Raw genomic sequence first — 57,339 nt, forward strand, 5'->3', positions numbered from 1 at the left:
CCTGAACGTATTACCTCGCTGGGCGCTATCGAACAGTGGGATGCGCAGCGCTCCATCGGCAACCTGACTGCCAAAAAAATGATGGATCGCGCCATTGAACTGGCATCCGACCACGGAATTGGCCTGGTCGCCGTGCGTAACGCCAACCACTGGATGCGTGGCGGTAGCTACGGCTGGCAGGCGGCGGAAAAAGGCTATATCGGTATCTGCTGGACCAACTCCATTGCCGTGATGCCACCCTGGGGGGCGAAAGAGTGCCGTATCGGGACTAACCCACTTATCGTCGCCATTCCGTCCACGCCCATCACCATGGTGGACATGTCCATGTCGATGTTCTCCTACGGCATGCTGGAAGTGAATCGTCTGGCAGGCCGCCAGTTACCGGTGGACGGTGGCTTTGACGACGAAGGTAATCTCACCAAAGACCCGGCGCCGATTGAGAAAAACCGCCGCATCCTGCCGATGGGCTACTGGAAAGGTTCCGGCCTCTCTATTGTGCTGGATATGATCGCCACGCTGCTTTCTGACGGCTCATCCGTTGCCGCCGTGACCGAGGACAACAGCGACGAGTTTAATATTTCGCAGGTCTTTATTGCCATAGAAGTGGACAAACTGATCGACGGTGCCACACGCGATGCCAAGCTGCAGCGCATCATGGATTACATCACTACTGCTGAACGTGCCGACGAAAACGTACCTGTTCGTCTGCCGGGTCATGAGTTTACCCGCCTGCTGGAAGAGAACCGTCGCAACGGGATCACTGTAGACGACAGCGTCTGGGCAAAAATTAAGGCGCTGTAAGGAGTAGCATCATGATTTATGGTCATATTTCTCAACCCAACGCCTGCCGGTATCCGGCAGCGATTGAAAAAGCGCTGGATTTTCTGCGCACCACAGACTTCAGCAAACTGGAGCCTGGCGTGGTTGAAATCGAAGGTCGCACGATTTACGCGCAGATCCTCGATTTAACTACCCGCCCGCATGATGAACTGCGCCCGGAAGTGCACCGCCGCTATCTGGATATACAGTTTTTATATTCCGGTGAAGAACAGATTGGTGTCGCCATTGATACCGGAAATAATGTGGTGAGCGAAGAATTACTGGATCAGCGGGATATTATTTTCTATCAAGACAGTGAAAATGAATCTTTAATAGAAATGATACCGGGAAGCTACGCCATATTTTTCCCGCAGGATGTGCACCGCCCGGCATGTAATAAAAATCGGCAAACCGCCATCAGAAAAATAGTGGTTAAGGTGGCAGTCTCTGCACTAAATTAATCCGATTGCTGTACCGTTACCGATGGAGTGAATAATGGAAAATAATAACGCCGGTTATATTGTCGGCGCATACCCTTGTGCGCCTTCATTTCACCAAAAGAGCGAAAAAGAAGAGACGGAATTCTGGCGTCTGCTCGCGGACACACCCCATATTCGCGGGCTGGAACAACCGTGCCACGAGCACTTTCACCCCTATGGCGATGAGTGGTTGTTCCAGCACACGCCGCAGGAGTGGGAAGTGGTCGTCACCGCCATCCCGGAGACCATGCGTCGGCGTGGCGGCGGCAATGGCGCGTTCGGTCTGGCCTCCAGTGATGAAGAACAGCGCAGGGCATGCGTCGAATTCCATCGTCATTTACTGAACAAAATCAACGCGGTAAACAGGCGTTTTGCGGGCAAGGTTATCAGCCTTGAACTGCAGGCGGCTCCGCTGGCTGGCAATGCGAACGTGGCGCAGGCGACCGATGCGTTTGCCCGTTCCATCAAAGAGATTGCTGGCTGGGACTGGTCATGCTCACTCGTACTGGAACATTGTGATTCCATGAACCAACCTGCGCCACGCAAGGGTTTTCTGCCACTGGAAAACGTGCTGGAGACGCTCGCGGGTTACAACATTGATATCTGCATCAACTGGGCGCGCTCAGCGATTGAAGGGCGTAACACCACCCTGCCACTGACCCACACTCAGGCAGTGAAAGCCGCAGGAAAACTGGGGGCGCTAATGTTCTCCGGCACCGCTACCGACGGCCCCTACGGCGAATGGACTGACCTGCACACACCATTTGCCCCTTTCTGCCCGGAAAGCCTGCTCACGGTAGAAAGTGCTAAAGAATTATTTAATGTGGCTGACTCAGCAAAACTACAGTTTGCCGGTATTAAGTTGCTGGAAATTGATGCTAATGCTGATGCGAATCATCGCATAGCCATATTACGCGATGGCATTAACGCGTTAAACAAAGCCAGACAATAAATATAAAGCGTCACTTTAATCGCAAGGCCAGTTACTTTTAACGAGAGATTAATATGAACACTTCCTCTTACACTACATCTGCGGATATTCCGCGCCAGCGCTGGTTAAGAATTATTCCTCCTATTCTTATCGCCTGCATTATTTCTTATATGGACCGCGTGAATATCGCCTTTGCCATGCCTGGCGGTATGGATCAGGAGTTAGGTATTACTGCGACCATGGCAGGTCTGGCGGGTGGTATTTTCTTCCTCGGTTACCTTTTCTTGCAGGTGCCGGGCGGCAAAATTGCCGTCCACGGCAGCGGTAAAAAATTCATCGGCTGGTCGCTCGTCGCCTGGGCTGTGATCTCCGTCCTCACCGGGCTTGTCACTAACCACTACCAGCTTCTGGCGCTGCGCTTCCTGCTCGGTGTCGCAGAAGGGGGCATGTTACCCGTGGTGCTCACCATGATCAGTAACTGGTTCCCGGATGCTGAACGTGGCCGTGCGAACGCGATTGTTATCATGTTCGTGCCGATTGCCGGCATCATCACCGCCCCGCTGTCCGGCTGGATCATCACCGCTCTCGACTGGCGCTGGCTGTTCATCATCGAAGGCCTGCTCTCCCTCGTCGTACTGGTGTTGTGGATGCTGACCATCTATGACCGTCCGCAGGAGGCCCGCTGGATTTCTGACGCAGAGAAGAATTACCTCGTAGAAACCCTCGCCGCCGAACAGCGTGCCATCGCGGGTAAAACCGTGGTGAATGCCTCGCTCGGCGCCGTGCTCTCTGACCGCACCATGTGGCAGCTCATCGCCCTGAACTTCTTCTACCAGACCGGAATTTATGGCTACACCCTGTGGCTGCCGACCATCCTGAAAGAACTGACTCACACCAGTATGGGCCAGGTCGGGATGCTCGCTATTCTGCCGTATGTCGGTGCGATTGCCGGGATGTTCCTCTTCTCTTCCCTGTCTGACCGCACAGGAAAACGCAAGCTGTTCGTCTCTCTGCCGCTGATTGGCTTTGCGACCTGCATGTTCCTCTCCGTGGTGCTCAAAGAGAGCGTCTGGCTCTCCTATACCGCACTGGTCGGTTGCGGCTTCTTCCTGCAATCCGCTGCGGGTGTGTTCTGGACCATTCCTGCTCGTCTGTTCAGTGCCGAAATGGCCGGCGGCGCACGCGGGGTGATTAACGCCCTGGGTAACCTTGGCGGCTTTTGCGGTCCTTATGCGGTGGGCGTGCTGATTACCCTCTACAGCAAAGATGCGGGCGTTTACTGCCTGGCGATTTCTCTTGCGATTGCCGCGCTGATGGCGCTGCTGCTGCCGTCCAGGTGTGATGCCGCTGCGTCGTCTGCGGGTGCCGTAAATGTCACCAAACGAGCGGCCTGATGCCCTCACCCCGACCCTCTCCCACCAGGAGAGGGGGCAAACAAGGTGTGGCCTGATGTTCTCACCCCGACCCTCTTCCACCGGGAGAGGGGGGCAAACAAGGTGTGGCCTGATGTCTTCACCCCTGCCCCCTCCTTTATGGGAGAGGGCAACACCAGGAAAAAAAGATGAGTGAAAAAGAGACCTTCTGGCTGGGTATCGATTGTGGCGGTACTTATCTGAAAGCAGGCCTGTACAATAGCCAGGGCAAAGAATTCGCTATTGAACGCCAGCCCGTTCGCACCCTTAGCCCGCAGCCCGGCTGGGCGGAACGTGACATGACGGCACTGTGGCAGCACTGTGCGGCGACCATTGCCCGGCTTCTGCAACGCAGCGGCGTGCGTGGCGAGCAAATTAAAGGCGTGGGTATTTCTGCTCAAGGCAAGGGACTGTTTTTGCTGGACAAAAACGACAAACCCTTGGGTACCGCCATCCTCTCTTCTGACCGCCGGGCGATGGAGATCGTCAAACGCTGGCAGCAGGACGGCATCCCACAAAAACTCTACCCGTTAACGCGTCAGACCTTATGGACCGGGCACCCCGCCTCGCTGCTGCGCTGGGTGAAAGAGAATGAGCCGCAGCGTTACGCACAGATTGGCTGCGTGATGATGGGCCACGACTATCTGCGCTGGTGCCTAACCGGCGTGAAGGGGTGCGAAGAGAGCAACATCTCTGAGTCCAACCTCTACCATATGACCACCGGGCAGTACGATCCCTGCCTGACACAGTGGCTGGGCATCAGCGAAACAGACGCTGCGCTGCCGCCCATTGTGGGTTCATCCCAAATCAGCGGTGAAATCACCTCTCAGGCAGCCGCCATGACCGGTCTTGCGGCGGGAACTCCCGTCGTGGGCGGTCTGTTTGATGTGGTTTCTACCGCGCTCTGCGCCGGACTGGATGACGAGCACACCCTCAACGCCGTCATGGGAACCTGGGCGGTCACCAGCGGCATCGCTGACGGACTGCGTGATAACGAACCTCACCCCTTTGTCTACGGTCGCTACGTCAACGACGGGCAATACATCGTGCACGAGGCCAGCCCCACCTCTTCCGGCAACCTCGAATGGCTGACCGCGCAGTGGGGCGACATCAGCTTTGACGACATCAATCAGCTTGTCGACGACCTGCCGAAAGGCACCAGCGAGGTCTTCTTCCTGCCGTTCCTGTATGGCAGCAACGCCGGGCTGGAGATGACCAGCGGCTTTTATGGCATGCAGGCGCTGCATACCCGCGCACACTTGCTACAGGCGGTCTACGAAGGGGTGGTGTTCAGCCACATGACGCACCTCAGCCGCATGCGTGAGCGATTTACCGATGTGCGTGCCCTGCGCGTCACCGGCGGTCCGGCACATTCGCGCGTCTGGATGCAGATGCTGGCAGACGTTAGCGGTCTGCCTGTTGAACTGCCGCAGGTGGAGGAGACCGGCTGCTTTGGCGCGGCCATTGCCGCTCTCGTCGGCACCGGTGTTTACGCCAGCTTCACCGATGCCCAGCAGACCCTCAATTATGAAATGCACACCCTGACACCGGACATAAATGCCCACGCGGCCTACCAGCGCAAATATCACCGCTACCAGATTTTAATTGAAGCACTTCAGGGCTATCAGGCCCGTATTAAGGAGCACTCTTTATGAGCCGACCATTATTGCAGCTGGCGCTCGATCACACCGACCTTGCCGCTGCACAGCGCGACGTGACCTTGTTACAGGACCATGTAGACATTGTGGAAGCAGGCACCATTCTCTGCCTCAGCGAAGGGCTGAATGCTGTGCGCGCCCTGCGCGCCCAGTGCCCGGAAAAAATCATTGTCGCCGACTGGAAAGTGGCCGACGCGGGTGAAACCCTGGCTCATCAGGCGCTGGGTGCGGGTGCCAACTGGATGACCATTATCTGTGCTGCCCCGCTTGCCACCATTGAAAAAGGCCATGCTGTTGCCGCTGCACGCGGCGGTGAAATTCAGATTGAGCTCTTTGGTAACTGGACCTTTGACGATGCCCGCGCCTGGTACAGCACCGGTGTGCGGCAGGCAATCTATCATCGTGGCCGTGATGCCCAGGCCAGCGGCCAGCAGTGGAGTGACGCGGACCTGACCCGGATGAAAGCACTGTCGGATATCGGCCTTGAGCTGTCCGTCACCGGCGGTATTACCCCCGCCGACCTGCCGCTGTTTAAAGAGATCAACGTGAAAGCTTTTATTGCCGGACGCGCCCTGTCGGGTGCCACGAATCCGCAGCAGGTGGCTGAAGCGTTCCACACGCGCATTCGCGACATCTGGGGAGCCTGATCATGCGTAACCACCCATTAGGTATTTATGAAAAAGCGTTACCGAAAGCGCTCTCCTGGCCGGAACGTCTGGTTCTGGCTAAAAGCTGCGGATTCGACTTCGTGGAAATGTCCGTCGACGAAACCGACGAACGCCTCGCACGACTTGAATGGACCACCGCCCAGCGCGCCTCGTTAGTGGAAGCGATGCTGGAGACCAATGTGTCGATTCCGTCGATGTGCCTTTCCGCACACCGCCGTTTCCCGTTCGGCAGCCGCGATGAAGCCGTGCGCGAACGTGCGCGAGACATCATGACCAAAGCTATCAAGCTGGCGCGGGATTTGGGTATTCGCACCATCCAGCTTGCCGGATATGACGTGTATTACGAAGAGCATGATGCGGGCACCCAGCAGCGCTTTACCGAAGGGCTGGCGTGGGCGGTGGAACAGGCCGCAGGCGCGCAGGTGATGCTGGCGGTGGAGATCATGGACACCGCGTTTATGAACTCCATCACCAAGTGGAAAAAGTGGGACGAGATGCTCGCCTCGCCGTGGTTCACCGTCTATCCGGACGTGGGTAACCTCAGTGCCTGGGGCAACGACGTTCCGGCAGAGCTGGCGCTCGGCATCGACCGTATCGCGGCCATCCATCTGAAAGACACTCAGCCAGTCACCGACACCAGTCCCGGCCAGTTCCGTGATGTGCCGTTCGGCGAAGGGTGCGTGGATTTCGTCAACGTCTTCAGCACGTTACAGGATCTTAATTATCGCGGCGCATTTCTGATTGAAATGTGGACCGAAAAAGCCAAAGAGCCGGTACTGGAGATAATCCAGGCCCGTCGCTGGATTGAAGCCCGTATGCAGGAAGGAGGATTCGCATGTTAGAACAACTGAAAGCCGAGGTACTGGCGGCAAACCTGGCGCTGCCCGCTCACGGTCTGGTCACCTTCACCTGGGGTAACGTTAGTGCGGTCGATGAGACCCGCAAACTGATGGTGATTAAACCGTCAGGCGTGGAGTACAACGTGATGAAAGCCGAGGATATGGTGGTGGTGGATATTGCCAGCGGCAAGGTGGTGGAGGGTAACAAGAAGCCCTCTTCCGATACGCCGACGCACCTGGCGCTCTATCGCCGTTTCCCGGAGATTGGCGGTATTGTCCACACCCACTCTCGTCACGCCACTATCTGGTCGCAGGCGGGTCTGGATTTGCCCGCCTGGGGCACAACGCATGCGGATTACTTCTATGGCACCATCCCGTGCACGCGGTTGATGACCGCTGAGGAGATCAACGGTGAGTATGAGTACGAAACCGGAGAAGTGATCATTAAGACTTTTGAAGCGCGCGACCTGAACCCGATGCAGGTGCCTGCGGTGCTGGTGCACTCCCACGGCCCGTTTGCCTGGGGGAAAGATGCCCATGACGCGGTACACAACGCAGTGGTGCTGGAAGAGTGTGCCTTTATGGGCCTGTTCTCTCGCCAGTTGGTGCCGCAGTTGCCCGCCATGCAGTCAGAGTTACTGGATAAACACTACCTGCGTAAGCACGGGGCGAACGCGTATTACGGGCAGTAGTCCTCTGCGGTCTGATGCCCTCACCCCGCCCTCTCCCACAGGGAGAGGGAGAACACCAGCCCACCCCAGCGAGCTCTCCTCGCCCCTTCGGGGGGCAGGGTGAGGGGGAAAATTCCGCACGGGTGCCAAAGGGGGCTGTTACAGATAGTGGAACAGTCCCATGCAGGCTACGTGGAATGGTTCCGTTCACCGTAAGTTCATTTTTCTCTGAAGCCACCGCACCCGTGAACGTGCAAGGGAGGCTCGCCGCCGCCTCCCTTGCAACCCGGGCTCCCGGCGAGGAAAATCGCCGCAGCGCGGTCCGTTCGTCTTATGCCGCCGTGCTGTCGGGTCGGGGACCAGCCTGCATCCCTGCAGGCTATCCCCTCCGCCCGCGTCCCTGCGGGCGGTCCCGGCCCGTCGTCAACGCCTCACCGATTTTCAGCCGGACCGCAACCCCCTCGCTGTACGCCAGGAGCTACAGATAAAAAGTCTTTGCTGTTAAAAGCCAAAAACCGGGCGGTGGGTCAGGTGTGGCGGGTCCGTCTGAAAAGTACCGACGCGTTTTCGCGGGGCCGCCCCCCCCGCTGCACGCCACTGCGTTTCAACAGACACCGCATCGCTTTAATGACTTACAGACAGTGAAAATGGTCAGGTGTGGGGAGTCCGGCTGGAAACTGCCGACGCGTTTTCGCAGGGCCGGGGCGACGCGCAGGGAGGCGCGGCGAGGGCGCGCGTTGCAGGGACGCTGCATCGCGCCCGGTCCCGGTAAGCCCGGAGAAATAAGCGGAGGGTCACCGCGAAGCGGCAGTTTTCGTGCCGGGAGCCGGGATTGTTAAGGGCGTGGCGGAGAACGCCCTTAACACGTTCACGGGGGAGGGTGCTGCATGGGAGTGCGGCATATGAGGTGAACGGAACGATTCCACCTGAGGTAAGCGGAACCCTTAGGGCCAGTCACCCACAGTCCCCTCACCCCGGCCCTCTCCCCAAAGGGGCGAGGGGGAAAAGCGTGCCCGGTTTTGCACGTAAGGTGAACGGAACCGTTCCACCAGGGGTAAGCGGAACCCTTCGGGCCAGTCACCCACCGCCCCCTCACCCCGACCCTCTCCCCAAAGGGCCGAGGGGGAAAAGCGTGCCCGGTTTTGCACGTGAGGTGAACGGAACCGTTCCACCAGGGGTAAGCGGAACCCTTCGGGCCAGTCACCCACCGCCCCCTCACCCCGACCCTCTCCCCAAAGGGGCGAGGGGGAAAGACGTGCCCGGTTTTGCATGCGAGGTGAACGGAACGATTCCACCGAAGGTAAGCGGAACCCTTAGGGCCAGTCATCCACCGCCCCCTCACCCCGACCCTCTTCCCAAAGGGGCGAGGAGGAAAAGCGTGCCCGGTTTAGCACATGAGGTGAACGGAACCGTTCCACCAGGGGTAAGCGGAACCGCTCTTTTAAAAGCTGAAACCGTTCCCCAGCCCACTCCTCCCCTCACCCGGCCCTCTTCTCAAAGAGGCGAGGGAGAAAAGCGCGCCCGGTTTTACATGTGAGGTAAACGGAACGCTGCGGTCTGGTCTTTCCCCCCTCTCCCTGAGGGAGAGGGTCGGGGTGAGGGTCAGGGAAATTTCTGCTATGCTCCCCCCGCTATTAAGGGGGCTGCATGCTTAACATCGTCTTATTCGAACCAGAAATTCCACCCAATACCGGCAATATCATTCGCTTATGCGCGAATACCGGTTTTCGTTTGCACATTATCGAACCGATGGGTTTTACGTGGGACGATAAGCGCCTGCGTCGTGCCGGCCTCGATTATCATGAATTCACCGCCGTGAAGCGCCATCATGATTACGCGACTTTTGCTGAGTCTGAAAAGCCAGAGCGGCTGTTTGCTCTTACCACCAAAGGCACGCCCGCGCACAGCGCCGTGAGCTATCAGGACGGGGATTTTCTCATGTTTGGCCCGGAAACCCGTGGACTGCCCGCCACTATCCTGGACGCGCTACCGCCGGAGCAGAAGATTCGTATTCCGATGATGCCGGACAGCCGCAGTATGAACCTCTCTAACGCGGTGTCGGTGGTGGTATATGAAGCCTGGCGCCAGTTGGGATACCCTGGCGCGGTACTCAGAAGCTAACCGTTACTATCGGGCCTTATCGGCGCAGCCAGGTTAAACACGGACTGCGCGCAGGCCCGAAACGGCAAGTGCGATAGCCCGAACTCAGATCCCGTCGCCGTATTCGAACCCGTGATTGATGCCATTGAAATGCTGATCCATATCCATCGCGGGTTTGTCTGACTCTGGCTTACCAACGATGCGGGCCGGTACGCCTGCAGCGGTAGTGTGCGGCGGCACGGGTTGCAATACCACGGAGCCTGCGCCAATTTTTGCACCACGCCCGACTTCGATATTGCCGAGGATTTTTGCCCCTGCGCCAATCATTACGCCTTCACGTATTTTCGGGTGACGGTCGCCGCTGGTTTTACCGGTACCGCCGAGCGTGACGGATTGCAGAATCGATACGTCATCTTCAATCACCGCTGTTTCACCCACCACGATACCCGTTGCGTGGTCGAGCATGATGCCGCGGCCAATTTTCGCCGCCGGATGGATATCCACCTGAAAGGTTACCGATACCTGATTTTGCAGGAAAATTGCCAGTGCGCGACGGCCTTCGTTCCATAGCCAGTGGCCGATACGGTAGGACTGAAGCGCATGGAAGCCTTTAAGGTAGAGCAGCGGTGTGGAGTATTTGTCCACTGCCGGGTCACGGGTGCGCACGGCCTGAATATCGCAGGCGGCGGAGGCTATCATCTCCGGGTCTGCCGCATAGGCTTCCTCCACCACTTCACGAATAGCGATGGCAGGCATAATCGGTGACGACAGCTTATTCGCCAGCATATAGCTCAGCGCGCTGCCCAGATTTTCATGCTTGAGTAAGGTTGCGTGGTAAAAACTGGCCAGCATTGGCTCACAGTCCGCCAGCGCCCGGGCTTCGGCTTTAATATTGTTCCAGACCAGATCCAGTTCTTCACACGGCATTGCTTACTCCAGACGTAATAAATTCAGCCAGTTTTACTGACTGCGGACTAAACACAATATCATTCATGCTGCGTCGCGGCGGGTAACCCCAGGCGCTTACATCAGTAAGTGACCGGGGTGACAGCCGAAGCCAATAAAGAGACAGCGTGAAGGATAACGTGGAGGCTAATGACTGCTGCGCTCGTCTTTACGCGCGCGACCTAATAGCGTTAATGCTGCCTCGCGCGCATTTTTTCCGCAATACAATACCTGATAAATTTCCTCAGTTATTGGCATTTCGACGCCAAACCGGTGCGCCAGCGCGCGCACTTCTTTGGTATTGCGGTAGCCTTCAACCACCTGACCAATCTGGTCCTGAGCGGTCTGTACATCGGAGCCCTGGCCCAACGCCATACCGAAACGACGGTTACGCGACTGGTTGTCGGTGCAGGTCAGCACTAAATCGCCCAGCCCCGCCATACCCATAAAGGTGGCAGGATCGGCACCCAGGGCTTCACCGAGGCGAGACATTTCCGTCAGCCCACGGGTGATAAGCGCGGTACGGGCGTTAGCACCAAAGCCGATGCCGTCTGACATTCCCGCACCAATGGCAATCACGTTTTTAACCGCGCCGCCAAGCTGTACGCCGATAAAATCCGGGTTGCTGTACACACGAAAGCTTTTGCCACAATGCAGAAGCTGCTGGAGATCGTCTGCAAAAACCGGGTCAGTAGAGGCAAGGGAAATTGCCGTGGGTAACCCGGCGGCCAGCTCTTTAGCGAAGGTTGGCCCGGAAATCACCGCCAGCGGGATAGCATCACCCAGTACATCGCGCGCGACATCCTGAAGCAGGCGACCCGTTTCCGCTTCCAGTCCTTTCGTGGCCCACACAATACGCGCGTCACTGCGCATCAACGGCTTAATTTGTTGCAGCACGACGCCAAATACATGGCTGGGTACCACTACTAAAATATTGCGGCTGGCGGCGAGAGCGGAAGCGAGATCGCTTTCCAGCGCAAGCGTGTCGGGAAAAGGCACATCAGGCAGGAAGGCGACATTGCAGCGATCGTGCTGCAAAGTCGCGATGTGTTTCGGGTCATGGCCCCACAGAATAACCGGGTGGCCATTTCTTGCCAGGGTAATGGCAAGAGCGGTGCCGTAAGAGCCGGCACCGATAACAGTCATTTCAGCATTGCGTGCGTTCATCAGGCATCCTGATGTTGTTCGGCACCTTCGCCAGCCTGCTGCTGCAGATAGTTCATAAACAGCGCATCAAAGTTGACCGGCGCAAGGTTCAGTTGCGGGAACGTACCGCGAGAGACCAGGCTGGTAATGCACTCGCGCGCGTACGGGAACAGAATGTTCGGGCAGTACGCACCCAGGCAGTGAGCCATCTGATTACCATCGATGCCTTCGATGGAGAAGATGCCGCCCTGCTGAACTTCACACAGGAACGCGTTTTCTTCACCCAGTGCAGCGGTAACGGTCACACGCAGTACCACTTCATAAACGCCTTCAGCCAACTGCGTGGACGCGGTGTCCAGGTCCAGTTTTACTTCCGGCTGCCAGTCTTTCTGAAACACGTGTGGTGCATTCGGTGCTTCGAAAGAGATATCTTTAGTGTAGATGCGTTGAATCTGGAAAGTCATTTCCGTGTTGTTTTGTTCAGACATTCTAAAAACCCTTGAGTGTTGTCCTTAAATACGCTTTTTTCAGGCTGCCACCGATTAACGCCCGGCACAACCTGCCTTTTTGCGTATGCATTAACGCAAGAGGGGATCAAGCCCACCACGCGCGTCCAGCGCATACAAATCATCACAGCCGCCAATGTGCTGCGCATCGATGAAAATCTGGGGTACCGTCGTACGGCCGCTACGTTTAATCATCTCTTCGCGTTTTACCGCGTCACCATCAATCGGCAATTCCTCGAAGGAGACGCCTTTGCTGCCGAGCAGCGCTTTTGCGCGATGGCAGAACGGGCACGTTGCTTTGGTGTAGATCTCAATATTGGCCATGACTGTTCCTCTGAATGTTACTTACCACGCACCAGCGGGAGGTTCTCACCACTCCAGCCAGCCACGCCTTCTTTCAGCACATACACCTGTTCGAAACCCGCTTTGATCAGGGCATTTGCTGGCTCCTGAGCCTGCATACCGGAACCATCGACGACGATAACCGGTTTGCTTTTGTGTTTCTCAAGCTCACCTACATTATTGGCCTTGATATCGTTTGGCAGCAAATTCACTGAACCGGCGATATGTCCTTTGCGGAAATCGTCACGCTGACGCAGGTCCACAATAACGGCATCTTCTTTGTTAATCAGACGGGTGGCTTCACCGCGGGTGATCACTTTCACTTTTGACGCAAAACCCTTGAACGTGGTGAACAGCACGGCCCCGAGTAACGCAATCCAGGCGAGACAAAGAACGGGGTGGCGACTAACAAACTGCATAATTTCTTGCATGGGGGGTAACAGCTCCCGAATCAGTGATTAAAAACCAGGAAAGGAGTATACCTGCGCGGTGTAGCAAATACAGCCAGCGAGCGTGTCGGATTGCATTTTCTGCGGACTGTTATCAAAAAAAATCCCCAGGACGGCTTAATCCTTGCCCTGCGCTGTCGTTTTCTTTGATCTTCTGCGGCTATTTGATCGATTCAGCTGTAGTAAAATTACGCAAATTTTTTTGTCTTTGAGCATGAGGTCCCGCAATGTCGTTTTCTAAAAAACCTATGGTACTGGTGATTCTGGATGGCTATGGCTACCGCGAAGACCAGCAGGATAATGCTATTTTCAGTGCTAAAACCCCGGTCATGGATGCGCTCTGGGCCACTCGCCCGCATACGCTGATTGATGCTTCCGGTCTGGAAGTCGGTCTGCCGGACCGTCAGATGGGTAACTCTGAAGTGGGCCACGTAAACCTGGGTGCAGGCCGCATTGTCTATCAGGATCTGACCCGTTTGGATGTTGAAATTAAAGAACGTACTTTCTTCAGCAATCCGGTACTCAGCGGAGCGGTAGATAAGGCTGTGGCTGCGGGCAAAGCCGTGCACATTATGGGTCTGCTCTCTGCAGGTGGCGTACATAGCCATGAAGACCACATTATGGCGATGGTTGAGCTGGCCGCCGAACGCGGCGCGGAAAATATCTACCTGCATGCCTTCCTCGACGGTCGTGATACCCCGCCTCGTAGCGCTGAATCTTCATTAAAACGCTTTGAAGATAAGTTCGCTGAACTCGGTAAAGGCCGCGTGGCTTCTGTTATTGGCCGTTACTACGCAATGGATCGTGACAACCGTTGGGATCGTGTAGAGCAAGCCTATGATTTGCTGACGCTGGCAAAAGGCGAATTCACTACCGCCACCGCCGTGGAAGGTCTGCAAAACGCCTATGCCCGTGACGAAAACGATGAATTTGTAAAAGCCACCGTGATTCGTGCCGAAGGTCAGGCCGATGCCGCAATGAAAGATGGCGACACTCTGATTTTCATGAACTTCCGTGCTGACCGTGCGCGTGAAATTACCCGTGCGTTTGTCAACGCAGACTTCGACGGCTTTGCCCGTAAAAAAGTGGTTAAACTGGGCGAGTTCGTGATGCTCAGCGAATATGCCGCTGATATTAAAGCCGCCTGCGCTTATCCGCCCTCTTCCCTTGCCAACACGTTCGGCGAATGGATGGCGAAAAATGACAAAACGCAGCTGCGTATTTCCGAAACGGAAAAATATGCGCATGTGACTTTCTTCTTCAACGGCGGTGTGGAAGCCTCTTTCCCTGGTGAAGACCGCATTCTGATCAACTCACCGAAAGTGGCGACCTATGATCTGCAACCGGAAATGAGCTCTGCCGAACTGACTGAGAAACTGGTTGGCGCAATCACCGGTGGTAAATATGACACCATCATCTGTAACTACCCGAACGGCGATATGGTGGGCCATACCGGCGTAATGGATGCGGCAATCAAAGCAGTTGAAGCCCTGGATCACTGCGTTGAGCAGGTGGCGAAAGCCGTTGAATCGGTTGGCGGCCAGCTGCTTATCACCGCTGACCACGGTAACGCCGAGCAGATGCGCGACCCGGCGACGGGTCAGGCGCATACGGCTCATACCAACCTGCCGGTCCCGCTGATTTACGTTGGTGGTCAGTCGGTAAAAGCGATAGAAGGCGGCAAACTGTCCGACATCGCCCCGACCATGCTGACCCTGATGGGCATGGAAATCCCGCAAGAGATGACTGGTAAGCCGCTGTTCATCGTGGAATAATCGCTCCCCATGAGGGGAAAGGCGATTTATTCAATCACATGGGGTGCAGTTCGGCCTCTGATTTACGCCAGCGCATTAAGCGCTGGCGTATTGTTGTGCGCTCTTCCTGCCCACGCGGATGACCGCGATCAGTTAAAATCCATTCAGGCAGATATTGCTGCCAAAGAGCGCGCCGTGCGCCAGCAGCAGCAGCAACGTACGGCGCTGCTCGCGCAGCTCAAACAGCAGGAAGTGGCTATTTCTGCGGCCGCCCGTGAACTACGAGAAACCGAAAACTCCCTCGCTCAGCTTAATAAGCAAATTGATGCCATGAATGCCTCCATCGCGAAGCTGGAGAAGCAGAAAGCCGCGCAGGAGCGTAATCTTGCCGCTCAGCTGGATGCCGCTTTTCGTCAGGGTGAGCATACCGGCATTCAGTTGATTCTGAGCGGGGAAGAGAGCCAGCGCGGGCAGCGTTTACAGGCCTATTTCGGCTATCTGAACCAGTCGCGGCAGGAGACCATCGGGCAACTGAAACAGACCCGCGAAGAGGTCGCCACGCAGAAAGCCGAGCTGGAAGAGAAACAGACGCAACAGCAAACGCTGCTGTATGAGCAGAAAGCCCAACAGGCAAAGCTTGAACAGGCGCGTAACGAACGTAAGAAAACCCTTTCTGGCCTTGAATCCTCTATTCAGGCAGGTCAACAGCAGTTGGGTGAGCTTCGTGCTAACGAATCTCGTCTGCGTGACCGTCTCGCCCGTGCAGAAGCGGCGGCCAAAGCCCGCGCTGACCGGGAAGCCCGTGAAGCGCAGGCCGTGCGCCAAAAACAGCAGGATGCTTCGCGGAAAGGCTCCACCTACAGACCGACAGAAAATGAACGTTCACTGATGTCCCGCACCGGCGGGCTTGGCTCGCCATCCGGCCAGGCCTTCTGGCCAGTGCGTGGTCCACTTCTCCACCGATATGGCGAACAGCTGCAAGGTGAGCTACGTTGGAAGGGGATTGTTATCGGTGCGTCTGAAGGCAGCGAAGTCAAAGCCGTTGCTGATGGACGCGTGATCCTTGCCGACTGGCTACAAGGTTATGGTCTTGTGGTGGTCGTTGAGCACGGGAAAGGGGACATGAGCCTCTACGGTTACAACCAGAGTGCGCTGGTCAGCGTTGGCACTCAGGTTCGTGCCGGTCAACCGATAGCCCTCGTCGGGAGCAGTGGTGGTCAGGGCCGACCTTCACTCTATTTCGAAATTCGCCGCCAGGGTCAGGCGGTCAATCCACAACCGTGGTTGGGAAGATAAGTTTTGCTTCAATTTCGTCGTATTTTTGTTGTTTCTGCCACTCTGCTGGCTTTTTCCGTATCGGCATTTGCCGGAAAACTCGCTATCGTAATCGATGATTTTGGCTACCGTCCGCAGACGGAAAATCAGGTGATTGCGATGCCTGCCGCTCTCTCTGTCGCAGTGTTACCCAATGCGCCTCACGCCCGCGAGATGGCCACTAAAGCGCACAATGCAGGGCATGAAGTACTGATTCATCTGCCTATGGCGCCGCTCAGTAAACAACCCCTGGAAAAAGATACTCTGCGCCCGGAGATGAGCAGCGCGGAAATTGAACGCATTATCAGCGAGGCAGTGAGCAGCGTGCCCTATGCCACTGGCCTGAATAACCACATGGGTAGCGCCATGACCTCCAGCCTGTTTGGCATGCAAAAAGTAATGCAGGCGCTGGAGCGTTACGATCTCTATTTCCTTGACAGCATGACCATTGGTAACAGTCAGGCCATGCGCGCTGCGCGCGGCACCGGCGTCAAAGTCATCAAACGCAGAGTCTTTCTTGACGATACGCAAAACGAAGGGGACATCCGGCGTCAGTTTACCCGCGCCGTGGAGCTGGCACGCCGCAATGGTTCAGCAATTGCGATTGGTCACCCTCACCCCTCGACGGTGCGCGTCCTTTCGCAGATGATCTCTAACCTGCCGGCGGATATCACGCTGGTGCGGGCAGGCAGTCTGCTGAACGAGCCCCAGGTCGACAACTCAACGCCGAATCAGGCGCAACCGCCGCAGCCCTCAGCCCCACGTAACCCGTTCCGGGGGGTGAATGTCTGTCCGACTAAACGCGCCCCGGAGCCGGTCTATGCAGGCCATTTCTTTGCGGTCGTAAAAGAGAGCATCGGTGAAAGTACGCTGATGAAATATTTTACCAATCAGTGGCAGGGATGGGGTCACTCCCGCCGCTAAAGCGCGCGGGAGTTTTTCTCTTCTTTAATCACAACCGTTTTTTCTTCCTGGTGTAAATACCAGGCTTTGAAATACTTCATGAAACTGTAAAAGGTCGCGTATAACCCGGTGACCACGCCCACCTTACCGCTGCGCCATGCGCCGCTAAATAAATACCATTTAAAAAACGCACCAATCGCGCTAATAATTCCACGGCTGATGGACGGTTTAACATTTTGATATTTGACTAACCTGGACGTGTAATTATTCAGCTTACTGAACACTTCGTGCAGGGAATAAAAGGTATCGTGCCTTACGCGGCCTGGTATTTTCGCTGACTGCAAAAAGCCTTCGACTTTGTCATCAACCGGGCGATGATTAAAGTGGGCATGCTGCCGGTTAAATAAACGCACCGGAAAATCCGGTGAAGATACAGGATATATCGTCCGTATTTCTTCACCCAGCACATACCAGTAACGCGGCAGGCGCCAGGCCTGTCCGGGAGAAGGTTCTTCGCCCGCCTTGAGCTGGAGAATGAAATTCAGCGTCTGTTCATCGAGGATTTCGTCACTATCCATGCAGAGTACCCAGTCATGGGCCGCCAGGCTGATAGCGTGATTCATTTGCGCGCCGTGCATGGAATAAGGATGATGGTGCACGGTAAGACCATATTCATGGCAAATATCCAGCGTAGCGTCCGTACTGCCGGAATCGAGCACAACGAAATCATCCGCTATCACTAATAGTGGCGGAAGCACCTCACGTAATAAACGAGCCGAATTGCAGGTAAGCAGGCACACCGAAAGCTTGAACATAATTATCCGTAATTAAAAGTTAAACCAATCGTCAACAGACTCTATGTTTAATCCATTTAAAATGTTACGGAAAATGTGCTTATCCTGCTGCTCAGGATTAAAAATGTGAAGCAGATAGTAAAAAGGCGCCCGCAGGCGCCTTTATTTTTAGTCCCAGCTAAGGATGACCTTCCCGGACTGGCCTGAACGCATGGCGTCGAAACCTTTCTGGAAATCATCAATTCCGAAGCGGTGAGTAATGATGGGTGACAAATCCAGCCCTGACTGAATAAGCGCTGCCATCTTGTACCAGGTTTCAAACATTTCGCGCCCGTAAATGCCTTTAATAAAGAGACCCTTGAAGATGACTTTATTCCAGTCGATGGACATCTCCGACGGCGGGATACCCAGCAGTGCGATGCGGCCGCCGTGATTCATGGTATCCAGCATGCTGCGAAACGCAGGTGGCGCACCTGACATCTCCAGTCCAACATCAAAACCTTCAGTCATGCCAAGCTCTGCCATCACGTCCGTAAGGTTCTCTTCCGCTACGTTTACCGCACGGGTGACGCCCATTTTACGCGCCAGTTCAAGCCGGTATTCATTTACATCAGTAATGACCACATGACGCGCACCGACATGTTTCGCCACTGCCGCAGCCATGATACCAATCGGCCCCGCGCCCGATACCAGCACATCTTCACCCACCAGGTCGAACGAGAGCGCCGTATGCACCGCGTTGCCAAAGGGATCAAAGATAGAGGCTAACTCGTCAGAGATATTGTCAGGGATCTTAAAGGCGTTAAACGCAGGAATAACCAGGTATTCTGCAAAGCAGCCCGGGCGGTTGACGCCAACCCCAACGGTATTACGGCATAAATGGGTACGCCCGGCACGGCAGTTACGGCAGTGCCCGCAGGTGATGTGGCCTTCGCCGGAAACACGGTCTCCGAGCTGGAAACCTTTTACTTCCTGACCAATGCCCACCACTTCGCCAACGTATTCGTGCCCGACCACCATCGGGACCGGAATGGTTTTTTGCGACCATTCATCCCAGTTGTAGATGTGTACATCGGTGCCACAAATAGCCGTTTTACGAATTTTAATCAGCAGGTCGTTGTGCCCGACTTCCGGTGCCGGAACGTCGTTCATCCAGATGCCTTCTTCCGCTTTGAGTTTGGATAGCGCTTTCATCTTACGTCCTCAGGCAATCACGCCCAGTTGTTTACCGATGCGGATAAACGCCGCCACCGCACGTTCAATTTGTTCCGGCGTATGCGCCGCCGACATTTGGGTACGAATACGCGCCTGACCCTTTGGCACGACCGGGAAGAAGAAGCCCGTCACGTAAATGCCCTCTTTTTGCAGCTCGCGGGCAAAGTTCTGCGCGACCACGGCATCGCCCAGCATCACCGGAATGATGGCATGATCGGCACCCGCCAGCGTGAAGCCTGCAGCGCTCATTTTTTCACGGAAAAGTCGCGCGTTGGCCCACAGGCGGTCACGCAATTCAGCCCCGGATTCCACCATTTCCAGCACCCTGATGGAGGCGGCAACAATGGCTGGTGCCAGAGAGTTGGAGAACAGATACGGACGCGAACGCTGACGCAACCACTCCACAACCTCTTTACGGGCCGCAGTGTAACCCCCCGATGCGCCGCCGAGTGCTTTACCCAGCGTACCGGTGATGATGTCTACACGTCCCATGACCTCGCAGTACTCATGAGAACCACGCCCATTTTCACCCACAAAGCCGACCGCGTGAGAATCGTCGACCATCACCAGCGCATCGTACTTGTCCGCGAGATCGCAGACGCCTTTCAGGTTGGCAATCACGCCGTCCATCGAGAAGACGCCATCAGTAGCGATCAGCACATGGCGTGCGCCGACTTCACGGGCTTCTTTCAGGCGAGCTTCCAGCTCCTGCATGTCATTGTTGGCGTAACGGAAGCGCTTTGCTTTACACAGACGCACGCCGTCGATGATCGAAGCATGATTCAGGGCATCGGAGATAATGGCATCTTCTGCCCCCAGCAGGGTTTCAAACAGCCCGCCGTTCGCATCAAAACAGGAGGAGTAGAGGATCGCATCTTCCATGCCGAGGAAATCCGCAAGCTTTTTCTCAAGCTGCTTATGGCTGTCCTGAGTGCCGCAAATAAAGCGCACCGAAGCCATACCAAAGCCGTGGCTGTCCATCCCCGCTTTTGCCGCTGCGATAAGCTCAGGATGATTTGCCAGCCCGAGATAGTTGTTAGCGCAGAAGTTAATGACGTGGCTTCCATTCGCCACGGTTATATCAGCCTGCTGGGCCGAGGTAATAATGCGTTCTTCTTTAAACAACCCTTCCGCACGTGCGGTCTCCAGGTCGCTCGTTAACTGCTTATAAAAATCCCCACGCATCGCAATTCTCCAGACAGCGCAAATTTCGGAACATATTACCCAAAGCTATACGTTGATACGAGATGACGCATCATCTCATGAAGATTTTGCAGCATAAATCACGTGTAACGAGAGGGTCGGGCGGCGAATGGCTGTAGGGTCTGCAATGAAATGGTATGATTAAAGACATTCGTGTCTGAGATAGTCTCAGAGCTCCACAATTCAAAGGTTACAGTTATGATCATCGTTACCGGCGGCGCGGGCTTTATCGGCAGCAACATCGTTAAAGCTCTGAATGACAAAGGCATCACCGACATCCTGGTGGTAGACAACCTGAAAGATGGCACCAAGTTCGTCAATCTGGTGGATCTGAATATCGCTGACTATATGGATAAAGAAGATTTTCTTATCCAGGTGATGGCGGGCGAAGAGTTCGGCGATATCGAGGCAGTTTTCCATGAGGGTGCTTGTTCCTCTACCACCGAGTGGGACGGCAAGTACATGATGGATAACAACTATCAGTACTCTAAAGAAGTGCTTCATTATTGCCTTGAGCGTGAAATTCCGTTCCTCTACGCCTCGTCTGCGGCCACCTACGGTGGCCGCACCAGCGACTTTATTGAATCACGTGAATATGAAAAACCGCTGAACGTCTACGGCTACTCCAAGTTCCTGTTTGATGAATATGTGCGTCAGATCCTGCCGGAGGCAAACTCTCCGGTTGTCGGTTTCCGTTACTTCAACGTCTATGGCCCGCGTGAAGGTCACAAAGGCAGCATGGCGAGCGTGGCTTTCCACCTCAATACCCAGCTCAATAACGACGAGAGTCCGAAACTGTTCGAAGGCAGCGACAACTTCAAGCGTGACTTCGTCTATGTGGGTGACGTTGCAGCCGTAAACCTGTGGTTCTGGGAAAACGGCGTATCCGGTATTTTCAACCTCGGCACCGGCCGTGCGGAATCTTTCCAGGCCGTGGCAGACGCAGCGCTGGCGTTCCACCAGAAAGGCAGCCTCGAATACATCCCGTTCCCGGACAAGCTGAAAGGTCGCTACCAGGCGTTCACCCAGGCGGACCTGACAAACCTGCGTGCAGCAGGCTACGACAAGCCGTTCAAAACCGTTGCCGAAGGCGTGGCCGAGTACATGGCCTGGCTGAACCGCGATAATGGCACCCATTCATAAAATCATTTAAGCGGTATCAAGGCGGCAACAGAGTGAGTCCCCGGGCGCACAGAATATGCGGTGTGACTGGGGTGAACAAAGGCCGCCAACGCAGAGACAGCTTGAAGGATGAAATGAATGAAAATATTGGTGGTTGGCCCGTCATGGGTGGGCGACATGATGATGTCGCAGAGTCTCTATCGCACGCTCAGGGCGCGCTTTCCCCAGGCTTCAATAGACGTGATGGCGCCCGCGTGGTGCCGTCCGCTGTTGTCGCGCATGCCGGAAGTGAATGAAGCTATCCCGATGCCGCTAGGCCACGGGGCGCTGGAAATTGGCGAACGCCGCAAGCTGGGCCACAGCCTGCGCCATAAGGGCTATGACCGTTCTTACGTGCTGCCCAACTCCTTTAAATCAGCCCTGGTGCCCTTTTTTGCAAAGGTTCCGCATCGCACCGGCTGGCGGGGCGAAATGCGCTACGGTTTGCTCAACGATATCCGCGTACTGGACAAGCAGGCCTGGCCGTTAATGGTGGAACGCTATGTGGCCTTAGCGTATGACAAGGGAGTGATGGCCTCAGCCAGCGATTTGCCCCAGCCGCTGCTCTGGCCGCAGTTACAGGTCAATGACGGCGAGAAATTGCAAACCTGCGCTGCGTTTTCGCTCTCATCAGAACGTCAGATTATAGGGTTTTGCCCAGGCGCGGAATTTGGCCCGGCCAAGCGCTGGCCGCACTACCATTACGCGGAACTGGCAAAACAGCTTATTGATGAAGGCTTTCAGGTGGTGCTGTTCGGCTCCGCTAAAGACCACGAGGCGGGTAATCAAATCCTCGCCTCCCTCAGCGTTGAACAGCAGGCGTGGTGCCGCAATCTGGCCGGTGAAACCCAGCTTGAGCAGGCGGTAATTCTTATCGCCTCGTGCAAGGCCGTGGTCAGCAATGACTCAGGGTTAATGCATGTGGCTGCCGCCCTTAATCGCCCGCTGGTCGCCCTCTATGGGCCGAGCAGTCCGGACTTTACCCCCCCGCTCTCCCATAAAGCACGGGTGATTCGTCTGATTACGGGCTACCACAAAGTCCGTAAAGGCGATGCGGCAGAAGGTTATCACCAGAGCCTGATCGACATTACGCCGGAGCGGGTACTGAACGAACTGAACGACCTGCTGTTGAACGAAGAAGGGTAACGCATGCGGGTTCTGATCGTGAAAACCTCCTCAATGGGCGATGTGCTGCATACGCTTCCGGCACTGACAGACGCTGCGCGCGCCATGCCGGGCATTCGTTTTGACTGGGTCGTGGAAGAGGGCTTTGCCCAGATCCCCTCCTGGCATGAAAATGTTGAACGGGTGATCCCGGTGGCTATCCGACGCTGGCGCAAAGCCTGGTTCTCCCCAGCGGTAAAGGCGGAGCGACGGGCGTTTCGTCATGCCGTCCAGGCAGAGCAGTATGACGCCATCATCGACGCCCAGGGACTGGTAAAGAGCGCGGCGCTGGTCACCCGCCTCGCACATGGCATAAAACATGGTATGGACTGGCAGAGCGCACGCGAACCGCTGGCAAGCCTGTTCTACAACCGTCGCCATTCGATTGCCAAGCAACAGCACGCGGTGGAACGCACCCGTGAACTGTTTGCGAAAAGCCTGGGGTATGCGAAGCCGAAGACCGAGGGTGATTACGCTATTGCTCGTCATTTCCCCGGCAGCCGCAGTCATGACACGCCCTACGCCGTGTTTTTACATGCCACCACCCGCGACGACAAACACTGGCCGGAAAACCACTGGCGTGACCTGATTGGCCTGCTGGCAAACAGCGGCCTGCAGATCAAACTGCCGTGGGGCGCACCGCACGAGGAGGCCCGCGCGAAACGGCTGGCCGAAGGCTATGATTTTGTGGAGGTACTGCCGCGCATGAGCCTTGAGCGCGTGGCGCAGGTGCTCGCCGGTGCCCGCTGCGTGGTCTCTGTCGACACCGGACTGAGTCACCTGACCGCCGCCCTGGATCGTCCGAACATTACCCTTTACGGCCCCACGGACCCCGGACTTATCGGCGGCTATGGAAAAAATCAATATATCTGCCGCCCGCAACAGTCATCGCAATTAAGTGACCTTGACGCCACGGCGGTTTTTGCACAATTACAGCCTTTGCTGAAAGCAGAGAGTGACTATGTCTGATTTTTTTACGCCGGAACGCCCACCAAAGCGTGTGCTGATCGTTAAGCTACGCCACCACGGGGATGTCCTGCTCACCTCGCCGGTTTTTACCGTGCTGAAAAAAAACTGGCCGGATGTCGAAGTCGACGCGCTGGTCTATGACGATACTCAGGCGATGCTCACCAGCCATCCGTACATCGATCAGGTGCATACCATCGGCCGTAACTGGCGCAAAAAAGGGTGGTTTGAACAGCTTCGCCTCTATCGTGCGCTGCTGAAAAAACTCAAATCACGCCACTACGACGTGCTGATCAATCTGACCGAGCACTGGCATGGTGCACGCCTTGCCCGACGTCTGAAACCGCGCGTCTCCGTCGGCTTTAAGCCGGATAAACGTGGTGGCCTGGCGCGTCGCCGCTGGGTTAAATCGTTTACGACGCTTTACCCGGCAATTCAGGACAACAGCCGTCATATGGTAGAGGTGAACCTGGATGCACTGCGTCGCATTGGTATTCACCCACAGACGGCGGAAGATAAACACACCCTCTTTGTGCCGGGTGAAGCCGCTGAAGCGGTGATTGCAGAGAAGCTGGCCGGTTTTGGCCTCAGCAGTAAGTCCTACATTCTGGTGCACCCCACCTCCCGCTGGATGTTTAAGGCCTGGCAAATCGATGCCCTCGCCGCGACCATTGATAACCTTGCGGCCCGTGGCCTGCCGATTATCCTTTCCGCCGCGCCATCAAAAGACGAGACGGAATACATGGATGCGCTACGGGCGGCGCTCACGCAGCCGGTATTCGATTTAAGCGGTCAGCTGAATCTGAAAGAGCTGGGTGCGCTGATGAAACATGCCCGGATCTACTTTGGTGTCGACTCGATGCCGATGCACCTCGCCAGCGCCGTGGGTACCCCGACCGTGGCAATCTTTGGTCCGACCGGGGCCATTAAATGGGCACCGTGGGGGGTGAATTATCGGGTGATTACCGCCGGATTTACCTGCCAGCCCTGTGGCAAAGCGGGCTGTGGTGACAGCGGTGTCTCTGACTGTATTACCGCCATCACCCCGCAACAGGTGCTGAGCGCCATCGATACTCTGCTGCTGGAATACCCTGCATGAAGCTGGCGATTGTCCGACAAACCTACAACCCCAATGGCGGCGCGGAACGCTTTGTCTCCCGTGCCCTGAACGTGCTCGCGCGCACGACCTCACTGGACGTCACGCTTATCGCCCGTCAGTGGGAGGATGCCGCAGGCTGGCAAACCTTAACCGTCAACCCCCCGTTTCGTAATCGCCTGAGCCGGGAGGCCGGTTTTGCTGACGCGGCTGCGGCGCAGTTTGCCCGCTTCGACATTGTTCAGAGCCATGAGCGTATTCCGGGTGCCACCCTCTTTCGTGCGGGCGATGGCGTGCATGCCACCTGGCTTGAGCAGTATGGTCGCATCCAGTCACCGCTGGCGCGCTGGGCGCAGTCTTTCAGTAAGTATCACCGTTATATTCTGCAGGCTGAAACGACGATGTTTACGCACCCGGCGCTGCGCAGGGTTATCTGTAATTCAAAAATGGTGCGTGATGACATCGCCCGCCGCTTTGCCCTGCCGGACGATAAGCTCACCGTCATCTATAACGGGGTCGATACGGCCCACTTCCATCCGAGGGTGAAAAGCCGATCACAGCGTGACGCGCTGGGCATCCCGACTGATGCACCGGTCCTGGCGTACGTCGGGTCGGGCTTTAGTCGCAAAGGGGTGGCGACGGCGCTGAAGGCGATAGCTGCGCATAATGATGTCTGGCTGCTGGTGGCCGGGCGCGACAAACATGCGCGCAAGTTTGAAAAGCTGGCCCAGACTCTGGGCGTGGCATCCCGCGTGCGTTTTCTGGGGCCGGTGGCCGATGTGCGTGAAGTCTACGGTTCTGCGGACGCGTTAATTCTGCCCACACTCTACGATCCCTTCCCGAACGTCTGCGTCGAAGCACTGGCCTGTGGACTCCCGCTGTTCACCAGCCACGGCTGCGGTGCCGCAGAGTGGATTGAAGAAGGTGTGAACGGCTGGGTATGCGATGCGCTCGACAGTAAAGGCTATCAGAAGGCGATAGCCGCGTGGCTCGACGGCATGAAAAAAGGGGAGGATTATGCGACAGCCGCCCGTGCGACTGCCGAACCTTATACCCTGGAGAGAATGGCAGAAGAGCTACAGGCGCTTTATCGTGATCTGCTGCGCTGAGCAGCATCGGTAAAGACCTTCTCCATTGCCGTAAGCATACATTCACGCGTGAAGTGGGCGCACAGGTACTCATACCCCTGTTGCGCCAGCTTCTCACGTAAATGAGCGTCGCGGTATAGCGTCATAATGGCATTGTACAGCGCTGTCTCGTCGCGCTGGCCAATCAGCAGCCCGGTCTTACCGTTAATGACCGCGTCCCCTGTTCCCCCTGCGTCCGTCGCGATAGTGGCGATACGTGAAGCCAGCGACTGTAATACGCCCTGCGGCAGGCCTTCCATATCATGCGAGGGACTCAGCGCAATATCGAACGCCGGGAAAAAAGACTCCGGATCGCTACGGTGCCCCGTCATGATGACACGCTCCTGTAACCCCAGTTCGATGACCTGCTGCTCCAGCGTGGCTTTGTACGTCCCTTCACCGACGATAACCAGCTTCACCTCAGGGTGTTCAATCCGGGCTAACGCCCGCAGCAGCACGCTGTGCCCTTTATTGGGCCGTAAATGTGAAACGACGCCGAGCAGAAAATCATGCTGGCTGAGGCCGCAACGGGCTCTGGCCGCCTGCTTGTCGGCAGGATGAAAGCGGCCAGTGTCGACGCCGCTTGGCACCGACGTGCTTTGCGCCATCGGCACACCGATATCCGCCATCTGCTGGCGTAACGCTTCTCCCGTGGTCACGATATGCGCACAGGCTTTGCGAAACAGCCAGCGCGTGGTCCAGTTATTGCGCGGGACACCCGACGCATGGCGCGTCCGCACCAGGGGTACGGGCGTGCCGAGCGTGAGATTGGCCAGGGCCACCAGCCAGGTATCGGCAGAATTGTGACTATTTATGACATCAATCGTCGCCCGATTTTCACTAAGCCAGCGACGAAGCGCCTGTAAGTTTTTGAGGTTTTTACGCTTAAGCGGCATCGTTACCACATTGAGTCCCGCCTCGCGTGCCAGTGCATGGAGCGGCGCACTCTCCGGGCAAAGCAGGGTTACCTGATGGCCGCGCTGAATCAACCCGACGGATTCATTGATAATGCGTAATGGCTGCCCGCCCTTGCCACCATCGGCTTCTGTGTGAACGATATGCATATTTTTCCTGTTGTGAGCTAACGGCCTGATTCGCGTAGTATATACTTTGCCAAGAGGACGTAAGTACCCGTTGGCTAAATCGGTTGCAGATTAATCTTGCTTACAAACATTGGCCTTCTGTCAGTTACGCTTCTATGTTAATTTCCACTGTCTTTTAATTCCCGCTTAAACGTGGAATTTCTGAAAGCTTTGCTAAGCAACTGGTAAAGATGCCCATTTCCTTAACCTGTCAAAAAAATATGATAAGTATTCGTAGTATTCTGACGAGTCTTTTAGTCTTTGGTGTGTTGGCATTATGTTTCGTCTGGCCTATTCCCAATGACCAACTTCCCTTTCATCGTAATGGCTTCATTTACCCCGTAATACTGGTCTCCCTGGGTCTTTTCTTTAGTTCACCGTCAGCTAAAAAAAGTCTCGACTTAAATAAAATCAAGTTCGTCCTTATTACGATCTGGGTATTAACTTTCTTCTTGTTGATTAATGGCTTTTTCGTCGCGCCCGATATCAAAGAGATGGTGTCGACCTGGAACGGTCAATGGGTTCGCCCGGTCTTACTGTTTTGCGCAGGTCTGGTGATCCTTCCTGCTATCCAGACCCGTTTCCCGACCTTCTCGGCGGCGAAATTTTTCACGCTGGTGATTTTGTTCTTTTGGGGCGTGATTTGCGTCCACCTGCTGGACACGCTGTGGCTCTACTGGCGTGATGGGGTGATTCACTGGGGTGAAACCCGTATCGTCTTTAACCGCACCCGCATGAGCTTCCAGATCAATATGATAACCGGATTTATTCTGGCGGAGCTTCTGGCGCGCGGTCTGCTGCATCAACGCTTCTTACGTCTTAATACTCCCGTTCTCTCTTTGATTTTGCTGAGCAATCTGCTCTGTACGGCACTGGTCGATACCCGCTGGGGCACCATCGGGCTGGTGGGTAGCCTGTTCTCAACCTTCATTTTGTTGAGCCTGCACAGTATGCGCCGCAGCCGTGTTTTTGTAACCGGCGGGATTCTGGCAGCGATTGTGATGGCTTCCATGCTGTTGGGTTACGCCTCCTGGAAAACCGATCCACGCTGGCAGGGCCTGGAGAGTGATGCGATCGCGGGCTGGAACGCCCCCTTCACCAGTTTTTGCTACAACAAAACGGATGGCATTGAGCCGATCAATGACATGGGGAACCCCATGAACCATTCCAACGGCTGCAGGGCCAGCTTCTTCCATCAGGGATGGAAGCTGGTAGGTGAGCATCCTGCGGGCATTGGCCCTCGCAAAGAGGCCTTCCAGTATGTGCTGCAGCGCGATACTCAGGATAAGCGAATCAATATTCCGCATAGCCACTACGGTCTGATCGAGTTTGGTATTCAGAACGGTGTTGCGGGTATTGCAGGCTGGCTGATTCTGCTCGTCGGATGCTGGCGCATTGGCTGGCAGGAATTCCGCCGGGGTAATACCATGACAGGCATGTTCTTATTGCTGTTTACCGTTGGCTTTTTCTCCAGAACCATGGTCGATCACAATTTAAAAGACCACTATCTGGAGCAATATATGCTGCTGACGGGACTACTCATCGGAATGTGTTCACTACGCCCCCCGAAGAGTCATAATACCCCTGCCTGATTTCTGATGCGCCAGCGCAACGACGCTGGCGCATTTTATCTTTGAAGAACCCTTTACGCGCTGCGCTGTCGAATAACCACCGCAGGGTAAAGCGAGCGTTGAGCGATCGCTGCATCGCCCCGCCTCAATACGGAGAAAGCATGTCTGGAACGCCGCAATTAAGCCTCGTGATTGCCGTCTATAATGGCGAAAATTTTTTGAGCGCTTTTTTTGACAGTATTAAAAGTCAAAACCTGAACAGCCTGGAACTTATCGTTGTTAATGATGGTTCAACCGATAATTCTGCCCACATCATCTCACGTTATGCCAGCGAGTTTGAAAACGTCCAGGTTATCGATCAGGCCAACGGTGGCGTTTCTGCTGCGCGAAATACCGGTCTGGCGGTCGCCCGGGGAGAGTATGTCGCGTTTCCCGATATTGATGATGTTATCTATCCTGGCATGTATCAGCGCCTGCTGGATATTGCCATCGCCGGGCAACTGGACGTCGCTACCTGTAACGGCAACTATGTCTATGATGATGGTCGCCCGTCGAAGAAAATCTTCCCCTCAGATAAGCTTGCCTCCACCGGCGTGCTGGATGGCCCGACCTGGCTACAGATGGCCCTGACCTCTCGCAAATTCCTGCATGTTACCTGGCTGAACATCTACCGCCATGCGTTTATTAAGGCGCAGGGCTTCACGTTCGAGCAGGGTCTGCGTCATCAGGACATACCCTGGACTACTGAGGTGCTGCTGACCGCAAAGCGCGTCCAGTATGTCGATGAGGTCTTTTATGACTATCTGATCCACTCTGCTTCCGTCTCACATACGCCGGGCACAGATGACACGCGGATGCGCTCCTCGCGACATTACATGAAAATCCTGGAGATGCTGGACGCCATCAACAAACGCTACCCGGAGCAGGTGAAACGCGTGCCCGCCTGCCACTGGCAAATCGCCAAAGAGGGGCTTGGCATCCTGCATAGCATCAATAACATTGAAGATTTGTCCAAAAAGCGCGAAATTACGCGCGAACTTTTTGACCGCGGCATCTGGTCAATGATCTGGAATAATGCGCGCGGTTTACGGCAGCGCTGGCGTCTGGGGCGTCGTTACTTCCGTCTTAAAAAACTTGTGAAATAAAGTGGCTATATGAGCAGGATGAAATTACACGTTGTTTCCCGATCCGATTTTATTGAAGCGCATTTTTCCGACTTTCAAGAATTGATTGATCAGGCTATTAATCCCAATGATATTCCGCATCGTTTTTATTGCGGCGGACGCGGTGTATGGACCTTTCAGACCATGCTCAGCCTGAACTATTACTACAACGGCCAGATTGACTGTTCCTGGGGTACTGAATGCCGCCCTGACGCCATAAATTTGATGCACAACGACCATTACGGGTCACGGGTCAAACCCTGGGTGGGCGTCACTGTCGTTGCGCGTGCAGACCGTCCTCCCGTCATTGGCGCGGATTATGTGGTAGAGCAAAACCCTGAAGTGGCAGCGATTCCAGGGCGCATTTTCATTCCAAACTGGCCGCAGCCGGGGGTAAAACCGCGTGAACGTACCGACGAAACGATCAAAACCGTCGCGTTCTTTGGCCGCGTGGACAGCTTCCCGGAGCAGTTTAGTAGTGAAGCCTTCAGGCAACGTCTTGCGGAACAGGGGATCACGCTGCGTATCTCTTTTGATAACTGGACCAACTACCAGGACGTGGATATCTGCATCAGTTTCCGCAAATCACACGACCACAAACTGGCACGTAAACCGGCGAGTAAGTTAATTAATAACTGGCTGGGTAAAACGGTGATGATTTGCGACGACGAACCGTCCTATCGCGCCATTCGTGAAAGCGAGCTGGACTACCTGATTGCTAAGACGCCTGATGAAGCGTTCGAGGCCATCATGAAGCTGAAAAATAACCCGGAGCTGTATCGCCAGATGCGCGCACAGGGTGAAAAACGGCTGCAGGTTTACTCCCGTGAAGCAGTGGCTGCCCGCTGGTATCGCCTTTTTTCCGATATCCAGGAGAAAGGGTTACATAACCGCTCAACGTTTGCCCGCGCCCTGCGCTTTGGCTTCGGTAAAGCTATCCGTCCGCTGACTAAAAAATTCTAAGGCATATCGAGTACCCTAATGTCCACAATATCTATACAGTCAACCCGCTCGTCAGGGAGTAAGCTGGCGCGCACCGTCGTCTTGACGCTTGTTTTTATCGTGCTTTTTTCGTTCTCTGAAATTCTGATTTTACTCAAAGACCACGTTTATCAACCCAAAGCGGACGATATCGCGCTCTATGTGTTGATTTCCCTGCTGGCAGCGGTCAGCGCACGCCACTTCCTGACGCGCCTGCTACTGGCTGTGACCTTCTTTACGCAGATTTCCGAAGCGATTTACTATCAGTTCTATGGTCAGTTTTATGGACCAAGTGAAGTGTGGCTTGCCTTTGTCGAGACCAAAGACATTGCCAGTGGTATCACCGACAGTCTCGGCTCACTGGGCATTTACATTGCAATCATGGTGGTGGCGATGGTGTTTGCCCTCGTCTTCTCCCGTCGCATGGCTCCCGCCTGGGGAAAGTGGCAAACCATGCCGTGCCTGCTGATTATCCTCATCATGTTCGGCGGCCAGTTCTATAAAGCCATTGACGGGCAGATGTACAAATTCAACCCCGATCTGCGCCATTCGCTTTTACGCAATGGTCTGGCCGCCATGAGTTTCAGTAGTGTGCGCCTTATCCCGGAAGCTATTTCAGGTGAAAACCAGACCCTGGCGCACTATGACCCCTATCAGGTTTCGCCCGCCGCGGGTGTGGTATCAGGCAAGTACTCTATTATCCTGGCTATCGGTGAAAGCGTGAACCCGCACCACGTCAGCGCGCTGGGTTATTCGCGTGATACCACGCCGGAGTTAAAAGCGCTGCTGGAGCAATATCACGGCACCGGCCGACTGATTGTTTCCAATGCTGTCTCCACGCGCGTCGCCATTCCGATGCTGGTGAACAACTTACGCGAGCCGGATAACTACGCTGCCTACAAATCAAAGGCGACCAATATCTTTGCCAATGCGAAGAAACAGGGCTACCAGACCGCCTTTATCTCGGCGCAGGGACTGGAAGGGCTGAGCAACTGGATCGGTATTCATGATATTGATTTGTGGGAAGATACCCAGATCCGACCCGCACCGGAAACGGGCGCTGATGTTGTCCTGACGCCCTCCGTTGAGCATGCGAATCTGGACTGGAATAAGCCGTTCCTGATGGTGCTCAACAGCCGTGCTCCCCATATTCCTTATGACCGCAATATTCCGGAAGGCTTCGCAAAATTCTCCACGCCGGCGCTGAGCGATGATGTGGCGCAGAAGAAAAATGAGTATGACGATGCGATTCGCCTTTACGACAAAGAGCTGGCCTCCGCTATCCGTACGGCTATGGCAAAATCCAAACTGCCGGTGCTGGTGTTCATCACCTCAGACCACGGTGAGCGAGTGGGTGACGGTGGGTTATTCGGCCATTCCGTGGTTGAAATGCCCATTGCGCAGGTCCCCTTCCTCTACTTCAGTAACGATCCGGCGTATGCGATGGGGAAAATCAGTGCCCAGCTTCCGCTGAACCATTTCCAGCTGGCAACGCTTATCAACAAGATGCTCGGCTATGATGTCAAAAATCCCAATCTGAAAGATGACAGCTATTTCATTACCGGCGGCGATATTCGCGGCCTTTCTGAACGTATTACCTATCATCTGAACGCCTTACCGGCAGCAGAGCGCTAATTTCTACCGTGAAACGGGCAAACCCTTGCCCGTTTTTTCTGAAACGAACAGATCCTGACTAAACGCATCCGCTAATAGCGCCAAACATATAGCTTTAAGCGGCCTAAATGCTTAGAATTTGCCCGCCGAAACTAAAAAGACGGATTATCGCTTGGAATTGTTGTATACCCTCCTGCTTTACTTCATTCAGCCTCTGGTGTGGTTGCGCCTTTTGCTGCGTAGCCGGAAAGCCCCTGCCTATCGTAAACGCTGGGCTGAACGCTATGGTTTTTGTCGTAACAAAGTGAACCCGGACGGTATCTTGCTGCACTCGGTCTCCGTGGGTGAAACCCTGGCGGCGGTGCCGTTGGTTCGCGCATTGCGCCACCGTTACCCCACCCTGCCGATTACGGTCACGACCATGACGCCGACGGGCTCAGAGCGCGCGCTGTCCGCCTTTGGTAAAGATGTGCATCATGTCTATTTGCCCTATGACCTGCCCTGCGCCATGCGCCGCTTTCTCGATACCGTGCGCCCGAAGCTGGTTATCGTCATGGAAACCGAACTGTGGCCCAATATGATTTCGGCCCTGCACGCCCGCAAAATCCCTCTGGTGATTGCCAACGCCCGGCTTTCTGACCGCTCTGCGAAAGGCTACGGCAAGCTCGGTAAGTTTATGCGCCGCCTGCTCAGTAAAATCACCCTGATGGCGGCCCAGACCCAGGAAGATGGTGATCGCTTCCTGCAGCTTGGCCTGAAGCGTAATCAGCTGGCGGTAACAGGTAGCCTCAAATTTGATATTTCCGTGACGCCAGAACTTGCAGCCCGTGCGATCACGCTTCGCCGCCAGTGGGCACCCCGTCGCAAGGTATGGATTGCAACCAGTACCCACGACGGCGAAGAAACCATTATCCTGCAGGCCCACCGCGCGCTGCTGGAAACTTTCCCCGACTTACTGCTGATTCTGGTGCCGCGTCATCCGGAGCGCTTCCCGGATGCCTGTGACATGGCCCGTAAGGGCGGCTTTAGCTTTATTACCCGCAGCTCAGGTGAAATTCCATCTGGTAGTACTCAGGTGGTGATTGGTGACACCATGGGCGAACTGATGATGCTGTACGGGATTGCTGATATCGCGTTCGTGGGCGGCAGTCTGGTCGAGCGAGGCGGTCACAACCCGCTCGAAGCGGCAGCACACGCACTGCCCGTGCTGATGGGTCCACATACTTTTAATTTCAAAGACATCTGCGCACGCCTGCAGGCTGCTGATGGCCTGATAACCGTCACGGATGCGGCATCGCTCACCAAAGAAATCTCCACGCTGTTAACCGATGAAGACTATCGTTTATGGTGCGGGCGCCATGCCGTTGAAGTGCTGCACCAGAACCAGGGTGCGTTGACGCGTCTGCTCCAGCTTCTGCAACCGTATTTACCGCAACGGAGCCATTAATGTCCCCACGTTTGTCGGTGGTCATGATCGCCAAAAATGCGGCTGACCTGCTGCCGGATTGCCTCGCTTCGGTGGCGTGGGCAGACGAAATCGTGCTGCTCGACTCCGGAAGCGAAGACAATACCGTTGAACTGGCGCGCGCTGCCGGGGCGAAGGTCTTTATTGAGGCTGACTGGCAGGGTTATGGCGTGCAGCGGCAGCGTGCACAACGCTATGCCACTGGCGACTATGTACTGATGATTGATACCGATGAGCGCGTGACGCCGGAACTGGCCAATGCGCTCCGTGCCGCCCTGGCCTCCCCTCACCCTGACGCTGTCTACAGTATCGCCCGCCGTAACTATTTTCTTGGACGCTTTATGCGCCACAGCGGCTGGTACCCCGACCGGGTTATGCGTCTGTATCCGCGTGAACGTTTTCAGTACAACGACAATCGGGTGCATGAATCGCTGGAAACGCAGGGCGCAAAAGTCATTGAGCTTGGCGGCGATCTGTTACATCTGACCTGCCGCGACTTTGCCAGCTTCCAGCGCAAGCAGTTCAATTACGCCACGGCCTGGGCACAGGAACGTCACCATAAGGGTAAGAAAACTTCACTGACCGCTATCTTCGCCCATACGCTGGGGGCGTTTTTCAAAACCCTGGTGCTGCGCGGCGGCATACTGGATGGCAAACAGGGCTGGCTGCTGGCCGTGGTAAATGCGCAGTATACTTTCAACAAATACACCGAGCTGTGGGCGTTAAACCACGGCTACGCTGAGAAGGGTAACGGATGAGCACAAAAGCGATTTATCCCGGTACGTTCGACCCGATCACCAACGGACATATTGATATTGTCGCCCGTGCCGCCACCATGTTTAACGAGGTGGTGCTGGCAATTGCCGCCAGCCCGAGCAAAAAGCCAATGTTTTCGCTTGATGAACGCGTGGCCCTGGCACGAGAGGCAACCCAGCACATTCCCAACGTGACGGTAACCGGATTTGGCGATCTGATGGCCAATTTTGCCCGAGCCCAGCAGGCGAATATTTTAATCCGTGGCCTGCGAGCCGTCGCCGATTTCGAGTATGAGATGCAGCTTGCGCATATGAATCGTCATTTAATGCCGGAGCTGGAGAGTGTGTTTTTAATGCCATCGAAGGAGTGGTCGTTTATCTCCTCCACCCTGGTCAAAGAGGTGGCCCGCCACGCTGGTGATGTCACCCACTTTCTGCCCGAAAATGTGCACCAGGCGCTGATGGAGAAGCTGAAGTAGCGCTTAGCGCCGGGTAGTGGCACAACCTTTACCCGGCCCGTACCTGGCTACTTCTGACACTGCCGGCAATAGAACGTCGCGCGTTGCGCATGTTTTGCTGCCACAACAGGCGTACCGCATACCCGGCAGGGCTCCCCTTTACGACCGTACACCTGCAACTCCTGCGCAAAGTAGCCCGGTTTACCGTCACTTTGCAAAAAGTCCTTCAGCGTCGTTCCGCCCTGCTCTATTGAGCGCAGTAATACTGCTTTAATCACTCGCACCAGCAACTCGTACTCCTCGCGGGAAAGCGAGGAGGCCAGTCGGTCAGGGTGAATACCTGCGGCAAAGAGCGATTCACTGGCGTAGATGTTGCCCACCCCCACCACCAGCCTGTTATCCATCAGCCAGGGTTTAATGGCCGTTTTTTTTCTTCGCGCATTTTTGTTGCAGGTAGTCTGCGTTAAACGCATCGCTGAGCGGCTCAGGGCCGAGGTGGGCCAGAACGTTATGGCCTTCCAGCGCTTTGGTCCACAGCCAGGCACCAAAGCGGCGAGGGTCGGTATAGCGCAAAACCTTGCCGTTACTCATCACCAGGTCGACATGGTCATGCTTTTCGGCAGGCAGCTCTTCCGGGAGAATACGCAGACTACCGGACATCCCGAGGTGAATAATTATCCAGCCATCAGGCAGCTCAAGCAGCAGGTACTTCGCACGGCGCTGCACGCTGAGCACGGGCTTGTCGCTCAGGCTATGAATCTCACTGGAAACCGGCCAGCGCAGGCGACCGTTGCGAACAATAGCATGAAGGATGTTGGCACCCACCAGATGCGGCTCAATGCCACGGCGGCTGGTTTCTACCTCTGGTAACTCTGGCATGTTGCATTCTCCGGGTCTGAAAACGCAAAAACCCCGCCGAAGCGAGGTTTTCGTACAAGAAAGCCAAAATTATTTAATTTTTGCTTCTTTGTAAAGAACGTGCTGACGGACAACTGGATCGAACTTTTTCAGTTCCAGTTTTTCCGGCTTAGTACGTTTGTTCTTCGTGGTGGTATAGAAGTGACCAGTACCAGCAGAAGAAACCAGCTTGATTTTCTCACGAATACCTTTAGCCATGATTTATTTCCTCTAAGTACTTAGTACTTTTCGCCACGGGCACGCAGTTCGGTAAGAACTGTATCGATGCCTTTCTTATCAATTACACGCATACCTTTAGCAGATACACGCAGGGTGACAAAACGCTTTTCGCTCTCAACCCAGAAACGGTGAGAGTGCAGGTTAGGCAGGAAACGGCGTTTAGTCGCGTTCAGTGCGTGGGAACGGTTGTTACCGGTCACCGGACGCTTGCCAGTAACTTGGCAGACTCGGGACATGTCTATTCTCCAAAAATCAAATTAGCTCGAGCTTCGTATGGGGTATTGGCGCCTCGTCAGGCTTTCACAGCCTGGTCTGACGGTTCTAAGCGAACTCGTGTAGCCAGGCCCAATTGCCAAACCCGAGATTCTCAAAGGTGGCGTAGTATACGCTGACTCGGCGATGTGCTCAAGTCCCGAACAGACAAAGATCCCGATGGATCGCGCAAAGAGGTTTAAATCCACCCACGTTCCGCGAACGAAACGTACTCTCCACGACCTATCACCAGGTGATCGAGCACACGGATTTCCATGAGCTGACAGCACTTCACCACCTTTTCGGTGACGATTCTATCCGCTTTACTGGGTTCAGCGCTACCCGAAGGATGATTATGTGCAAGGATCACGGCGGCAGCGTTCAATTTCATCGCTTCACGCACTATTTCTCGCGGGTGTACTTCCACCTGGTCTATGGTGCCAGTAAAAAGGCGGCTGTATTTAAGCACCCGGTTACGATTATCCAGAAAGATCGCCATAAAGATCTCGCGCGTTTCCCCCGCCAGCTGACTTTGCAAAAATTCCAGCGTCATTTCCGGGCTGAGCAGCGCCGTCTCTTCCAGCATTTTCACGCTATGAAAACGCCGTGCCAGTTCAGCGATACCTTTTAACTGAGCATATTTCGCCACCCCAATGCCATTCACCTGCCTGAAAGCCTGATAATCGGCGGTCAGCAGCGTATAAAGAGAGCCAAAATGCGTAAGCAGCTCCGTCGCCAGCGCCATCACGGGAATGCCAGGTACGCCGGTGCGTAAAAACAGGGCCAGCAGCTCCACATCCGTTAGCGACTCAACGCCCGAATTCATCATTTTCTCTCGGGGCAGCTTGGGTAAATACACCGATTCCATGTCGACTCCTCCCTTATTGAGCCATGCTGCCACAGGCGCCGTACCGACTCGACAGGGAGAAGAGATCCTTGCGTAGCGCCTCGCAAACCGCAGAACGGGCAAAAACACGACAACGCCAGGATTGTGATAAAATGCCCGCCTTCTGGTGAACTCCAACAGGAAAGAATCATGGTGAGTCTGGCGGGTAAAAAAATCGTTCTCGGTATTAGCGGTGGCATTGCGGCCTATAAAGCACCGGAGCTTGTACGTCGCCTGCGCGATCGCGGTGCCGATGTGCGCGTAGCAATGACTGAAGCGGCGAAAGCGTTTATTACCCCGCTAAGCCTGCAAGCCGTCTCTGGCTACCCCGTGTCTGACAGTCTGCTCGACCCTGCAGCGGAAGCTGCAATGGGCCATATTGAGCTGGGAAAATGGGCAGATCTGGTTATCCTGGCGCCTGCCACCGCCGATCTGATTGCCCGTGTTGCAGCCGGAATGGCCAACGACCTGGTCTCAACAATTTGCCTGGCGACGCCCTCGCCCGTTGCCGTTGTACCTGCGATGAACCAGCAAATGTATCGCGCCACGGCGACTCAACACAATTTAGCGGTCCTCGCGTCGCGTGGCCTTTTAGTCTGGGGTCCGGACAGCGGCAGCCAGGCTTGCGGAGACGTTGGGCCAGGCAGAATGCTGGACCCGTTAACCATCGTCGACATGGCCGCTGCCCACTTCGCGCCCGTCAACGATCTGCAACATCTCAACATCATGATTACCGCAGGCCCAACGCGTGAGCCGCTGGATCCAGTGCGCTATATCACGAATCATAGTTCAGGAAAAATGGGCTTTGCGATTGCCGCCGCCGCTGCCCGTCGTGGTGCCAGAGTGACGCTGATATCCGGGCCGGTCTCCCTGCCCACACCCGCTTTCGTGCAGCGTATTGACGTCACCACTGCGCTGGAAATGGAAGCCGCTGTACAGGCTCTCGTGCAGCAGCAGCAGATTTTTATCGGCTGTGCTGCCGTTGCGGATTACCGTGCTGCGACAGTCGCCGGGGAAAAAATTAAGAAGCAAGGCGATGAATTAACAATAAAAATGGTTAAAAACCCGGACATCGTTGCCGGGGTTGCTGCACTGACCACACACCGCCCCTTTGTCGTTGGGTTTGCCGCCGAAACAAATAATGTGGAAGAATATGCCCGGCAAAAACGTACCCGCAAAAACCTTGATTTAATCTGTGCCAATGATGTTTCTAAGGCTAATCAAGGCTTTAATAGCGATAGTAACGCTTTGCATCTTTTCTGGCAGGATGGCGATAAACCTTTACCGCTAAAGAGCAAGGAACAGTTAGGCCACTTATTACTGGACGAGATCGTTACCCGTTATGATGAAAAAAATCGACGTTAAGATTCTGGACCCGCGTGTTGGTAAGCAATTTCCGCTGCCAACCTATGCCACCGCTGGCTCTGCCGGCCTTGACCTGCGAGCCTGCCTCGATGACGCCGTAGCGTTGGCACCAGGTGAAACTACGCTGCTGCCTACCGGCCTTGCGATTCATATCGCTGACGCTTCGCTTGCGGCCGTTATTCTGCCGCGTTCTGGCCTTGGTCATAAACATGGCATTGTGCTCGGCAATCTGGTCGGCCTGATTGATTCTGACTACCAGGGCCAGTTAATGGTCTCCGTCTGGAACCGTGGTCAGGATAGTTTCACCATTGAACCGGGTGAACGCATCGCGCAAATGGTGTTTGTACCGGTTGTGCAGGCAGAATTTAATCTGGTTGAAGAGTTTGATGCCACGGACCGTGGCGAAGGTGGCTTTGGCCACTCCGGGCGTAAATAAGCAGCCCATTTAACGCATCCCGCGACGCAATAATGTCATAACACTTTCCGCACTCTGGGGTGCGGCCGTCGCGTGGATGTTCGCCTGATAAGCGCGTATTTCAGGGGTATTTTGTAACATGGCAGAAAAACAAACCGCGAAAAGGAATCGTCGCGAAGAAATACTTCAGTCTCTGGCTCTGATGCTTGAATCCAGCGATGGCAGTCAACGCATTACCACGGCAAAACTGGCGGCGTCAGTCGGCGTCTCCGAAGCCGCGTTATACCGACATTTTCCCAGCAAAACTCGTATGTTCGACAGCCTGATCGAGTTTATCGAAGACAGCCTGATGACCCGCATTAACCTGATCATGAAAGATGAAAAGGACACTACCGTACGCCTGCGTCTGATAGTGCAGTTGATTCTGGGGTTCGGAGAGCGAAATCCAGGCCTGACCCGCATTCTGACGGGCCATGCGCTGATGTTTGAACAGGATCGCCTGCAGGGGCGCATCAATCAACTTTTCGAACGCATTGAGTCGCAAATTCGTCAGGTGCTTCGTGAGAAAAAGATGCGTGAAGGCGAAGGTTACACCACTGACGAGAATCTGTTAGCCAGCCAGCTGCTGTCATTTTGTGAAGGCATGCTCTCCCGCTTTGTCCGCAGCGAATTCAAATATCGTCCCACCGATGATTTTGAAGCCCGCTGGCCACTTCTTGCCGCGCAACTGCAATAATTTTCCCCTTCTCATGCAGCCGTCAAAAGCTGCATGACTTCACACGACTATGTGTAAAAGCCCAACCTGATTCGTTATGTTGCCAGATGTTCTGCCAATGAACATCTTTTACCCTTTCTGTGGACTTAGCTTTCTGCCTCATACAAATAAACAGAAAAATCCCCTACGGACATGGAGACGTTTTTATGGCAACTTCGAGACGTGACCTATTAAAGCTGAGCGGCATCGCTACCGCCTCATTATTGCTGAGCCAAAAAAGCATTGCCGCCTGGGCACCCTCAGGTCGCTATCCGGATCCACGGATAATCGCCATCGATGACAGCTTTAAAGCCTGTATGCTCTCCAGCGCAAAGGTCGAACAGATCGCGACGGGTTACCGCTGGGCAGAAGGCCCGGTCTGGTTTGGCGATACGCGCATGCTGATGTGGAGTGATATCCCGAACGACACTATTATGCGTTGGGATGAAGTCACCGGTCAGGCCAGCGTCTTTCGCCATCCGGCAAATTACACCAACGGCCATGCGCGGGACAGGCAGGGGCGTTTAATCAGTTGCGAGCATGACACTCGCCGTATCACCCGTACCGAATACGACGGATCCATCACCGTTCTCGCCGACAGTTATGACGGCAAACCGCTCAACTCACCTAATGATATCGTCGTGAAGTCCGACGGTACTATCTGGTTTACCGATCCGCCGTTTGGTATTTCAGGTTTCTATGAAGGGCATAAGGCGACGCCTGAATTACCGCAAAACGTCTACCGACTGGACCCGGAAACCCGCGAACTCACGGTGGTGTTGGGTGAGGTAAAAGGGCCAAACGGCCTCTGCTTCTCACCGGATGAAAAAATACTCTATGTCGTGGAAAGTCGGGCGACGCCAAACCGTCTGATCCTCGCGTGGGACGTTGTCGATAACACCCTGAAAAATAAACGGGTGCATATCGACTGTGGCAACGGAACGGCAGACGGTATTGCCTGTGATATGGACGGAAATCTCTGGTGCGGCTGGGGAACGGGAACGGAAGAGCTGGATGGCGTGCGCGTTTTTAACACTCAGGGTAAACACATCGGCACGATTCAGTTGCCAGAGCGCTGCGCCAATCTTTGCTTTGGCGGCGAAAAAGGGAACCGGCTTTTTATGGCTTCCAGTACCTCCATCTATTCGCTGTATGTGAATACGCTGGGGGCGAAGCTGGTTTAACAGACCATCGTTTATAAATACTCTAAATAATTCGCGCTGCAGGAAGACGGTAAGCGCGTGACAAATTCGTCAGGAACGAATTTGAACAGCCAGAGGCGGCCTGTGGTGAGGGACATGGATGTTGCTCATTCATCCCCAGAAACTTACTGAAGTAAGTGACTGGGGTGAACACACGTCATCAACGCACCTGCAGCTTGAAGTATGAGGGGTATTGTTACACGCCGTACTCTTCGCGATAGGCCTGAACCGACGCCAGGTGGTTAGCCATTTCCGGCTGTTCTTCCAGATACGCAATTAAATCTTTCAATGTAATGATAGCAATAACGTTACAGCCGTAATCACGCTCCACTTCCTGAATGGCAGAGATATCCGCACGACCGCGTTCCTGACGATCCAGGGATATCAGCACACCCGCAAGCGTGGCGTGGTTCGCCTGAATAATCTCCATGGATTCACGAATCGCTGTCCCGGCAGTGATGACGTCATCCACCAGCATTACGCGGCCTTCCAGCGCACTGCCGACCAGGTTGCCACCCTCGCCATGCGTTTTGGCTTCTTTACGATTAAAGCAGTACGGCACATCGCGTTCGTGATGCTCCGCCAGGGCTACCGCCGTGGTGGTCGCAATTGGAATGCCTTTGTAGGCCGGGCCGAACAGCAGGTCGAAATCAATCCCGGAATCCACCAGCGCTTCGGCGTAAAAGCGCCCTAACAGTGCCAGATCGCGCCCGGTATTAAACAGCCCGGCGTTGAAGAAATAGGGGCTTTTACGCCCGGATTTCAGCGTGAACTCGCCAAACTTAAGTACCTGCTTGTTAAGCGCAAACTCAATAAACTGGCGCTGATATGGTTTCATGGATTCGCTCCTCTTTCCGCTTTTCTTCAGACAAAAAAAAGGCGACTTCTCAGTCGCCTTAAAAACTAGTTTTCCAACGCCGCCTTCTGCGTTGAAATAATGGATTCGATTCCCCCTCGGGCCAGCGCCAGCAAGGTGAGAAGTTCTTCATGGGTAAAAGGCTCGCCCTCAGCGGTGCCCTGTACTTCGATGATGCGCCCGTCTTCGGTCATGACTACGTTCATGTCAGTTTCTGCGGCGGAATCTTCAACATACTCAAGGTCACACAGTGCCTCGCCGTTAACGATACCCACGGAAACCGCCGCCACCATACCTTTCATCGGGTTGGCTTTCAGTTTACCCGCGCTAACCAGCGCATTCAGCGCATCCGCCAGCGCCACACAGGCCCCGGTGATGGAGGCGGTACGGGTGCCACCGTCTGCCTGAATCACGTCGCAGTCCAGCGTGATGGTGTACTCACCGAGCGCGTTCAAATCAACAGCGGCACGCAGTGCACGCGCGATGAGACGCTGGATTTCCATGGTACGACCGCCCTGCTTACCTTTGGCGGCTTCACGAGCATTACGGGTATGGGTAGAGCGCGGCAGCATACCGTATTCGGCGGTGATCCAGCCTTTACCCTGGCCTTTCAGAAAACGCGGAACACCCTCTTCCAGCGTGGCGGTGCACAGAACTTTGGTGTCACCAAATTCAACCAGCACGGAGCCTTCAGCGTGTTTTGTATAGTGACGGGTCAGGGTGACGGGACGCACCTCAGTGGTGCTACGACCTGATGGACGCATGATGATTTCTCCGGCTGTTACCAATGTGGCTGCGCATTATACTGGCTTACCCAGGTTATTCCTATCCTGACAAGCCCATGAAAGCTATAATCCTCGCATCTCTCCTTAAAAAACGGGAACGTCTATGATCCGCAGTATGACCGCCTACGCCCGGCGTGAAATCAAAGGTAGCTGGGGCTCCGCCTCCTGGGAACTGCGCTCGGTTAACCAGCGTTATCTGGAAACCTACTTTCGTATGCCGGAGCAGTTTCGTAGCCTTGAGCCGGTAGTTCGTGAGCGCATTCGTGCACGTTTGACCCGTGGCAAAATTGAGTGCAACCTGCGTTTTGAACCCGATGCCAGCGCCCAGGGTGAGCTGATTCTTAACGAGAAACTGGCCAAACAGCTGGTCTCGGCCGCGAACTGGGTCAAAATGCAAAGCGATGAGGGCGAAATCAACCCGGTGGATATTCTCCGCTGGCCGGGGGTGATGGCCGCTCAGGAGCAGGATCTTGATGCCATTTCTGCTGAAATCCTTGCCGCGCTCGACGGTGCACTGGATGACTTCATCATTGCCCGTGAAACCGAAGGCCAGGCACTGAAAGCGCTGATTGAGCAGCGTCTTGAAGGCGTCAGCACTGAAGTGAAAAAAGTCCGTGCCCAGATGCCTGAAATCCTGCAATGGCAGCGTGACCGTCTGGTTGCCAAGCTGGAAGATGCGCAGGTACAGCTTGAAAACAACCGCCTTGAGCAGGAGCTGGTGTTGATGGCGCAACGCATTGACGTTGCCGAAGAGTTGGATCGTCTGGACGCGCACGTCAAAGAGACCTGGAACATCCTCAAGAAAAAGGAAGCTGTCGGTCGTCGCCTCGATTTTATGATGCAGGAGTTCAATCGCGAGTCGAACACCCTGGCGTCGAAATCCATTAATGCTGATATCACTAATTCGGCCATTGAACTGAAAGTCCTGATCGAACAGATGCGCGAACAGATTCAGAACATTGAGTAAATTCTTTCAAAGCCCAATATAATACATAAGCCCATGTTAAATGGGCTTTTTTATGCAATTAACTTTCAGTAATGAATATATAGCTCCGCCACTCTCGACAATTTTGTGGAGGGTGGATTGGTGAGTAGTTTCCGTTTACTAGTTAAAATGCATGAGCTATAAGTAACTACTCCCCACAACCACTGGTAACTCTTTACACACAAAGGGTTATCTTGATTCAAAGGATTCATTTATGGGTTCTCTAACCGTAAAAACTGTTCAGGCTCTTGTTAAGACAAGACAGCCCGGTAGATACAGTGACGGCGAAGGTTTGTATTTGAGAATTCCATCACAACCAAAAATCAAAAACGGAAATTGCTCAAATCCTTTTCGATGAGTTTCTTCGATCTTCATTGTCTACATATTACTTAGGACAACATAATTTATTTAATAATCTTGTAAAGCATTTTTATCATGGCAATGGAAAAAGCTACTCCAGCCTTTTTCTTGATAGTGCATATAAAAGTTTAATATTAAAGGAACAATCCTCTCCGTCATTTTCACGGAAAATAATCTAGTCTATACTCGGTAAGGTTGCCATTGATGTAAAAAATGGCTTATCTGATGCCGACAAGATTCAATAAGAAAAGTAACAGGAAATTCAATACATCCTAAATTTAACAGATGGGCAGATAGTTTCAATGAGTTAGGAATGTCGATACACGACATATATGCCACAAAGATACAACTCACTAAGCTTGATACTACTGAAAATGGTTATGTAGCGAAAATAATTTTTACAGGACAACATCATTTTGGTCTCGACAAAAGTGACATAATGAATATGAAGTTTCACTATATTAAGGCATTCCGCATCTGGTTTGTGCTTCAGCGATGGGAAAATTTTGCATTTGAGCATTTTTTAACAAATATGAAAGCCGGGTTTGAAAATAGTTGTCGGAGGAATGGATGAAAGCCAGAAAAATTATAACATTTATATTTTCAGCTATTATTTTTGCATTTTTTTATTTGAATTTTTTTAATTCTACTAAGGTCCTTGCCGTTCACGGCACTGGCTCTAATAAAGAATTTTTAGTTAAAAACATGCCTTTCAGTGATAGTAGTAAAATTGAGTGGTGGGATAATAATGGAGCTAAAACCCTCTCATCTGCTGAAACTTACTTTGTTTCAGTCTGGAAGTTTGACGGAAAATATCAAAAGCTTGCTCCTAAAAATTCAGGTATTTTTCCAGATCATGATACTGATTATTTACTATGCTTCGGTGATATGAATACAGAAGAAAATTGTATTAATAAGTCTAACTGGATCATGGACATAACCAGGACAAAGGATGGATATACCTATTACCGAACAGGAACAGAATCTTACTCTCGGAAACCTTCTGGTGAGCTCATGCTAGGTGGAAGATCAAAGACAACCATTCAATGACAGATGTAATCGTAACCTGGCAAGCTGAACAGCTTGCCACTGTTATAAATGGGGAGTTGATTGGGGAGTAAAATGGTAAATCCGTCACCGGTTTACCTATTAGATGATGATAAATAGTATTTATTTTATTGTAATCAACATTCATATTCAGAATGTTGAGTAAATTTAAACTAAGTATTCATTAAATGGATGGCTTCTAAATAAGAAGCCATTTTTAATGCACATCGCTACCAAAATATAAATATATCGCAACACCCCCCTATTTACACGTTAGGATTTCATCACAATATTTGATATACTCCCCGCACTTTCTTCGCCCCCAAAAGTTATCCCAGGACAGGTATGGCTAACATCAACTTATCTGTAGAGGCAACGCAAACCGTCATGGTTGACCGTGACTTCAGACAGGATATAAACCTGCTTCGCGGTATTGCTATTCTTTCCGTTGTGCTTTATCACTTTGCAGGGCAACTGCTACCGGGCGGCTTCGCAGGGGTTGATGTTTTTTTCGTTATTTCCGGTTATCTAATGACCAAAATTATAGCTACCGGACTGGAGCGACGCTCTTTTAATCTGATTCAGTTTTATGCTGCACGGTGTAAACGGATTATTCCCGCCTTATTGATTTTCTGCACCATTCTGTTATTGGCGACATATCTGTGGATGCCAAACAATGAGTACCGCAAGTTAGGGAATTATGTCGGATATGTTGCTTTATTTATTTCCAATATAAAACTGAATAAGGAAGCAGGCGATTATTTCGCAACCAGTGCCCATGAAAACTGGTTTTTGCATACCTGGTCACTGTCTGTCGAATGGCAATTTTATCTGATACTGCCGATTATATTAATGGCAGTATACCCATTCAGAAAAAGAATCAGTTCAGGAAGCTGCCTCCTTATTCTCACGCTTTGCTCTTTTCTGGCCTGCATAACACTGACCTCTTCCAGCGCATCCACCCGATTTTATCTGATGCCGTACCGGGCATGGGAAATGCTGTGTGGCGGCCTTGTCTGGTATGCCACAACACGTTTTACCCTAACCGCCAATCTGCGTCCGATGACTGCAATCTCAGGTTATCTCCTCATCGTTCTGTCACTGGTTTTTCTTACCACCGACGATGCGTGGCCGGGAGGGTTAACTCTCCTGCCCGTAACAGGCACAATGCTGGTGATTTACAGCAACTGCCAGTCCATCACGGCAGTGTTTGACAGAAACCTACGCTGGATAGGATTAAGCTCTTATTCGGTTTATCTCTGGCACTGGCCTGTTGCCGTTTATCTGGTTTATGCCGGACAACATACCAAAGGCCCCTGGGTACTTGGCGCTATTGCACTTTCCTTTATTGCAGGCTGGCTTTCTTGGTTACTCATTGAGCTACCAGCCAAAAACTATCTTTCCGGGCAATCAGCCATAAAGTTCTGGTCAATTATTCTCAGTGTCGTCGGAGCTGCCTGGCTTTTTAGCTATCTGGTGAAAAACGATTTTATTGTTAGCCAGCCAAACCCCCTGGTAAACAAAATTGCGCTGGAAGCCAATAACAAAAATTTTGCGGCGAATCCTAAAACACACCTGAGCTATTACGGACAGGGAAAACCGGTGGCCATCATTGTGGGCGATAGTCATGCAGAAGCGACGGCAACCGCACTAGCAGAGGCCGCGGAGGGGACCGGGGCGGTCATCGGCCTGACGGCTTCCGGATGCCCGACCCTTGCTGACGGCGAACTTAAAGAGGGTAAAGCGTGCGGGCAGTTCAACCGCGGACTCAGCGACCGGCTAAAGAGCTGGCCCTCAGAGGTTCCGGTGATCATCGTTAACCGATTGACTCACTACGCGGAGCAGCGTCTGGTGATTTTCGACAATCAGTCTGAAAATGATGCGACGTACCTGCGCAAATATGCAGAGGCCATGATCAGGATGGCCTGTACCCTTAATCGTGAACATCCCGTCTACCTTGTAAGCCCGATGCCTGAAATGCCCGTCAACGTTCCCCGGACCTTATCCCATAGCCTGATGACCGGCAGAGCCGTTCAGGATATTTCGGTTTCGCTCAGCCAGTGGCAGCAACACAACACTGTCGTTCTGCAGGCACAGTATCAGGCAGCTCAACAATGCGGCGTACAGGTGCTCGATCCTACCCCGTATCTCTGTCATGACGGCCGCTGCATGGGCAGCCAGAATTTACAGCCCTGGTACTTTGATGACAACCATCTTAGCGAAACCGGTAATAAACGCCTGGTCCCGATGTTCCGGAAGATATTTGCTCAGCCACATTAGCGCAACCATGAGTTTAATTTATGTCATTCCTGCCTAAAAATGGCATGAAGCCCGTTAATAAAGAGATGATGGATTAGTTATTCTATTGATTAATCCTTCGCACAAAAAAATCTCAATCGTTTGTCGCCGTGCGAAGAACTACCCTTACGCCCTCATTGCTGGGGGACAGATGCTGCTACATATTCTTTATTTGATTGGTATTACTGCCGAAGCGATGACCGGCGCGCTGGCGGCTGGTCGCCGCCGTATGGACACCTTTGGCGTCATCATCATTGCAACCGCTACGGCGCTGGGAGGCGGAACGGTCAGGGATATCCTTCTTGGGCATTATCCTCTGGGCTGGGTAAAACACCCGGAATATGTCGTTATTGTGGCCGTTGCGGCGGTGCTGACTACGCTGGTGGCTCCGGTGATGCCACATTTACGCCGTCTGTTTCTGGTACTGGATGCCCTTGGCCTGATCGTATTCTCCATTATCGGGGCACAAATCGCGCTCGATATGGGGGAAGGCTTGATCATCGCCTCGATTGCCGCAGTCGTCACCGGCGTCTTTGGCGGCATCCTGCGTGATATGTTTTGTAAGCGCATCCCACTGGTCTTTCAAAAAGAACTCTACGCCGGTATTTCTTTTGCCGCTGCCGTACTGTATATCGCGCTGCAGCACTATGTGAGTAATCAGGATGTTATCGTCATTTCGACATTACTGTTTGGCTTCACTGCTCGCATGCTGGCACTGCGCTGGAAACTGAGACTGCCCGTTTTTCACTACAACCACAGCGCGCATTAATCATTATCAAAGCCAGAGATACCCTGACTGCCGAGCCATTGCGCCAGCTTCGCAATATCCGGATGATGAATAAAGGCCACCAGTTTACGGGCTATCCCCGCACCAATGCCCGGTAAACGTTGCCAGGCTTGCGCATCCCGCTGTTGAAGCTGTTGCCAGTGAACATCACCCGCAGCATTTAATGCCGATTTTGGTATCGGCAACCCCAGTGCGGTAAGCCAGCGAATAAAAGGGCGTTCGCGCACAAATGCAAAGCGATGCCAGAGTTGTCCCCCTCTCGCCGGCGTCATGCCGGGCGTATGAGTAAGCTGTTCTTGGGTCAGGGTGAGCCAGGAGAAAAGATGCTCAAAATGCCAGGCCTGATGCAGTATATGCCACCCGGCCTCACCCAGGCCCTCGATATCAAGAACCTGCTTTGAACTGAGCCAGACCAGACGTGCCATAAATTGTTCGTGGCACTCTGGAGAAGCATAAAAGCAGGTGAGAGGCGTATATACCGTCCCCGGAGGCACGGGTTTTTCCCGCACCTGACTGCGCCAGACCACATCATCAATGCGTGGGATGCCTTGCCCGGCAAGGCTGACCAGCACCTGATCGCCTGGCGCAATATCCAGGGCTTGCCAGCGACGTACCGAGCCGATGTTGACCCGCTGCACGCGCTTATCATCAAGCTGGACAGGTTCCAGATGTGCCACCACCGCTATTTTTCCAGTGCGCCCGACGGTGAAGGCTATCTGTTTCACTTCAGCGACCTGCTCCACGGGCGGGTATTTCCAGGCCACCACCCAACTCCCCTGGCCCGGTAACCAGCGTTTACCCTCAGGTTCGTTGTCGCTACGGACAATAACGCCGTCTGTGGCAAAAGGCATGGCGGAGGTGAACCAGTGCTGCCTTAGCTGCTCAACGTCATGAACGTTTTTCACCGGAATACTGTATTTTTCGATCCAGTTAAACCCTGCCTGAGAAAGTAACTGCCCCCGCTCAGTCAGTGTGGCCGGCCCGTCAGGCCAGCTCCAGACAAAGATGGATATCTCCTTTAACAGGTCTGAGTCACGATGACGCATCATCGCACCCGCCACTTTTGCCCTTGCATTCATCCCGCCCATTCTCTTTTGAATATGGCCTGGGCGTTGCAGGAAAAGTTCCCCCTGCAGAACACTGTTCGCCAGCTCGCCTGAAACCTTTTTTGGCAGCGAGGGGATTTGGCGGGCATTTGCTGTCCAGTCCTCTCCTGCGAGGCCGTTACCGCGGCTTATGGCTCGTGCCAGTTCACCGTTGCGATAGACCAGAGTCACCGCCACACCATCCACCTTTGGTTGTACCCAAAGCGATGATTTTCCCTGCATCCACTCCTGCAGCGCAGCTTTACTGCGCATTTTCTCAACCCCGGTATGGGCAACCGGGTGTTTCAGGGTGCCTTCGGGTAGTGCGGGCAGAGGATGATTTGACTCTCCCCCAAAACACCGCCGCCAGTTCTCCAGCCGCACCGTGAGCGTGTCATACACGCTGTCACTCACCACACTGCGTCCCCGTTGCCAGTAGTCATCGTTCCACTGGTTAATTTGCTGTTCTAAAAGCGCTATCTCCTCCTGTGCTTGCGCAGGTGACCAGACCGGGCAGGCCGCCACTCCCGCTACGCTCCACAGCAACGTGCTCAAAAAAAGGTATGTCCTTATCACCATCTGTCCGTCTCCTTACCTGAATGGCAAGGGTATAACTGAGCACATCACTCCTTTCGAGACGCTAAAAGGCGTTTTGCGCAGCGGATTCCGCCCCTTTTCGCTCGTTACAGAAAAGTCATGGCAAATCAGGGAAAAAGTACGCAAAAAATAAGAATCAGAAGTAAAAAGTGTGACGGGGGCTACGTCACATTGCGCCGTTGTGTATAATAGGCACGTATGTAAGTTTCCTTTCGCAATTCACATACAAAAGACTCTCATGGCTCAAGGCACGCTTTATATTGTTTCCGCCCCCAGTGGCGCGGGTAAATCAAGCCTCATTCAGGCTTTATTAAAAACCCAACCGTTATATGACACCCAGGTTTCTGTTTCACACACCACGCGCGCGCCGCGTCCGGGTGAAGTACACGGTGAACACTATTTCTTCGTGAATCACGACGAATTTAAATCGATGATTAGCGAGGATGCTTTCCTTGAACATGCCGAAGTATTTGGCAACTTTTACGGCACTTCCCGCGCCGCCATTGAGCAAGTGCTTAAGACGGGTGTGGATGTTTTCCTGGATATCGACTGGCAGGGCGCGCAGCAAATCCGCGCCAGAATGCCGCAGGCACGCAGTATCTTTATTCTGCCGCCGTCAAAGGTTGAACTGGACAGGCGCCTGCGTGGTCGCGGCCAGGATAGCGAAGAGGTGATTGCGAAACGAATGGTGCAGGCAGTTGCTGAAATGAGCCATTACGCCGAGTATGATTACCTTATTGTGAATGATGACTTTGACACCGCGCTGGGTGATTTGAAAAACATCATTCGCGCCGAACGTCTGCGTATGAGCCGCCAGAAACAGCGACATGACGCTTTAATCAGCAAACTATTGGCAGACTGACATCAGTTTCAGTATCATGCCCAGTCATTTCTTCACCTGTGGAGCATTTTAATTATGGCACGCGTAACTGTTCAGGACGCTGTTGAGAAAATTGGTAACCGTTTTGACCTGGTACTGGTCGCCGCGCGTCGCGCTCGTCAGATGCAGGTAGGCGGAAAGGATCCGCTGGTACCGGAAGAAAACGATAAAACCACCGTTATCGCTCTGCGTGAAATCGAAGAAGGTCTGATCAACAACCAGATCCTCGACGTGCGTGAGCGCCAGGAACAGCAAGAGCAGGAAGCCGCTGAATTACAAGCCGTTACCGCTATTGCTGAAGGTCGTCGTTAATCACAAAGCGGGTCGCCCTTGTATCTGTTTGAAAGCCTGAATCAGCTGATTCAACACTATCTGCCGGAAGACCAGATTAAGCGTCTGCGGCAGGCGTACCTCGTTGCACGTGATGCTCACGAGGGCCAGACACGTTCAAGCGGTGAACCCTATATCACGCACCCGGTAGCGGTTGCCTGTATCCTGGCCGAGATGAAACTCGACCATGAAACCTTAATGGCTGCCCTGCTGCATGACGTGATCGAAGATACCCCCGCCACCTATCAGGACATGGAGCAGCTGTTTGGCAAAAGCGTGGCCGAGCTGGTGGAAGGGGTGTCGAAGCTTGATAAGCTCAAATTCCGCGACAAGAAAGAGGCGCAGGCCGAAAACTTTCGCAAGATGATTATGGCGATGGTGCAGGATATCCGCGTCATTCTCATCAAACTCGCTGACCGCACCCACAACATGCGCACGCTGGGCTCACTTCGCCCGGATAAACGTCGTCGCATCGCCCGTGAAACCCTCGAAATCTACAGCCCGCTGGCGCACCGTTTAGGTATCCATCACATCAAAACCGAGCTTGAAGAGCTGGGCTTTGAAGCGCTGCACCCAAACCGTTACCGCGTCATTAAAGAGGTGGTGAAAGCGGCGCGCGGCAACCGTAAGGAGATGATTCAGAAAATCCTTGCGGAGATCGAAGGGCGTTTGCAGGAAGCGGGGATCCCGTGTCGCGTTAGCGGTCGGGAAAAGCACTTGTACTCAATCTACTGCAAGATGGTGCTGAAAGAGCAGCGTTTTCACTCGATCATGGACATCTACGCGTTTCGCGTAATCGTCCAGGATGCCGACACCTGCTACCGCGTGCTTGGCCAGATGCACAGCCTTTACAAGCCACGTCCCGGTCGCGTCAAAGATTACATCGCCATTCCGAAAGCGAACGGCTATCAGTCTCTGCACACCTCGATGATTGGCCCGCACGGCGTTCCGGTTGAAGTGCAGATCCGCACTGAAGACATGGACCAGATGGCGGAAATGGGGGTTGCGGCACACTGGGCGTACAAAGAAGACGGTGGCGAAAGCAGCACCACGGCGCAAATCCGCGCCCAGCGCTGGATGCAAAGCCTGCTGGAACTGCAGCAAAGCGCAGGCAGCTCCTTTGAATTTATTGAGAGCGTAAAATCTGATCTCTTCCCGGATGAGATTTATGTTTTCACCCCCGAAGGCCGCATTGTCGAGCTGCCAGCGGGCGCGACGCCGGTCGACTTCGCCTATGCTGTGCATACCGATATCGGTCATGCCTGCGTCGGTGCTCGCGTCGACCGACAGCCGTACCCGTTGTCGCAGTCTCTTGCCAGCGGCCAGACGGTGGAAATCATTACCGCACCGGGCGCTCGCCCCAATGCCGCGTGGCTGAACTTTGTTGTCAGCTCAAAAGCGCGCGCCAAAATCCGCCAGTTGCTGAAGAACCTCAAGCGTGACGATTCCGTCAGCCTGGGCCGTCGCCTGCTCAACCATGCGTTGGGCGGCAGCCGCAAACTCGCGGAGATCCCACAGGAACATATTCAGCGCGAACTTGACCGTATGAAGCTGGCGTCGCTGGACGACCTGCTGGCGGAAATTGGTCTCGGTAACGCCATGAGCGTGGTGGTCGCGAAAAACCTGCAACAGGGTGACGCCACAGCCACGGCACAAAGCATTACCAGCATCAGCAGCGGCCACAGTCATCTGCCTATCAAAGGTGCGGACGGTGTGTTGATTACCTTTGCAAAATGCTGTCGCCCTATTCCCGGCGACCCGATTGTGGCGCACGTCAGTCCGGGTAAAGGACTGGTCATCCACCATGAGTCCTGTCGTAACATTCGTGGCTATCAAAAAGAGCCCGAGAAGTACATGGCCGTGGAATGGGACAAAGAGACGGCGCAGGAGTTTATCACCGAAATCAGGGTGGACATGTTTAACCACCAGGGTGCGCTGGCGAACCTGACGGCGGCCATCAACACGGCGTCCTCCAATATTCAGAGCCTGAATACGGAAGAGAAAGACGGTCGCGTTTACAGCGCGTACATCCGTCTGACCTCTCGCGACCGTGTCCATCTGGCAAACATCATGCGTAAAATCCGCGTGATGCCGGACGTTATTAAAGTCACCCGCAACCGTAATTAGTGCACTACATCATTCGGGCTGCAAGAGGATGGCAAGCGAATGAAGCCCCTGGCGCGTACAGTCGTGCGTGACCGGGGTGAGAGAGTGCAGCTCACGCCGAGGCAAATCAAAGGATGGAAGTGTAAATGAATGCACAACGTTATGCGCGCATTCGCGAAATGCTCGCCAGACGTCAACCAGACCTGACCGTTTGCATGGAGCAGGTCCATAAACCTCATAACGTTTCCGCCATTATCCGCACGGCGGACGCGGTAGGTGTGCATGAAGTTCACGCCGTCTGGCCTGGCAATAATTTACGCACCATGGCTGGCGCCGCCGCAGGAAGTAACAGCTGGGTGGAGGTAAAAACCCATCCCAACATCCGCGATGCTGTCATGCATATCAAAGCCGCTGGCATGCAGGTACTGGCAACCCATCTCTCCGCGAAAGCCGTGGATTTTCGTGACATCGACTATACCCGCCCGACCTGTATTATGATGGGCCAGGAGAAAACCGGGATCACCCAGGAAGCGCTGGATCTGGCGGATCAGGATATTATCATCCCGATGACTGGCATGGTGCAGTCGCTGAATGTCTCTGTCGCCTCTGCGCTTATCCTTTACGAAGCACAGCGTCAGCGGCAAAACGCCGGTATGTACGAGCGTGAAAACAGCATGCTGCCGGATGAGGTACAGCAACGTCTGCTGTTTGAAGGCGGCTATCCGGTGCTGGCGCGGGTCGCCAAACGTAAAGGTCTGCCCTATCCCCGCGTTAATTTGCAGGGCGAAGTCGACGCCGACGAAAGCTGGTGGGCGACCATGCAGGCCTCAAGGTAAAACATATGCAAGGTCGCCTGTTAGATGCCATTCCCCTTAATACCTTAACCGGCGTTGGCGCGGCGCAAAGCAGCAAGCTGGCAAAAATTGGCCTGCATACCATACAGGACCTTCTGCTCCACCTGCCGCTGCGTTACGAAGACCGCACCCAGCTTTACCCCATCAATGACCTGCTGCCGGGCATCTACGCCACGGTGGAAGGCGAAGTGCTGAACTGCAACATCAGCTTCGGCGGACGTCGGATGATGACCTGCCAGATAAGCGATGGCACCGGCATCCTTACCATGCGCTTCTTTAACTTCAACGCGGCGATGAAAAACAGCCTGACGACCGGACGTCGCGTACTGGCCTACGGTGAAGCGAAGCGCGGGAAATACGGCGCAGAGATGATCCACCCGGAATACCGCGTGCAGGGTGATCTCAGCACGCCGGCGTTACAGGAGACCCTGACTCCGGTCTACCCCACTACCGAAGGGGTAAAGCAGGCCACCCTGCGCAAGCTTACTGACCAGGCGCTGGATCTGCTTGATACCTGCGCCATTACCGAGCTGTTACCGCCTGAGCTGGCGCAGGGGCTGATGTCTCTGCCGGAGGCATTACGCACGCTGCATCGCCCGCCGCCGTCGCTACAGCTTGCCGATCTGGAAACCGGTAAACACCCGGCACAGCGGCGCCTGATTCTGGAAGAATTACTGGCACACAATTTGAGTATGCTGGCCGTGCGGGCAGGAGCCCAGCGTTATCACGCTAAGCCGCTTGCCGCCAAAGATACGCTGAAAAACAAGTTGCTGGCTTCACTGCCCTTTAAACCCACCGGCGCGCAGGCGCGCGTGACGGCGGAAATTGAGCGTGATATGGCGCTCGACATGCCCATGATGCGGTTAGTGCAGGGCGATGTCGGCTCCGGTAAAACGCTGGTCGCCGCGCTTGCGGCCCTGCGTGCCATCGCCAACGGCAACCAGGTGGCGCTGATGGCGCCGACCGAACTGCTGGCTGAGCAGCACGCCAACAACTTCCGCAGTTGGTTTGCGCCGCTGGGTGTCGAGGTGGGCTGGCTGGCAGGTAAGCAAAAAGGCAAAGCCCGTCAGGCGCAGCAGGAGGCGATTGCCAGTGGCCAGGTACAGATGGTGGTAGGCACCCACGCTATCTTCCAGGAGCAGGTGCAGTTTAACGGCCTTGCACTGGTCATTATCGATGAACAGCACCGTTTCGGCGTTCATCAACGTCTGGCACTACGGGAAAAGGGTCAGCAGCAGGGCTTTCATCCGCATCAGTTGATCATGACCGCGACCCCCATCCCACGCACCCTGGCGATGACCGCCTATGCCGATCTCGACACCTCAGTGATCGATGAAATGCCGCCAGGCCGCACGCCTGTCACCACCGTGGCGATACCGGATACCCGGCGTAACGACATTATTGACCGTGTGCGCAACGCCTGCACCGGGGAGAGTCGGCAGGCCTATTGGGTCTGTACGCTGATTGAAGAGTCGGACCTGCTTGAAGCGCAGGCAGCAGAAGCGACCTGGGAAGAGCTGAAACTGGCGTTGCCGGAGCTCAATATCGGCCTGGTACACGGACGCATGAAGCCCGCTGAGAAACAGGCGGTAATGCATGCCTTTAAGCAGGGTGAACTGCATTTGCTGATTGCCACCACCGTTATTGAGGTGGGCGTGGACGTGCCCAATGCCAGCCTGATGATTATCGAAAACCCGGAACGTCTCGGTCTTGCGCAACTGCACCAGCTTCGTGGCCGGGTCGGACGTGGCGCAGTGGCCTCCCACTGCGTATTGCTCTACAAATCCCCACTGTCAAAAACGGCGCAAATGCGTCTGCAGGTGCTACGCGACAGCAACGACGGCTTTGTGATTGCGCAAAAAGATCTGGAAATTCGCGGCCCAGGCGAGCTACTCGGCACCCGCCAGACCGGCAATGCCGAATTTAAGGTAGCGGACCTCTTACGTGACCAGGCGATGATCCCGGAGGTGCAGCGCCTTGCCCGTCATATCCATGAACGCTATCCGGCACAGGCGCAGGCCCTCATTGAACGCTGGATGCCGGAAACCGAACGTTACTCAAACGCCTGATCAGGGTTTGTGATAGATGTTATCAAAACTGACGTTCATACCACCGCAATAGCCGCTATCACTGACGATTAGGTTGCCATTAACCAGTTGCGCCGTCCCGCTGCACGCATATTCCTCTTTCGGGTTTCCCCAGTGCAGCACATTCCCTTGTGGCGTTACGGTTTCATCAAGATCGCCGGTATGAACGACCTCATACCCTGCCGCATTTTTTCCGCCATACCAGGTAGCCTGGCCGTTGATATTAAGTTGTCCTTTTCCGACAGAGGTAATCTGGATCTCATTATCCCCCGCTTCGGCACGCCATTTTCCGGTCCACGCGGCAAGCGTCGCGCTGGCTGCTGGCTGCTTTTCTAAGGTCTTAGAGGGCAACCAGCCAACAAACTCATGCTTTTTCCCCGAGTACCAGACGCAGCTCCAGCCCGGCACTTCCTGCGCCACCAGTACCGTGTCGCCCGCCACCAGATATGGTTTTGTTGCGCAGGCCTCCCCCTGGCCCGGACAGCCGTCATCATCACGATAAAAATGCACTTTTGCATCGCCTTCGGTTTTTACTTTTGCCTGGTTGAAGACACCCGGCCAGGAGGGGAAATAACCATTGCGGCAGCTATGCAGGTCGTATTCATCAGCGAGGCAACCGGCGGAGAAAAAAGCCAGTGCGAGCAGTATTTTTCCTTTCATATCAATCCCTAACTTATCATTACCCTGTGCGATTGCCGATGATTTTAGCATTGCGCACATCCTGCGGAGCGATAAATACGCCGACCACCTTAAAATCAGTAGGCTTTAGAACCCAGGTCGCTCCTCTCAACGTTCTTTATAAAAGTATGTTTTATGGGTAAGCAACCGTTTGCTTTTACCAAACAGTCCGTTAGAATCTGCGCTTTTCCATCAGGGGATTGCTTGAGATGTCTGTTAACACCATCGAGTCCGAAAATGCGCAATCGGTTGCGCACTCCCAGCCCAGTGAACTGATCTATCGCCTTGAAGACCGCCCGCCCCTGGCGCAAACCCTTTTTGCCGCCCTGCAGCACCTGCTGGCAATGTTTGTCGGCGTGATCACGCCAGGTCTGCTGATTTGCCAGGCACTGGGTTTACCGGCTCAGGACACGCAGCACATCATCAGCATGTCCCTGTTCGCCTCCGGCGTGGCCTCCATTATCCAGATTAAAGCCTGGGGCCCGGTGGGTTCGGGTCTGTTATCGATTCAGGGGACCAGTTTTAACTTTGTCGCGCCGCTGATTATGGGCGGCACGGCGCTGAAGACCGGGGGAGCAGATGTCCCGACGATGATGGCCGCGCTGTTCGGCTCCCTGATGCTGGCAAGCTGCACCGAGATGGTCATCTCCCGTATTTTGCCTTTCGCCCGTCGCGTGATCACCCCGCTGGTCTCCGGGGTGGTAGTGATGATTATCGGTCTGTCGCTGATTCAGGTTGGCCTGACTTCCGTGGGTGGCGGCTTTGGCGCGATGGCAAACCATACCTTTGGCGCGCCCAAAAACCTGCTGCTGGCAGGTATCGTTCTTGCCATCATCATTCTG

The 57,339-nt window shown here is 54.3% G+C and carries 56 protein-coding genes and 1 pseudogene (2 of these 57 running past the window's edge); 40 read left to right on the forward strand and 17 right to left on the reverse strand.

All coding sequences use genetic code 11. From position 1 onward, the window contains the following. The 9 genes from yiaK to trmL all read left to right on the forward strand — a co-directional run. Positions 1-801: the 3' portion of a 3-dehydro-L-gulonate 2-dehydrogenase gene (yiaK, locus tag M1D91_RS22665; protein WP_437434105.1), read on the forward strand. Its footprint begins 198 nt before the window's first position; only the last 801 of its 999 coding nucleotides appear in the window; the start codon falls outside the window, past its left edge; the stop codon is at positions 799-801. A gap of 11 nt (positions 802-812) precedes the next feature. Continuing rightward, a complete protein-coding gene (locus M1D91_RS22670) occupies positions 813-1,280 on the forward strand; it encodes a YhcH/YjgK/YiaL family protein (protein WP_437434106.1) in 468 nt (155 codons plus the stop codon). Positions 1,281-1,314: 34 nt separating this feature from the next. Then, positions 1,315-2,250 (forward strand): DUF4862 family protein, encoded by a 936-nt coding sequence (locus tag M1D91_RS22675; RefSeq protein ID WP_437434107.1) that lies wholly within the window; start codon positions 1,315-1,317, stop codon positions 2,248-2,250. A gap of 53 nt (positions 2,251-2,303) precedes the next feature. Further along, positions 2,304-3,623, forward strand: coding sequence for an MFS transporter (locus tag M1D91_RS22680; protein WP_437434108.1), 1,320 nt, complete (start codon positions 2,304-2,306; stop codon positions 3,621-3,623). A gap of 167 nt (positions 3,624-3,790) precedes the next feature. Further along, the gene (locus M1D91_RS22685) at positions 3,791-5,296 is read left to right on the forward strand and encodes an FGGY-family carbohydrate kinase (protein WP_437434109.1); all 1,506 of its coding nucleotides are present in this window, start codon (positions 3,791-3,793) and stop codon (positions 5,294-5,296) included. Continuing rightward, positions 5,293-5,946, forward strand: coding sequence for a 3-keto-L-gulonate-6-phosphate decarboxylase UlaD (ulaD, locus tag M1D91_RS22690; RefSeq protein WP_437434110.1), 654 nt, complete (start codon positions 5,293-5,295; stop codon positions 5,944-5,946). Before M1D91_RS22685 ends, ulaD begins: the two co-directional genes overlap by 4 nt. A gap of 2 nt (positions 5,947-5,948) precedes the next feature. Further along, a complete protein-coding gene (locus M1D91_RS22695) occupies positions 5,949-6,809 on the forward strand; it encodes an L-ribulose-5-phosphate 3-epimerase (protein ID WP_437434111.1) in 861 nt (286 codons plus the stop codon). Next, positions 6,803-7,498: an L-ribulose-5-phosphate 4-epimerase gene (gene araD / locus M1D91_RS22700; protein ID WP_437434112.1), complete on the forward strand. Its 696-nt coding sequence runs from the start codon at positions 6,803-6,805 to the stop codon at positions 7,496-7,498. Before M1D91_RS22695 ends, araD begins: the two co-directional genes overlap by 7 nt. 1,626 nt (positions 7,499-9,124) lie before the next feature. Next, the gene (trmL, locus tag M1D91_RS22705) at positions 9,125-9,598 is read left to right on the forward strand and encodes a tRNA (uridine(34)/cytosine(34)/5-carboxymethylaminomethyluridine(34)-2'-O)-methyltransferase TrmL (RefSeq protein ID WP_437433258.1); all 474 of its coding nucleotides are present in this window, start codon (positions 9,125-9,127) and stop codon (positions 9,596-9,598) included. Between the two features lie 84 nt (positions 9,599-9,682). On the opposite strand, the gene cysE is transcribed toward trmL, so the two are convergent. The 5 genes from cysE to M1D91_RS22730 form a co-directional block, all read right to left on the reverse strand. Further along, positions 9,683-10,504: a serine O-acetyltransferase gene (gene cysE / locus M1D91_RS22710; protein WP_437433259.1), complete on the reverse strand. Its 822-nt coding sequence runs from the start codon at positions 10,502-10,504 to the stop codon at positions 9,683-9,685. Positions 10,505-10,669: 165 nt separating this feature from the next. Continuing rightward, complete coding sequence (gene gpsA / locus M1D91_RS22715) at positions 10,670-11,689, reverse strand: NAD(P)H-dependent glycerol-3-phosphate dehydrogenase (protein ID WP_437433260.1); 1,020 nt, start codon at positions 11,687-11,689, stop codon at positions 10,670-10,672. Next, positions 11,689-12,156: a protein-export chaperone SecB gene (gene secB / locus M1D91_RS22720; protein ID WP_437433261.1), complete on the reverse strand. Its 468-nt coding sequence runs from the start codon at positions 12,154-12,156 to the stop codon at positions 11,689-11,691. Before secB ends, gpsA begins: the two co-directional genes overlap by 1 nt. Positions 12,157-12,246: 90 nt before the next feature. After that, positions 12,247-12,498: a glutaredoxin 3 gene (gene grxC / locus M1D91_RS22725; RefSeq protein WP_437433262.1), complete on the reverse strand. Its 252-nt coding sequence runs from the start codon at positions 12,496-12,498 to the stop codon at positions 12,247-12,249. Between the two features lie 17 nt (positions 12,499-12,515). Then, positions 12,516-12,947: a rhodanese-like domain-containing protein gene (locus M1D91_RS22730; protein ID WP_437433263.1), complete on the reverse strand. Its 432-nt coding sequence runs from the start codon at positions 12,945-12,947 to the stop codon at positions 12,516-12,518. A 245-nt stretch (positions 12,948-13,192) separates the two neighbouring features. Here M1D91_RS22730 and gpmM point away from each other — a divergent pair, with 245 nt between their 5' ends. Genes gpmM through M1D91_RS22745 form a run of 3 tightly spaced genes read left to right on the forward strand, consistent with a single transcriptional unit; the run spans position 13,193 to position 16,957 of the window. Continuing rightward, positions 13,193-14,740: a 2,3-bisphosphoglycerate-independent phosphoglycerate mutase gene (gene gpmM / locus M1D91_RS22735; RefSeq protein ID WP_437433264.1), complete on the forward strand. Its 1,548-nt coding sequence runs from the start codon at positions 13,193-13,195 to the stop codon at positions 14,738-14,740. Between the two features lie 9 nt (positions 14,741-14,749). Beyond that, the gene (envC, locus tag M1D91_RS22740; RefSeq protein ID WP_437433265.1) at positions 14,750-16,015 is read left to right on the forward strand and encodes a murein hydrolase activator EnvC; all 1,266 of its coding nucleotides are present in this window, start codon (positions 14,750-14,752) and stop codon (positions 16,013-16,015) included. A gap of 3 nt (positions 16,016-16,018) precedes the next feature. Next, entirely contained in the window at positions 16,019-16,957 is a 939-nt protein-coding gene (locus tag M1D91_RS22745; protein WP_437433266.1) for a divergent polysaccharide deacetylase family protein, read from the forward strand. On the opposite strand, the gene M1D91_RS22750 is transcribed toward M1D91_RS22745, so the two are convergent. The 3 genes from M1D91_RS22750 to kbl form a co-directional block, all read right to left on the reverse strand. Then, positions 16,954-17,751, reverse strand: a complete 798-nt coding sequence (locus M1D91_RS22750; protein ID WP_437433267.1) for a glycosyltransferase family 2 protein — start codon at positions 17,749-17,751, stop codon at positions 16,954-16,956. The genes M1D91_RS22745 and M1D91_RS22750 overlap by 4 nt on opposite strands. Positions 17,752-17,898: 147 nt before the next feature. Continuing rightward, positions 17,899-18,924 (reverse strand): L-threonine 3-dehydrogenase, encoded by a 1,026-nt coding sequence (gene tdh / locus M1D91_RS22755; protein ID WP_437433268.1) that lies wholly within the window; start codon positions 18,922-18,924, stop codon positions 17,899-17,901. A gap of 9 nt (positions 18,925-18,933) precedes the next feature. Then, positions 18,934-20,130: a glycine C-acetyltransferase gene (gene kbl / locus M1D91_RS22760; RefSeq protein ID WP_437433269.1), complete on the reverse strand. Its 1,197-nt coding sequence runs from the start codon at positions 20,128-20,130 to the stop codon at positions 18,934-18,936. 216 nt (positions 20,131-20,346) lie between these two features. On the opposite strand from kbl, the gene rfaD reads away from it, so the two are divergent. The 5 genes from rfaD to M1D91_RS22785 all read left to right on the forward strand — a co-directional run bounded on the left by rfaD (position 20,347) and on the right by M1D91_RS22785 (position 25,644). Next, positions 20,347-21,291, forward strand: coding sequence for an ADP-glyceromanno-heptose 6-epimerase (rfaD, locus tag M1D91_RS22765; RefSeq protein WP_437433270.1), 945 nt, complete (start codon positions 20,347-20,349; stop codon positions 21,289-21,291). Between the two features lie 117 nt (positions 21,292-21,408). Next, entirely contained in the window at positions 21,409-22,455 is a 1,047-nt protein-coding gene (gene rfaF / locus M1D91_RS22770) for an ADP-heptose--LPS heptosyltransferase RfaF (protein ID WP_437433271.1), read from the forward strand. A gap of 3 nt (positions 22,456-22,458) precedes the next feature. After that, the gene (rfaC, locus tag M1D91_RS22775) at positions 22,459-23,442 is read left to right on the forward strand and encodes a lipopolysaccharide heptosyltransferase RfaC (protein WP_437433272.1); all 984 of its coding nucleotides are present in this window, start codon (positions 22,459-22,461) and stop codon (positions 23,440-23,442) included. Then, positions 23,435-24,538: a putative lipopolysaccharide heptosyltransferase III gene (rfaQ, locus tag M1D91_RS22780; protein WP_437433273.1), complete on the forward strand. Its 1,104-nt coding sequence runs from the start codon at positions 23,435-23,437 to the stop codon at positions 24,536-24,538. The genes rfaC and rfaQ overlap by 8 nt, the downstream gene beginning before the upstream one ends. Then, the gene (locus M1D91_RS22785; protein ID WP_437433274.1) at positions 24,535-25,644 is read left to right on the forward strand and encodes a glycosyltransferase family 4 protein; all 1,110 of its coding nucleotides are present in this window, start codon (positions 24,535-24,537) and stop codon (positions 25,642-25,644) included. The genes rfaQ and M1D91_RS22785 overlap by 4 nt, the downstream gene beginning before the upstream one ends. Here the strand turns inward: M1D91_RS22785 and M1D91_RS22790 are convergent. Beyond that, complete coding sequence (locus M1D91_RS22790) at positions 25,623-26,726, reverse strand: glycosyltransferase family 4 protein (RefSeq protein ID WP_437433275.1); 1,104 nt, start codon at positions 26,724-26,726, stop codon at positions 25,623-25,625. The genes M1D91_RS22785 and M1D91_RS22790 overlap by 22 nt on opposite strands. 239 nt (positions 26,727-26,965) lie before the next feature. On the opposite strand from M1D91_RS22790, the gene M1D91_RS22795 reads away from it, so the two are divergent. The 7 genes from M1D91_RS22795 to coaD all read left to right on the forward strand — a co-directional run bounded on the left by M1D91_RS22795 (position 26,966) and on the right by coaD (position 34,772). Continuing rightward, a complete protein-coding gene (locus M1D91_RS22795; protein ID WP_437433276.1) occupies positions 26,966-28,336 on the forward strand; it encodes an O-antigen ligase family protein in 1,371 nt (456 codons plus the stop codon). Between the two features lie 140 nt (positions 28,337-28,476). Beyond that, entirely contained in the window at positions 28,477-29,460 is a 984-nt protein-coding gene (locus M1D91_RS22800) for a glycosyltransferase (RefSeq protein WP_437433277.1), read from the forward strand. 9 nt (positions 29,461-29,469) lie between these two features. Next, entirely contained in the window at positions 29,470-30,441 is a 972-nt protein-coding gene (locus M1D91_RS22805) for a glycosyltransferase (protein WP_437433278.1), read from the forward strand. A gap of 18 nt (positions 30,442-30,459) precedes the next feature. Next, complete coding sequence (locus M1D91_RS22810; RefSeq protein WP_437433279.1) at positions 30,460-32,094, forward strand: sulfatase-like hydrolase/transferase; 1,635 nt, start codon at positions 30,460-30,462, stop codon at positions 32,092-32,094. Between the two features lie 151 nt (positions 32,095-32,245). Then, complete coding sequence (gene waaA, locus M1D91_RS22815) at positions 32,246-33,520, forward strand: lipid IV(A) 3-deoxy-D-manno-octulosonic acid transferase (protein ID WP_437433280.1); 1,275 nt, start codon at positions 32,246-32,248, stop codon at positions 33,518-33,520. Next, a complete protein-coding gene (locus M1D91_RS22820; protein WP_437433281.1) occupies positions 33,520-34,296 on the forward strand; it encodes a glycosyltransferase family 2 protein in 777 nt (258 codons plus the stop codon). The genes waaA and M1D91_RS22820 overlap by 1 nt, the downstream gene beginning before the upstream one ends. Next, positions 34,293-34,772 carry a pantetheine-phosphate adenylyltransferase gene (coaD, locus tag M1D91_RS22825; protein WP_437433282.1) on the forward strand — a complete coding sequence of 160 codons (480 nt, stop codon included), beginning with the start codon at positions 34,293-34,295 and terminating at the stop codon, positions 34,770-34,772. The genes M1D91_RS22820 and coaD overlap by 4 nt, the downstream gene beginning before the upstream one ends. Before the next feature lie 47 nt (positions 34,773-34,819). Here coaD and mutM read toward each other — a convergent pair. From mutM to radC, 4 genes and pseudogenes are all read right to left on the reverse strand, one after another. Further along, positions 34,820-35,630, reverse strand: a pseudogene (gene mutM, locus M1D91_RS22830) (bifunctional DNA-formamidopyrimidine glycosylase/DNA-(apurinic or apyrimidinic site) lyase). 69 nt (positions 35,631-35,699) lie between these two features. Continuing rightward, on the reverse strand, positions 35,700-35,867 hold the full coding sequence (gene rpmG / locus M1D91_RS22835) for a 50S ribosomal protein L33 (RefSeq protein ID WP_003024094.1): 168 nt from the start codon (positions 35,865-35,867) through the stop codon (positions 35,700-35,702). 20 nt (positions 35,868-35,887) lie between these two features. After that, positions 35,888-36,124 (reverse strand): 50S ribosomal protein L28, encoded by a 237-nt coding sequence (rpmB, locus tag M1D91_RS22840; RefSeq protein WP_032198225.1) that lies wholly within the window; start codon positions 36,122-36,124, stop codon positions 35,888-35,890. Between the two features lie 215 nt (positions 36,125-36,339). Further along, complete coding sequence (gene radC, locus M1D91_RS22845) at positions 36,340-37,008, reverse strand: RadC family protein (RefSeq protein ID WP_437433284.1); 669 nt, start codon at positions 37,006-37,008, stop codon at positions 36,340-36,342. Between the two features lie 171 nt (positions 37,009-37,179). On the opposite strand from radC, the gene coaBC reads away from it, so the two are divergent. The 4 genes from coaBC (at position 37,180) to M1D91_RS22865 (ending at position 40,744) form a co-directional block, all read left to right on the forward strand. Next, positions 37,180-38,391: a bifunctional phosphopantothenoylcysteine decarboxylase/phosphopantothenate--cysteine ligase CoaBC gene (coaBC, locus tag M1D91_RS22850; RefSeq protein WP_437433329.1), complete on the forward strand. Its 1,212-nt coding sequence runs from the start codon at positions 37,180-37,182 to the stop codon at positions 38,389-38,391. Beyond that, entirely contained in the window at positions 38,369-38,827 is a 459-nt protein-coding gene (gene dut, locus M1D91_RS22855; protein ID WP_437433285.1) for a dUTP diphosphatase, read from the forward strand. Before coaBC ends, dut begins: the two co-directional genes overlap by 23 nt. A 118-nt stretch (positions 38,828-38,945) precedes the next feature. Further along, a complete protein-coding gene (slmA, locus tag M1D91_RS22860; RefSeq protein WP_437433286.1) occupies positions 38,946-39,542 on the forward strand; it encodes a nucleoid occlusion factor SlmA in 597 nt (198 codons plus the stop codon). A gap of 185 nt (positions 39,543-39,727) precedes the next feature. Continuing rightward, positions 39,728-40,744 (forward strand): SMP-30/gluconolactonase/LRE family protein, encoded by a 1,017-nt coding sequence (locus M1D91_RS22865; protein WP_437433287.1) that lies wholly within the window; start codon positions 39,728-39,730, stop codon positions 40,742-40,744. Positions 40,745-40,958: 214 nt separating this feature from the next. On the opposite strand, the gene pyrE is transcribed toward M1D91_RS22865, so the two are convergent. Together pyrE and rph are read right to left on the reverse strand one after the other, a co-directional pair. Next, complete coding sequence (gene pyrE / locus M1D91_RS22870; RefSeq protein ID WP_437433288.1) at positions 40,959-41,600, reverse strand: orotate phosphoribosyltransferase; 642 nt, start codon at positions 41,598-41,600, stop codon at positions 40,959-40,961. Between the two features lie 65 nt (positions 41,601-41,665). Then, positions 41,666-42,382: a ribonuclease PH gene (rph, locus tag M1D91_RS22875; RefSeq protein WP_437433289.1), complete on the reverse strand. Its 717-nt coding sequence runs from the start codon at positions 42,380-42,382 to the stop codon at positions 41,666-41,668. 124 nt (positions 42,383-42,506) lie between these two features. On the opposite strand from rph, the gene M1D91_RS22880 reads away from it, so the two are divergent. The 6 genes from M1D91_RS22880 to M1D91_RS22905 all read left to right on the forward strand — a co-directional run bounded on the left by M1D91_RS22880 (position 42,507) and on the right by M1D91_RS22905 (position 47,862). Next, on the forward strand, positions 42,507-43,370 hold the full coding sequence (locus M1D91_RS22880; protein WP_437433290.1) for a YicC/YloC family endoribonuclease: 864 nt from the start codon (positions 42,507-42,509) through the stop codon (positions 43,368-43,370). 392 nt (positions 43,371-43,762) lie between these two features. After that, positions 43,763-43,927 (forward strand): DUF3289 family protein, encoded by a 165-nt coding sequence (locus M1D91_RS22885; protein ID WP_437433291.1) that lies wholly within the window; start codon positions 43,763-43,765, stop codon positions 43,925-43,927. 86 nt (positions 43,928-44,013) lie between these two features. Beyond that, positions 44,014-44,322 (forward strand): DUF3289 family protein, encoded by a 309-nt coding sequence (locus M1D91_RS22890; protein WP_437433330.1) that lies wholly within the window; start codon positions 44,014-44,016, stop codon positions 44,320-44,322. After that, positions 44,319-44,798 (forward strand): DUF943 family protein, encoded by a 480-nt coding sequence (locus tag M1D91_RS22895; RefSeq protein WP_437433292.1) that lies wholly within the window; start codon positions 44,319-44,321, stop codon positions 44,796-44,798. Before M1D91_RS22890 ends, M1D91_RS22895 begins: the two co-directional genes overlap by 4 nt. 342 nt (positions 44,799-45,140) lie before the next feature. Then, positions 45,141-47,075 (forward strand): acyltransferase family protein, encoded by a 1,935-nt coding sequence (locus M1D91_RS22900; protein ID WP_437433293.1) that lies wholly within the window; start codon positions 45,141-45,143, stop codon positions 47,073-47,075. A gap of 169 nt (positions 47,076-47,244) precedes the next feature. Then, entirely contained in the window at positions 47,245-47,862 is a 618-nt protein-coding gene (locus tag M1D91_RS22905; protein WP_437433294.1) for a trimeric intracellular cation channel family protein, read from the forward strand. Here M1D91_RS22905 and ligB read toward each other — a convergent pair. After that, positions 47,859-49,544, reverse strand: a complete 1,686-nt coding sequence (ligB, locus tag M1D91_RS22910) for an NAD-dependent DNA ligase LigB (RefSeq protein WP_437433295.1) — start codon at positions 49,542-49,544, stop codon at positions 47,859-47,861. The genes M1D91_RS22905 and ligB overlap by 4 nt on opposite strands. A gap of 256 nt (positions 49,545-49,800) precedes the next feature. Here ligB and gmk point away from each other — a divergent pair, with 256 nt between their 5' ends. From gmk to recG, 5 genes are all read left to right on the forward strand, one after another. After that, positions 49,801-50,424: a guanylate kinase gene (gene gmk, locus M1D91_RS22915; RefSeq protein ID WP_437433296.1), complete on the forward strand. Its 624-nt coding sequence runs from the start codon at positions 49,801-49,803 to the stop codon at positions 50,422-50,424. A gap of 54 nt (positions 50,425-50,478) precedes the next feature. Further along, entirely contained in the window at positions 50,479-50,754 is a 276-nt protein-coding gene (gene rpoZ, locus M1D91_RS22920; RefSeq protein WP_000135058.1) for a DNA-directed RNA polymerase subunit omega, read from the forward strand. Between the two features lie 18 nt (positions 50,755-50,772). Beyond that, positions 50,773-52,899, forward strand: coding sequence for a bifunctional GTP diphosphokinase/guanosine-3',5'-bis pyrophosphate 3'-pyrophosphohydrolase (gene spoT, locus M1D91_RS22925; protein WP_437433297.1), 2,127 nt, complete (start codon positions 50,773-50,775; stop codon positions 52,897-52,899). Positions 52,900-53,024: 125 nt separating this feature from the next. Further along, entirely contained in the window at positions 53,025-53,714 is a 690-nt protein-coding gene (gene trmH / locus M1D91_RS22930) for a tRNA (guanosine(18)-2'-O)-methyltransferase TrmH (RefSeq protein WP_437433298.1), read from the forward strand. Between the two features lie 5 nt (positions 53,715-53,719). Then, complete coding sequence (gene recG / locus M1D91_RS22935; protein ID WP_437433299.1) at positions 53,720-55,801, forward strand: ATP-dependent DNA helicase RecG; 2,082 nt, start codon at positions 53,720-53,722, stop codon at positions 55,799-55,801. On the opposite strand, the gene M1D91_RS22940 is transcribed toward recG, so the two are convergent. Next, on the reverse strand, positions 55,802-56,530 hold the full coding sequence (locus M1D91_RS22940; protein WP_437433300.1) for a hypothetical protein: 729 nt from the start codon (positions 56,528-56,530) through the stop codon (positions 55,802-55,804). A 176-nt stretch (positions 56,531-56,706) separates the two neighbouring features. Between M1D91_RS22940 and M1D91_RS22945 the strand changes: the two genes are divergently transcribed. Further along, positions 56,707-57,339, forward strand: partial view of a uracil-xanthine permease family protein gene (locus M1D91_RS22945; protein ID WP_437433301.1) — the 5' end (the start) only. Its footprint extends 753 nt past the window's final position; 633 of the gene's 1,386 nt are visible here — the first part of the coding sequence; it begins with the start codon at positions 56,707-56,709; its stop codon lies off the right edge, out of view.

Source organism: Enterobacter sp. SA197 (genome assembly GCF_054131575.1).

Excerpts from the sequence above, each read along its gene's own strand:
- M1D91_RS22670 (WP_437434106.1), top strand. The coding sequence starts at position 813 with ATGATTTATGGTCATATTTCTCAACCCAACGCCTGCCGGTATCCGGCA.
- M1D91_RS22675 (WP_437434107.1), top strand. The coding sequence starts at position 1,315 with ATGGAAAATAATAACGCCGGTTATATTGTCGGCGCATACCCTTGTGCG.
- M1D91_RS22680 (WP_437434108.1), top strand. The coding sequence starts at position 2,304 with ATGAACACTTCCTCTTACACTACATCTGCGGATATTCCGCGCCAGCGC.
- M1D91_RS22685 (WP_437434109.1), top strand. The coding sequence starts at position 3,791 with ATGAGTGAAAAAGAGACCTTCTGGCTGGGTATCGATTGTGGCGGTACT.
- ulaD (WP_437434110.1), top strand. The coding sequence starts at position 5,293 with ATGAGCCGACCATTATTGCAGCTGGCGCTCGATCACACCGACCTTGCC.
- M1D91_RS22695 (WP_437434111.1), top strand. The coding sequence starts at position 5,949 with ATGCGTAACCACCCATTAGGTATTTATGAAAAAGCGTTACCGAAAGCG.
- araD (WP_437434112.1), top strand. The coding sequence starts at position 6,803 with ATGTTAGAACAACTGAAAGCCGAGGTACTGGCGGCAAACCTGGCGCTG.
- trmL (WP_437433258.1), top strand. The coding sequence starts at position 9,125 with ATGCTTAACATCGTCTTATTCGAACCAGAAATTCCACCCAATACCGGC.
- cysE (WP_437433259.1), bottom strand. The coding sequence starts at position 10,504 with ATGCCGTGTGAAGAACTGGATCTGGTCTGGAACAATATTAAAGCCGAA.
- gpsA (WP_437433260.1), bottom strand. The coding sequence starts at position 11,689 with ATGAACGCACGCAATGCTGAAATGACTGTTATCGGTGCCGGCTCTTAC.
- secB (WP_437433261.1), bottom strand. The coding sequence starts at position 12,156 with ATGTCTGAACAAAACAACACGGAAATGACTTTCCAGATTCAACGCATC.
- grxC (WP_437433262.1), bottom strand. The coding sequence starts at position 12,498 with ATGGCCAATATTGAGATCTACACCAAAGCAACGTGCCCGTTCTGCCAT.
- M1D91_RS22730 (WP_437433263.1), bottom strand. The coding sequence starts at position 12,947 with ATGCAAGAAATTATGCAGTTTGTTAGTCGCCACCCCGTTCTTTGTCTC.
- gpmM (WP_437433264.1), top strand. The coding sequence starts at position 13,193 with ATGTCGTTTTCTAAAAAACCTATGGTACTGGTGATTCTGGATGGCTAT.
- envC (WP_437433265.1), top strand. The coding sequence starts at position 14,750 with ATGAGGGGAAAGGCGATTTATTCAATCACATGGGGTGCAGTTCGGCCT.
- M1D91_RS22750 (WP_437433267.1), bottom strand. The coding sequence starts at position 17,751 with ATGTTCAAGCTTTCGGTGTGCCTGCTTACCTGCAATTCGGCTCGTTTA.
- tdh (WP_437433268.1), bottom strand. The coding sequence starts at position 18,924 with ATGAAAGCGCTATCCAAACTCAAAGCGGAAGAAGGCATCTGGATGAAC.
- kbl (WP_437433269.1), bottom strand. The coding sequence starts at position 20,130 with ATGCGTGGGGATTTTTATAAGCAGTTAACGAGCGACCTGGAGACCGCA.
- rfaD (WP_437433270.1), top strand. The coding sequence starts at position 20,347 with ATGATCATCGTTACCGGCGGCGCGGGCTTTATCGGCAGCAACATCGTT.
- rfaF (WP_437433271.1), top strand. The coding sequence starts at position 21,409 with ATGAAAATATTGGTGGTTGGCCCGTCATGGGTGGGCGACATGATGATG.
- rfaC (WP_437433272.1), top strand. The coding sequence starts at position 22,459 with ATGCGGGTTCTGATCGTGAAAACCTCCTCAATGGGCGATGTGCTGCAT.
- rfaQ (WP_437433273.1), top strand. The coding sequence starts at position 23,435 with ATGTCTGATTTTTTTACGCCGGAACGCCCACCAAAGCGTGTGCTGATC.
- M1D91_RS22785 (WP_437433274.1), top strand. The coding sequence starts at position 24,535 with ATGAAGCTGGCGATTGTCCGACAAACCTACAACCCCAATGGCGGCGCG.
- M1D91_RS22790 (WP_437433275.1), bottom strand. The coding sequence starts at position 26,726 with ATGCATATCGTTCACACAGAAGCCGATGGTGGCAAGGGCGGGCAGCCA.
- M1D91_RS22795 (WP_437433276.1), top strand. The coding sequence starts at position 26,966 with ATGATAAGTATTCGTAGTATTCTGACGAGTCTTTTAGTCTTTGGTGTG.
- M1D91_RS22800 (WP_437433277.1), top strand. The coding sequence starts at position 28,477 with ATGTCTGGAACGCCGCAATTAAGCCTCGTGATTGCCGTCTATAATGGC.
- M1D91_RS22805 (WP_437433278.1), top strand. The coding sequence starts at position 29,470 with ATGAGCAGGATGAAATTACACGTTGTTTCCCGATCCGATTTTATTGAA.
- M1D91_RS22810 (WP_437433279.1), top strand. The coding sequence starts at position 30,460 with ATGTCCACAATATCTATACAGTCAACCCGCTCGTCAGGGAGTAAGCTG.
- M1D91_RS22820 (WP_437433281.1), top strand. The coding sequence starts at position 33,520 with ATGTCCCCACGTTTGTCGGTGGTCATGATCGCCAAAAATGCGGCTGAC.
- coaD (WP_437433282.1), top strand. The coding sequence starts at position 34,293 with ATGAGCACAAAAGCGATTTATCCCGGTACGTTCGACCCGATCACCAAC.
- rpmG (WP_003024094.1), bottom strand. The coding sequence starts at position 35,867 with ATGGCTAAAGGTATTCGTGAGAAAATCAAGCTGGTTTCTTCTGCTGGT.
- rpmB (WP_032198225.1), bottom strand. The coding sequence starts at position 36,124 with ATGTCCCGAGTCTGCCAAGTTACTGGCAAGCGTCCGGTGACCGGTAAC.
- radC (WP_437433284.1), bottom strand. The coding sequence starts at position 37,008 with ATGGAATCGGTGTATTTACCCAAGCTGCCCCGAGAGAAAATGATGAAT.
- dut (WP_437433285.1), top strand. The coding sequence starts at position 38,369 with ATGATGAAAAAAATCGACGTTAAGATTCTGGACCCGCGTGTTGGTAAG.
- slmA (WP_437433286.1), top strand. The coding sequence starts at position 38,946 with ATGGCAGAAAAACAAACCGCGAAAAGGAATCGTCGCGAAGAAATACTT.
- M1D91_RS22865 (WP_437433287.1), top strand. The coding sequence starts at position 39,728 with ATGGCAACTTCGAGACGTGACCTATTAAAGCTGAGCGGCATCGCTACC.
- pyrE (WP_437433288.1), bottom strand. The coding sequence starts at position 41,600 with ATGAAACCATATCAGCGCCAGTTTATTGAGTTTGCGCTTAACAAGCAG.
- rph (WP_437433289.1), bottom strand. The coding sequence starts at position 42,382 with ATGCGTCCATCAGGTCGTAGCACCACTGAGGTGCGTCCCGTCACCCTG.
- M1D91_RS22880 (WP_437433290.1), top strand. The coding sequence starts at position 42,507 with ATGATCCGCAGTATGACCGCCTACGCCCGGCGTGAAATCAAAGGTAGC.
- M1D91_RS22895 (WP_437433292.1), top strand. The coding sequence starts at position 44,319 with ATGAAAGCCAGAAAAATTATAACATTTATATTTTCAGCTATTATTTTT.
- M1D91_RS22900 (WP_437433293.1), top strand. The coding sequence starts at position 45,141 with ATGGCTAACATCAACTTATCTGTAGAGGCAACGCAAACCGTCATGGTT.
- M1D91_RS22905 (WP_437433294.1), top strand. The coding sequence starts at position 47,245 with ATGCTGCTACATATTCTTTATTTGATTGGTATTACTGCCGAAGCGATG.
- ligB (WP_437433295.1), bottom strand. The coding sequence starts at position 49,544 with ATGGTGATAAGGACATACCTTTTTTTGAGCACGTTGCTGTGGAGCGTA.
- gmk (WP_437433296.1), top strand. The coding sequence starts at position 49,801 with ATGGCTCAAGGCACGCTTTATATTGTTTCCGCCCCCAGTGGCGCGGGT.
- rpoZ (WP_000135058.1), top strand. The coding sequence starts at position 50,479 with ATGGCACGCGTAACTGTTCAGGACGCTGTTGAGAAAATTGGTAACCGT.
- trmH (WP_437433298.1), top strand. The coding sequence starts at position 53,025 with ATGAATGCACAACGTTATGCGCGCATTCGCGAAATGCTCGCCAGACGT.
- recG (WP_437433299.1), top strand. The coding sequence starts at position 53,720 with ATGCAAGGTCGCCTGTTAGATGCCATTCCCCTTAATACCTTAACCGGC.
- M1D91_RS22940 (WP_437433300.1), bottom strand. The coding sequence starts at position 56,530 with ATGCTAAAATCATCGGCAATCGCACAGGGTAATGATAAGTTAGGGATT.